Raw genomic sequence first — 57671 nt, 5'->3', positions numbered from 1 at the left:
GATCATTTCACCCACCGACCGCACCCGTCTGTTACCTAAATGGTCGATATCGTCGACAACACCGTTACCATTTCTAATCTTGATCAGTTCCTTCAAGACATCGATTATGTCTTCCTTGCTCAAGGTTCCGGTACCTTCTATTTCTTCTCGGCCCAATCGGCGATTGAACTTCATCCGGCCTACGGCAGACAAGTCGTAACGTTCGTCGGTAAAGAATAAATTTTCAAACAGGTTTTCCGCCGACTCCACTGTTGGCGGCTCGCCGGGACGCATCATGCGGTAGATTTCCACCAATGCTTCCAAACGGTTTGTGGTGGTATCCAGACGCATAGCATTGGAAATGTAAGGACCTCGGTCCAAATCATTTACGTATAAGGTATTGAGCTCACTAACGTTAGCCTCGATTAACTTTTGTAACAACGGCTCGCTGATTTCATCATTGACATTGGCAATCAATTCGCCAGTCGACTTATCGATGATGTTGTGCCCCAGGATTTTTCCATAGAGATAATCTCTGGGCACTTCGATTTCTTTGACGCCGGCTTTTTCCAATTGCCGAATGTGTTTAGCCGTAATACGGCGGCCTTCTTCGATAAGAACCGCACCGTCATGCTTAATGTCGAATACCGCCATTTCGCCACGCAACCTGTCGGGTATTACGTGGAACATGAACTTATCGGCATCCAACGAAAATTTGTTGGTTTCGAAGAAAATGTTAATCATTTCTTCATTGTCATATCCCAAAGCGCGCAACAGAATAGTCGCAGGGATTTTCCGACGTCTGTCGATACGTACATACACGGCGTCTTTATGATCGAACTCAAAATCCAGCCATGAACCGCGATAAGGGATCACGCGTGCATTGAATAACAGCTTACCAGAGGAATGAGTCTTGCCCTTGTCGTGATCAAAGAACACGCCTGGCGAACGGTGTAACTGGGAAACGATAACCCGCTCGGTGCCGTTGATTACAAATGTGCCGTTGTCTGTCATCAGGGGCAGTTCACCCATGTAGACTTCTTGTTCGCGAATATCTTTTACGACTTTGGTATTTGTAGGCGCATCCTTGTCGTAGATCACCAACCGCACCAGCACTCTGAGAGGAGCTGAATAGGTAGCGCCACGCTGCTGACACTCTCTTACATCGAAAGCGGGTTCCCCCAAGCGATATTTCACATATTCAAGTACAGCGTAACCCGAGTGGCTGACCACTGGAAATACGCTTGAAAATGCGGCATGCAAGCCTTGACTGCGCCTTTTCTCGGGTTGCATCCCCGATTGCAGGAAACTTGCATACGAATCAATTTGTGTTGCTAAAAGATAAGGAACTTCCAGTACTTCAGAACCTTTTCCAAAATTATTACGGATACGCTTTTTTTCGGTAAAAGAATAGGCCATATTGCTTCTATACCTTCGTCGTCAGAGATTATTTAGTACTGCCGGTCTTACAAGCAGTAAAAGGCCGACGGTAAAATACCGTCAGCCCGGTTTGGTAGGCTTATGCCTGGTATGCGGTCAAGATACTTATTTGATCTCAGCGCTTGCGCCTGCGTCTTCAAGTTCTTTTTTGGCAGCTTCCGCTTCCGCTTTGCTTACGCCTTCTTTCACTGTAGTTGGTGCACCTTCAACCGCGTCTTTAGCTTCTTTCAAGCCCAGACCAGTTAAGCCACGAACAGCTTTAATAACTGCTACTTTATTTTCGCCGAAACCAGTCAGGATGACGTCGAATTCGGTTTGCTCTTCAACAGCAGCAGCAGCAGCTGGAGCAGCAACAGCGACTGCAGCGGCCGCAGAAACGCCGAATTTTTCTTCCATCGCTGAAATCAGATCAACGATTTCCATAACAGTCATGTTTGCAACTGCATCTAAGATGTCTTGTTGTGAAATTGCCATTGTGTATTCCTCTAAAATTTAATGCGTATTAACTAGTTGACGCGAAACTATGCCGCTTCTTTCTCATCTCTAACTGCAGCCAATGTGCGAGCCAGTTTTTCAACTGGTGCTTTCATGACCGACATCAGCATGCTGATACCTTGATCACGAGTCGGCAATCTCGCCAAGCGCTCAAGCTCTGAACCATCAAATACCTGACCACCAATTGCAACTACTTTTGCAATCAGATTTTTATGCGTTTTTGAAAATTCACTGACCAAACGCGCGGCGCAGCCAGGATCTTCCATTGAAAACGCAAGAATGAGAGGACCAACCAGTCCTTCCTGCATGCATTCGAACTCAGTTCCAACGACCGCACGTTTTGCCAGTGTATTTTTGACCACTCGCAAATATACGCCCGTTTCTCTCGCGGTTTTCCGCAGCTCTGTCAGCTCGGTAACGGTTAAACCACGATATTCCGCAGCAATTGCGGAGTGAGCTTTAGCGGCGAATTCAGCAACTTCCTCTACGACAACTTTTTTGCTATCTAAATTGAGTGCCACATCTACCTCCGGTAGTTTCCCGAACTTTATCGGGATCTATGAAACGCATCTTGCGATGCCCCTACGGATTCTTTCACCTGTTGGTTCCAGCTCCCGCCTGCGTAGGATAATTAAGCCTAAAGCACCTACGGTCTTTGACGGTTGCCGAAGTAACGGCAACCCAAAGTTTTTTGTAATTAGATTTCGAGACTGGTTTGATCAATCCATAGACCAGGGCCCATGGTTGAAGACAGTGCAATTTTTTTCAGATAAATGCCTTTGGCCGCTGTTGGTTTGGCCTTTTTCAAATCAGCAATCAAGAATTCCAGATTTTGTTTGATTGCATTTTCATCAAAAGATACTTTGCCAATTGAACAGTGAATAATACCTGCTTTATCAGTACGGTATCTGACCTGCCCTGATTTGGCATTTTTCACAGCAGTCGCCACATCGGGAGTAACCGTGCCTACTTTCGGGTTCGGCATTAAGCCTCTTGGACCCAGGATTTGACCCAACTGTCCGACCACACGCATGGCGTCCGGCGACGCAATTACCACATCAAAATTCATCTCGCCGCGCTTTACTTGTTCCGCCAAGTCATCCATACCAACCACATCAGCGCCCGCTTCTCTGGCTGCATCCGCGTTTGGACCTTGTGTAAAAACGGCCACCCGTACAGTTTTGCCTGTACCGTTCGGCAATACAGAAGCACCGCGTACGTTTTGATCGGATTTTCTTGGATCCACACCTAAGTTAACACTCACATCAAGTGATTCATCAAATTTGGTATTGGCAAATTCTTTCAGCAGACCAACCGCTTCGGCGATTGAGTATTGTTTGCTTCCGGAAACTTTTGCTTTGATCGCTTTTGCTTTTTTGCTAATTTTTGCCATTACACGCCCTCCACGTTCAAACCCATGCTGCGAGCGCTTCCCGCAATAATTCTGATCGCGGCATCCATATCGGCAGCATTCAAGTCTTCCATTTTAGTTTTAGCAATTTCTTCCAATTGCGCACGAGTAACCGTGCCTACTTTGCTTGAGTTAGGCTTGCTGCTGCCACTCTTGATACCGGCTGCTTTTTTCAGCAAGATAGATGCTGGCGGGGTTTTAGTAATGAATGTAAAGCTTTTATCACTGTAAACGGTGATAACGACAGGCAAAGGAAGACCTTTTTCTACTTCCTGGGTGCGTGCGTTAAATGCTTTACAGAACTCCATGATATTTACGCCGCGCTGACCCAGCGCCGGACCGACTGGCGGACTTGGGTTAGCCTCACCTGCTTTTACCTGCAGCTTGATATACGAATCGATTTTTTTTGCCATTTTCTACTCCGACACGGGTACAAACGCTTTTAAGCTCCCCAACAAACAAAAATCCCTGCCACCCAAAATGACAGGGATTCATAAATTAAATTTTTACGATGTTATGCTTTTTCAACCTGCACAAATTCAAGCTCGACAGGGGTTGACCGACCAAATATCAAAACTGAAACTCTGAGGCGGCTTTTCTCGTAATTGACTTCCTCGATACTGCCATTGAAGTCTTTAAATGGCCCGTCAATAATGCGCACAACTTCACCAACCTCAAATAACACTTTGGGTCTAGGCTTGTTAAAACCCTCTTCTACTCGATTTAGAATAGCCATCGCTTCCTTATCCGTAATTGGAGAAGGTTTATCTGACGCACCACCGATAAAGCCAAGCACTCTCGGTACATTTCTCACCAAATGCCATGTCTCATCATTCAATTCCATTTGAACAAGCACATAACCAGGGAAAAACTTCCGCTCGCTTTTGCGTTGTTGACCCATTTTCATTTCAACAACTTCTTCGGTTGGCACCAAAATCTTGCCGAAATATTCTTCCAAGCCGTCGCGCTTAATACGCTCCTCTATTGCTTGCTTGACTTTGTTTTCGTAATTTGAATACGCGTGTACCACATACCAACGTAGCGCCATTATTGTATCCCCTGACTCATCAGAAGCTGTATAGCCCAGAATAAAAACATGTCTAACAACCAGAGAATCAAACCCACAATGAACACCATTGCAAACACTAATAATGTTGTCCGCACAGTTTCATCGCGCGTCGGCCAAACAACCCTCCTTACTTCCAGCTTGGCTTCGTGCGTAAACTGCCAAACAGCCCTACCCTTCGCAGTGGTAAAGCAAATACCAACAGCCATAGACACAATAACGACTAAGCCTAAAACCCGGTACAACAATAGCAAATCTGAAAAGTGGTAGAACGCAACTACACCTGCAATTATAAAAAGCGGGCATAAGACTAGTTTCACAATGTCGGCTACCGAAGTAACCTGTTCTGCTTGTGCGTTCATTTTTTTACTTGGGAAATATTTGGATAATCTTCTGAATGGCAGGCCAGGAGGGACTCGAACCCCCAACTTGCGGTTTTGGAGACCGCTGCTCTACCAATTGAACTACTGACCTATTCAGAAAAAACTACTAAAATGTTCCTTTCTATTATTCAATAATAGAAGCAACAACACCCGCACCAACGGTACGACCACCTTCACGGATAGCGAAACGTAAGCCGTCTTCCATCGCGATAGGTGCAATTAATTTTACGGTGACTGCAATGTTATCACCGGGCATTACCATTTCCACACCTTCCGGCAATTCAACCGCACCGGTGACGTCGGTGGTTCTGAAATAGAACTGTGGACGGTAACCGTTGAAGAATGGCGTATGACGACCACCCTCATCTTTTGACAGGACGTAGATTTCTGCCTTGAAGTGTGCGTGTGGCTTGATGCTGTTCACGTGCGCCAATACTTGACCACGTTCTACGTCATCACGTTTGGTACCCCGTAGCAATACACCGACGTTGTCGCCTGCTTGACCTTGATCCAACAGCTTGCGGAACATTTCGACGCCTGTGCAAGTGGTTTTGACGGTATCTTTAATACCGACGATTTCGACCTCTTCACCGACTTTGATGATGCCGCGTTCGACACGACCGGTTACTACAGTGCCTCGACCCGAGATCGAGAACACGTCTTCGATAGGCATCAGGAATTTGCCGTCTATCGCACGTTCCGGCTCCGGAATGTAGCTATCCAGGGCTTCGACCAATTTAACAACAGATGGGACGCCGATTTCGCTGGTATCGCCTTCCAGCGCTTTCAGCGCGGAACCTACGATGATGGGGGTATCGTCACCTGGGAATTCATATTGATTCAACAGCTCGCGAATCTCCATTTCAACCAATTCAATCAGTTCAGCATCGTCAACCATGTCGGCTTTGTTCAGGAACACGACGATGTAAGGCACACCCACTTGACGAGACAACAGAATGTGTTCGCGGGTTTGCGGCATCGGACCATCGGCAGCTGAACACACCAGGATAGCGCCATCCATTTGCGCCGCACCCGTGATCATGTTTTTTACATAGTCGGCATGGCCTGGGCAGTCAACGTGTGCGTAATGACGGTTGGGGGATTCGTATTCTACGTGTGAGGTAGAGATCGTAATACCACGCGCTCTTTCTTCTGGGGCATTGTCAATTTGATCGAAAGCTTTTACTTCGCCGCCTTGCAGTTCAGCCATCACTTTTGTCAGGGCCGCCGTCAAAGTGGTTTTACCGTGGTCAACGTGACCTATCGTACCGACGTTTACGTGCGGTTTTTTTCTTTCAAATTTTTCTTTAGCCATTACGAAAATACCCTAGAAGAACAATTAATTAAAACTGGAGCTCATAATCGGATTTGAACCGATGACCTCTTCCTTACCAAGGAAGTGCTCTACCTACTGAGCTATATGAGCGACATTACATAGCCAAAAATGGAGCGGGTGATGGGAATCGAACCCACGCAATCAGCTTGGAAGGCTGGAGTTCTACCATTGAACTACACCCGCAGATCCAATTCAAATTTGATGGTGGAGGGGGGAGGATTCGAACCTCCGAAGGTAGAACCGGCAGATTTACAGTCTGATCCCTTTGGCCGCTCGGGAACCCCTCCGTCATTTAATCTGGCTATTATCCATAAATTAGCCAGCCTAGTCAATCTTTTTAAATCATATAGCGCAACTAATTCTTCCCATCAATAACCAATGCATTAAATTCCGCCAAATTTCCCGCCAAAACCAAATCCAGCCGACTCTCGATTTTGCCAAAAGCAACCTCGAAAAGATTAAGTACTGCTAATGACGGCCTAGACAAAACATAGTTCGCTATATTTGCGCCCGGGGTTTCCGGTCGACCAATACCCACCCTCAACCGATAAAAATCCCGAGAGTCGATATGCGAAATAATGTCACGCAAGCCATTATGTCCCGCATGACCACCATCACGCTTCAATTTAACCACTCCCTCAGGCAACTCTAATTCATCATGCACAACCAATAACTCTTCCGGCTTCAGCTTGTGATAACGCAACATCTTGCCAACCGAAGATCCACTTTTATTCATGAATGTCATCGGCTTAAGCAGCAGCAATTTACCCGCAACACTCGAATAGCTTGCCACATCTCCCTGAAACTGCCCATTGCCCGACCAACCGACACCGTGAGAACCCGCTAAGTGATCCAAAAAAAGAAACCCGGCATTATGCCGGGTTTTATCATACTGCGACCCGGGATTACCGAGCCCCACTATTAACTTGATCATTGAACAATAAAACTATTCCGCCTCAGGCTCTTCGGTTGCCAGCTCTGTGGTTTTAGGCTTAACGATCTGCACAACAGGATGATCATGATCAGCACCTTGCTGCAATTCCGGAATCTCAACACCAGCAGGCAACTTCAAATCCGAAAGGTGTAAAGCAGAACCAATCTCAACCAGTGCCATGTCCACTTCAATATATTCCGGCAAATCTTTCGGCAAGCAAACAATTTCGACATCAGCCATAGTGTGATTAACTATACCGCCTTTTTTAACTCCGACCGACACATCTTCGTTAATGAAGTGCAGAGGCACATGTACTTTTAATTTATGGCCCGTCTCGACACGCATAAAATCAACATGCAAAATTTGCGGCTTGGCAGGATGACGCTGAATATGCTTTAAAATTGCTTTTTCAGTCCTTCCGTCGACCTTAATATCAAGCACATGCGAATAAACGGCTTCATGAGCAAGGTGCTTCAATAAGTCATTATGATCCAAAACCAGCATTTCCGGGGCATCACTACCACCGTAGATTACCGCCGGCACTTTACCCTTACGACGCACAACTTTCGCCGCACTACTACCTGTCTCACTGCGAGCTTCCGCAATAAATTCAAACACGTTAGCCATTATTTTCTCCAAAGCCTGCTCTACAAGCACTTCTTAATAGTTATTGAACTAATCCACATAAAGCGAGCTAACAGACTCGCCCACAGCTATACGCCGAATAGTTTCAGCCAGCATCTCGGCAACACTTAGCTGCCTGATTTTACCTATAGCCTTTAACTCATCAGTGAGAGGAATGGTATCGGTAACAACCAACTCATCCAAAACTGAATTTCTGACATTTTCCGCTGCCGCACCCGATAGAACTGGATGAGTACAATAGGCAACAACCTTAACAGCGCCATTCTTCTTTAATGCCGACGCCGCATGACACAGGGTGCCGGCCGTATCAACCAGATCATCCACCATCACACAAGTCCTACCATCCACATCACCAATGATATGCATAATTTCGGACACGTTGGCCCTTGGCCTGCGTTTATCAATAATTGCCAGATCAGCATCGCCCAATCGCTTTGCCAGAGCTCTAGCCCGAACAACCCCCCCCACATCGGGCGAGACAACAATTAGATTTTTATACTCCTGGCGCCACACGTCTCCCAACAAAATTGGAGACGCATAAACATTATCCACCGGTATTCCAAAGAACCCTTGTATCTGATCGGCGTGCAAGTCCACGGTTAAAGCCCTGTCCGCACCCGCGTGACCAATCATATCAGCCACCAGTCGAGCCGTTATCGGCACCCGGGCCGACCTGGATCGCCTATCTTGGCGAGCATACCCGTAATAAGGAATGACCGCTGTAATTCTTGCTGCCGACGCCCGCCTTAAAGCGTCGATCATTACCAACAATTCCATGAGGTGTTCATTTGTGGGAGAGCATGTTGGCTGAACCACGAATACATCGCGCCCCCTTACATTCTCCTCAATCTCCACAAATATCTCACCATCACTGAAGCGATCAACCGACGCCATTCCTAGGCGCATGTTGAGCTTCCTCACAATACCCTCGGACAACGCCCTATTGGCATTACCCGAAAATACCATTATCGAAGCATCACGCATTCAAGGACTCCCGAGGAATTGTTTTATATGGAGATATGGCTGGGCTGCTAGGATTCGAACCTAGGTATGCGGAGATCAAAACCCCGTGCCTTACCGCTTGGCGACAGCCCAATTAACTGATTTGACTTATCCTTGTTCTAACTTCTTGTAGAGCGGTGACTTATTCAAGCCTTTTGCCAAAAACACCAGCCAATCGTCTTTTAACGACTGAAATGCCGCTTCCGCACTTTCCTTACTGGAAAATTGCGCAAAAACACACGCCCCCGTACCTGTCAATCTCGCGCTCGCATACACAGACAAAGCACTAATCGCATCTTTTACCGGCTGGTAATTCCTACAAACTTCTTGAGTACAATCATTTCGATCTTCCCCTGCAAGAAAGTCGCTCATTTTGATGCTTTTACTGTCCCTTGTCAACCCTTCAGAACAAAAAATTTCTTTGGTATTCACATGACAGTCTGGTTTGATGATCACAACCCACTGCTCAGGGGGCATTATCGATTGCAATTTCTCACCAACACCTTCTCCCCATGCGGAATGCCCAAACACGAAAACCGGCACATCGGCTCCCAACCGTAAACCCAGAACCATTAATTCCTGCTTGGAAAGGTTTAGCCCCCAGAGATAATTCAACACCACCAAAGTAGTAGCCGCATCCGAACTTCCGCCACCTAGACCACCGCCCATGGGCAAATTCTTTTCAGTTTCAATGCAAACCCCGGCGCCGCACCCTGTATGCGACTTAAGTAAATTCGCCGCGCGCACCGTCAAATCATCTTGTTCCAGCACACCTGGAATTGGACTTAGCAAGGAGACGAGCCCATCAGCACGTGGATGAAACGTTAACCAGTCACACAAATCAAGCATTTGAAATACGGTCTGCAGCAAATGATATCCATCCGCCCTTCGTCCGGTTATTCTCAACATTAAATTCAATTTTGCCGGCGCCGGCCATTTCTCGCCCCATCCAGAGACGGACTCCACATTTTTCGTCACATTAAAACCCACTGATCCACAATTAACTTAATTCTTGACTTGTCCTTTTCCGCCGTCATTTTTTTAGGCAATGTATCAGCATTGACTGTTTGCATTTCCCTATACCTGACCAGCCAACTCCCTTGATAAAACCCACCGGGTTGCTCAATATAGCTCTGCCTTGGATCATTTACTCCCAGCACCCAAAATTTCAGCGAATCGACGGGCAAATCCACACCTAATTGCTCAGCCAGAACCTTATCAACCGGCCCATAAAAAACCTTGAGATTCTCGCCGTCATCCACAGCCACCTGATCAGGCGTAACGGAAATCCTTACCCTTCCCTGAGCCAATGGCCCAACCAACTCGATATCATCCCGCAATTCGTCATGCCGCCAATTAATGGACACGGACACGGAATCCTTTTCATCGACCAACGCCAACCGACCTTCCAGCACCCAGTTCTTCTGGTGCTGCAAGTACTGCATATCTGTCAATTGATATTCTTCCGCCGGCTTTTGAGGAGCGACAGCGCAACCGCCAAGCCACACGGTTAGCGCAAGGTAAGCTATGAAACGCCTATTCATTGTTCGTCGGGCATAAAGCGTTTTTTGAATTTCAACAGATACTCATCGTCAGGAAATTGTTTAAATATCGGTTCAAAAAAATCCCTGGCTTCTTTTTCCTTGCCCGTTTCCCACAAAACTTCGGCAATATGCGCGGCAATCTCGTTTTCTTGCTGCTTGTTATAAGCCTTTTTCAAATATTCCAAAGCCAAGTCATATTTGCCCCTTTTAAATTGCAGCCAACCATAACTATCCACAATGACCGCCTCATCGGGCTGCAATTGTATGGCTTTTTGTAAGTATTTTTCGGCGTCATCGAAACGCTGGGTTCTGTCGGTAAGTGTGTAACCTAATGCATTCAACGCCCCCACATCATCGGGATTTTTTTCTAAAATTTTTAACAAATCCGCTTCCAAGACATCCAACTTGTCTAATCGCTCGGCGATCAGCGCCCTTGCATACAGCACGTCCCTATTATCAGGCGCAGCCTTCAAAGCCAAGCCTAATACATCGTATGCTGCCTGATATTTGCCCCACTGATTATACAATTCGGCTTTCATCATCAGAATACGCAGATGTTGATCAGGATATTTGCTATCCATCTTGTCGATCCGAACTTCCGCCTCGGCCAGTTGTTTTTGACTAATTAACAATGACACAGCAGCCATATCGGCCTCCAAACCGTAGCCGTTGGCTTCTGCACGATCGAACCACACCAAGGCCTTGCTCGGATTTTGCCTATCCAGTTCGATTTTTCCCAAATAAAAACTAGCCTGACCTTCCCATTCCGCTTTACTTAAGGCCTTTTCAAAATACCCCTCGGCTTTGTCCTGCTGATTCTGCTGCATGTAAATCAACGCGATAGTAAACAACGCTTCGCCATCATCAGGGTTTTCATCCAGTACCGACTGGTAAAGCTTAATGGCATCATCGTAAGCGCCGGTTTTAACCAACACTTCCAACAACATTTTTCGCAACTGTTTATCGTCGGGCGCCTGCTTAACCGCTTTATCCAGATACTCGCGCGCTTTTTCCATATCGCCGGAACGACCTGCCAGCTGCGCCTGAAAAATAATGGCTTTATTCCAATCGGGCTGCAATTCCAACACCTGGCTAATTTTTTTCTGCGCTAAAGCGTTATCATGCAAGACAGAAGCCACTACGGCCTGCAGGAACAGCAGATTCGATTGATCCGGATGCAGCTCATTCAAATCTTCCAGCACATCATAGATAAATTTAGTGCGCCCTTCTTTTTCCAGTGCCTTTATCATCTCCAGCATCCCGCCTTCAAACCCCGCGGGATCTTCCAGGAAAATGGCATCCAAATTTTCTACCGCGGCCTCACGATCGGAGTTTTTGATTGCCATTAATACAGCAAACTTTTTGGCGGGCAGATTATCCGGATCCTTGGACAGCCATATCTCTAACGCCTCTCGAGTGCGCTTTTCATCTTTTAAAAACATACCGATTTTGACTGCCCGCTCGGCAATCCGCGCATCATCAACTCTTTTTGCCGCTTGTAGATAGGCGTCCAGAGCCAGATCGTACTGATTGCGCTGTCCAGCCAACTCCGCCGCCATCAACAGATACAGCACTTCCTCGTCAATCACGGTATTGTGATTAACTCTGGGCGCCAAGGCCTGTTCTGGAGTGATTCTGGTTTCAGTTTCCGACGTCGCGTCCGGAGAAACCGCGCAGCCCGACAAAGAAATAATTATTGCAATACCTATCCATTTATTCATGCAATTCAACTGACCTAATTTCAATAAATTGTAGACATAGATTATCAGAAAAACCCATTAGTTCAGCTTAGCCTATCATTCTATTTGGACAAAAACAGCGCATTCCTTAAAATGACCCAATTTTAAAAGGTATACATTACAACTAATGACACTTCTTGCCGTAGGGATAAATCACAACACCGCGCCGGTTGCAATACGCGAGCGCTTGGCTTTCCCGGCTGATATATTGGATAACACCTTAAAAAATTTGCGCAATGTCCGGGACATTTCCGAGGCGGCCATTTTATCCACCTGTAACCGAACCGAGTTCTACTGCCATACCGATAGTGAAGATCAAACCGCCCTGATAGACTGGATTGCCGACACCAAAATCATTAAACCCGCCGACTTCACGCCGTATTTATATAGTTACCAGGACAGCCAATCCATCCGCCACATGTTTCGGGTTGCTTGCGGATTGGACTCCATGATACTTGGCGAACCGCAGATACTCGGTCAAATGAAAACCGCCTATCACGCCGCCTCGCAAGCCGGCACCTTGGGCAAAAATCTAAGCAAACTGTTTCAACATACCTTTTCCGCCGCCAAAAAAGTCCGTACCGATACCGCGATAGGCTCCAGTCCGGTTTCAGTGGCCTTTGCCGCCGTGCAACTGGCGCAGCAAATTTTCGACAAACTCTCCGAACAGACCGCGCTGTTGATAGGTGCGGGCGAAACCATAGAATTGACGGCGCGCCATCTTTTCCAGCATGGTATTGGCCGCATCATTATCGCCAACCGGACTTACGACAAAGCTCACGCCTTGGCCGCGCAATTTAACGGTTATGCCATAGCCTTATCCGAGCTGCCCACCCACTTGGCGGAAGCCGACATCGTGGTGTCATCCACGGCCAGCCAGCTGCCCATTTTAGGCAAAGGACGAGTGGAAAGCGCGATTAAGAAACGTAAACACAAACCAATGTTTATGGTGGATTTGGCGGTACCTCGAGATATTGAGGCCGAAGTGGAACAACTGCGCGACGTGTACTTATACACCGTTGACGACCTGCAAAACACTGTCAATCAAAACATGGATTCGCGCCGCCGCGCCGCGGAACAGGCCGAGGAAATCATCGATACGCAGGTTGAGCACTTTTTGGCCTGGTTGCGTTCCCAAGGCGCACTGGAAACCATTCGCGACTTTCGCACGCAAGCCGAGCTGACCCGTGACGAAGCACTGCAAAAGGCGCTGGCGCAGCTCAACAATGGCGCCCCTTCCGAGGAAGTATTGCAACGCTTGGCGCATACTCTGACCAACAAATTAATCCATACCCCATGCGCACAATTGCGCAACGCCGGTGCCAATGAACGCCACGACTTGATTGCTGCCTCACGCGAAATTTTTAAATTGAGATAACCCTCGCTAATGAAACCCTCGATACAAACCAAACTCGAAAACCTAGGTGAACGCTTCGAAGAAATCACCGCTCTGCTATCGCAACCGGAAGTGCAAAGCAATCAAAACCAATTCCGCGGCCTCAGTCAGGAATATGCGCAAATAGAGCCACTGGTCGCCTGTTACAAAACTTATCTGGATAACGAAGCTGATTTGAAATCGGCCCAGGATATGGCCAAGGACAGTGACCCGGAGTTACGGGAAATGGCTAGGGATGAAATCGCCGAAGCCGAAGGCAAACGCGAAGCCCTGGAGCAGGAATTGCAAATCCTGCTGCTGCCGAAAGATCCCAACGACAACCGCAACGTATTCTTGGAGGTTCGCGCCGGCACCGGCGGCGACGAAGCCGCCATATTCGCCGGCGATCTGGCCCGCATGTATCAACGCTACGCGGAAAGACAAGGCTGGAGCACGGACATCATTACCGAAAACCGCGGCGAACACGGTGGTTACAAGGAAATTATCCTGCGCGTCAGCGGCCAAAATGTCTATTCGCAACTCAAATTCGAATCCGGCACTCACCGGGTGCAGCGGGTACCGGAAACCGAGTCGCAAGGCCGCGTGCACACCTCCGCCTGCACCGTAGCCATCATGCCCGAAGTAGACAGCGTCGACGAAATCGACATCAATCCCGCCGACCTGCGTATCGACACCTACCGGGCTTCCGGGGCCGGCGGCCAGCACGTCAACCGCACCGATTCGGCGATCCGCATCACCCATATTCCGTCCGGCGTGGTGGTGGAATGCCAGGACGAACGTTCGCAGCACAAAAACCGCGCCCGGGCGATGTCGGTGCTGCAAGCCCGCCTGTTGTCGGCCGCCCAAGAAAAACAACATGCAGAGCAATCGGAAAACCGCCGTTTGCAAGTGGGTAGCGGCGACCGCTCCGAGCGTATCCGCACCTATAATTACCCACAAGGCCGTTTGACCGACCACCGCGTCAATCTGACCTTGTACAAACTGGAAGAAATCATGGAAGGCGGACTGGAGCATGTCATTCAGCCCTTAATCCGCGAACATCAAGCTGATTTATTGACTCAGCTCGGCAATGTCTGATTTGACCGAGCAAGGCGGCGCAACCATACAGTCGCTTTTGGATCGCGCCAGCGCGCTATTAAGTAGTGTTTCCGAATCCGCCCGACTGGATGCCGAAGTATTGCTTTGCCATTGTTTGGGCAAACAACGTTCATTCCTGCGCGCATGGCCGGAGCAGCAACTCAACCCCGCGCAAACAAAGCAATTTTGGCACTTGCTGGAACAACGTCGGCAAGGCCGGCCTATCGCATATTTAACGGGTGTGCGGGAGTTTTGGTCACGGACTTTCAACGTCACCCCCGAGGTATTGATTCCCCGACCGGATAGCGAATTACTGATCGAATTAAGTCTGTCGTTGCTACCCGACAAGCAGGCTTGCAAAATTATAGACATGGGCACGGGATCGGGAATTTTAGCCATCACACTAGCCGCTGAACGTCCTCTGGCCGAGGTGGTGGCAACCGACATCAGTACGGCCGCGCTCATAGTCGCCAGGCAAAATGCCGAGCAACTCGCTGTCGGCAATGTTCGCTTGCTCGACTCGGATTGGTTCAATGCCGTCACCGATACAGACTACGACCTGGTCGTCAGCAACCCGCCCTACATTGCCTGCGACGACCCGCATTTACAACAAGGCGACCTGCGTTTCGAGCCGGAATCCGCCTTGATCAGCGGCGAGGCCGGCCTGAGAGATATCCGTTTGCTGGCGGAACAAGCCCGAGGCTATCTTAAACCGCAGGGCCACCTATTGATCGAACACGGTTACAATCAACCCCTGCAAGTTCAGTCTATTTTAAAACAGCTAAACTACCGACAGGTCAACACCCACCTGGACTTGTCCGATAACCCCCGCGTGACGTCAGGAATATGGAACCCAGCATGAACAACCACGAAATTTGTTTACCGCGCAAACTCACCAACCAATTGCTGCATTTAGCGCAATTATCGCCGGACGCGGAAGTGTGCGGACTGGTCGGTGCCGACCGGCACGGCCTGCCTTGCAGCTGTTATCCGGTCAGCAATAACGCCGCCAACCCGCAAAACCGCTTTTCGCTGGAACCCGGCCAACAAATTGCGGCCATGAAACTAATGCGCGAAAAAGGTCAAAACTTGTTCGCCATCTATCATTCACATCCGGCTGCGCCGGCCGTGCCATCGGCAGCCGACATCGAGCAAGCCGGTTATCCTGACGCCTTGCATTTGATCATTTCCTTGAACACCAAAGGTGTGCTGGAGATGCGCGGTTTCAAGATTGCCGATAGTCAGGCGGAGGAATTTCCTTTGAGGTTAATCGAACATGCCTGATCGACCGGATCGGTCGCTAAATGCTGCCAGGAAGCAATATCCTCAATCGGTTCGAGATGGGTATCGACGTCGATGCTGTCAAACTTGGCCATGATCTGTTGTTCGATCGTTTCCAGCAAATCGTGCCCTTGCTGCACCGACCAGTCTCCCGGCACCAGTACATGCACAGACATGAAGCGGCGGGCGCCGGCATAACGGGTACGCAGGGCGTGATAGGTAATATGGTCCGAAGCGGCAAATTTATCCAACACGTCGGTAATGACAGTCAGCTCGTCCTCCGGCAACGCGGCGTCCATTAATCCGGATATGGTGCGACGAATCAGATGCAGGCCGGCCAAGACGATATTGACCGCCACCAAAATAGCGATAATGGGGTCGAGAATTTCCCAGCCGCTCATCCCTAATTGCCGGGCCAGATTCAAGCTAACTTCAAAACGATTGGCCACGGCGATGATGCCTATTCCAAACAAAATCCCAATCGTGGTCCACACGTCGGTCATCAGATGTTTGCCGTCGGCCTCCAGAGTGATGGAGTGCCGACTGCGGCCCACGCCAATTAAAATCCTCGCCACGATTAAATTAATCAGCGAAGCAAACACGGATACGGCAATACCCAAATCCAGTTTTTGCAAGGGCATGGGGTGCCAAAGCCGCTCCCAAGCCGTATAGGCAATACTAAAAGCCGCCAACAAAATCATGATGCCTTCGGCACCGCTGGAAAAATATTCGATCTTGTCGTGCCCGTAAGCATGGCTGTCATCCGGCGGCCGCGCCGCGATGCCGAGCACGAACAGCACAATAATCGCCGCCACCAAATTGATCAAGGATTCCAGTGCATCCGACAGCAAACCGACCGAATCGGTCAGCCAATAAGCATAACTTTTCAAAGCGATGGTGGATACGGCGGCAAAGATGGACAACCAACCATAACGGGTCAGCGACGGTTGCTCGACTCCCATTAGCAAATTCCATGTGATAAATACCGGCTTAGTCTAGCAGGCCGCCGCCACTTATTACACCTTAACCAACACGAAATTCTCTGACTTCGCTCCTTACCGCCCGGCCCATGCTTAAGCGCAGGAACATCCGGGCCAGGGCAATACCGTTCACTACAAAAGCAATGGTAATACCCAGGGCAAACCAGGGGTGCTGACCACTGGCATGCGATAGCAATAAATCCTCGCCCAAAAATGCCGGGGTGATCGGAAAGCCCACCATGCCTAAAAAGCTGATAAACAATAACAACGACAGGCTCGGCCGGGTCTGGGCAAAGGCCCGGTATCTAAACGAAGTCTCGGCAAAGCGTTCGTTTTTCAGCAAGCGGGATAAAACCCACACCCCCAATAACCAGGACGGTACGATGCCGCTTAAAAACAACAGCTCGTCGTATATCGCGTCAGGTACCATCAGCCATACGGCCAATGCCGCCAGAAAACTGCTCATGGCCACGCTATTCCAGACTTTGAATGGGCTATGTTTTTGACTAAAGGCACTGGTTGCTACCAGCACCATTAGCACCGAAACCGGTATCGACAAATAAACCCCGGCCACCGAACTGACATTATTCACCGCGATGAACAGCCATATCACCAACGCGACCGCCGCCAACCATTTAATCCAGGTGCTGACCCGGCTCATCGCCGCTCCCAGGCGTTTTAGCGGGTCCCACAATAGCGAACGCACTAGAATTTCCAGCTGACCTTCCTGCAAGGCAAATACATACAAGGTATTTTGCAACACGTCAGGCAATACATCGCGCAACGAGGTCGGCAGAAATTGCAGTTTTTGCCGGTCCTTGATGTAAAAGTCGCTATTGACCGCACCTTCCACACGCAACAGGTGCGCCACGATGGAGGGCGATACCAACAACTGATAGCAACGCAAAAACGCGTTACTCATAAAATGCAGCAATGCCAAGGTTTCCAAACCTAGCGCCAGCTCGATGAACATAAACCCGACCTGAGCAATGGATGCATACGCCACCTGCCCCTTAATGTTCGACTGGGTTCTTTCCGAGAGACTGGCAATCATCACCGTCAACAGTCCAATGGCAAGCACTATCAGCCTGGTCAGATAATGAAAACTCCAGATCGGCATGGTTCTCAGCAACAAGAACACGCCTAAATGTATCGACAAGGCACCATAAAAAATCGCGCTTGACGGTGTAGGCCCTTCCATGGCCCGCGGCAGCCAAAAGCAAAACGGAAACTGCGCGGACTTGCCGGATGCCGCCAAAATAATCAACACCGACAACAAGGACAGCGCTGCATAGTTGACCGGGTTACTGACATAATTATCAAACAGTCCGCTCATTTGACTGAAATGCTGGCTTTCATGAAACAGCAAGTGGCTCATCCAGGCCCCCATCAATAGACCGACATCGCAAAAACGATAAATCGTATACGCCCTTAAGGCATTACGCACCGGCTGCCAGCGATGCCGGTAAAACGCAATCAATAAAAAAGATGAAATACCCACCACTTCCCAACCGGCAAACAAGATATCGATACTGCCGGACAGCACAATAATATTCAACCCAAACACAAACGCGAAAATGGTCTGAAAAAATCGCTGGTACCCGGCGTCGCGGTGCATATACACCCGGCAATATTTGACGATAATGGAAAAAATCGCCCATACACAAAATAAATAAGCGGCGCCAACCCTATCCAGATAAAACAGTATGGGAAATTGATAATCACCATGTTGATACAGCTGGAACCATTGGTATTCAAAACTGTTAAAACCACTAGCCGCCCACATCGACAATAAACCGATCACGGCAACACCATTAACGCGGGTCATCCAAAGACTGATCATGGCAACCTTACGCTCGCCGCCATCACTAAAAAAAATCAGCGTAAACCCTAACAAAGGGATGAATACACACGCCAGCAGTAACACACTCATAAATGTCTCCCTACAAATTGATGCACCGGAATGGTCTTGGTCTGACCGACAATGATTTTTTCCGATCGGCTACTCACCGGCGCCACCCTGTCCTTCACTAATTCAATAGCTTGCCAGCCCTGTCTACGATACAAATTCAGCGCCCGCGTCCGCGGGTCGCACGCGGCAAAACGCACCCAGTCGTTTTCCAACCACTCCAACAAGGGCCCCAATTTGGCCAGGGCCTGGTCGACCACCTCAAGGCGCTGTTCCACCACCAGTAATAACCGGGCCGGCTCGTGCACTTCGATCATTTGCGAAGGCAAGCCGGTGCGCAAATCGCCTTCCACGCCATTGGCCACGCCCAGCAAACCAATCACGTTATGCGGTAATTTTGTGCCCGCCCCATACACCGAGTTATCGATGCGCGAAAACAAATATTCCAGATTAATGCCGCCGCAGACCGGAATTGCCGCGGACAACACCCGGGCCAAAATACTGCCGTCGTGATCGATGTTCGGATCGTAAGACTGTAAAAATGCCCGCCGGTCCATAAACAAATGCCGGGTCAAACTGCGCCGCCCGACTATGCAATACAGATTATTGGAATGGTTGTATTCCGGCCGCGGTTCGAAGATGGAAGCAGCCCTTTCCAGCACATGCCGATGGGCCGACTCGTTATCCGGTGTTTGCGGGCCCAGTTCAAACCAGCGACAACGTTCGCGGGCGTTGCGTTGTAGGGCTTTCTGCGCGGCATGCTGAAATCCGTGTAAGCGTTCATGAGTCGGCTTATCCAAAGACTGTTGGTCGAAAAACACCATTTCGTCGCGACTGGTATTGTGCATGGCGGCGGCAAAACACGTGCTGTCCGGGATATCGATACCTTGCTCGCGCAAAATCGCCCTAACGCCCTCTTGATTGGCCATCCAGGCAAAAGCACGCGCATTGGGAGCACCTGGTTTACCGGCACAAGCCCCGCAATCGTATGCGGCGAAATGCGGATTATTGACACTGCTGGAGCCGTGGGCCACGGCCACTACCAACCGTGCAAAGTTTTTTACCAAGCCGATACTCCGCAATTGACCACCGACTTTTTCCGCCATCTCCGCCAGGGAAAATCCCAACAAATAACCTTCTTCATTAGGCTCGTCGTTTTCCCGCAATAAGTGCAAATGCCCATGCACATCCACTTCACTCAAGGTGCGAATCCCCGGCAATTTGGTGGCCGGTTTAAACACGCTCCAGGCCAGCCGGGCGGCATAAGCCACGCCCAGCGTCTGGGTGTAAATCCAACCTCTGGCCAAAGAGTGCGCGGAAAAATGCATCTTGCTGAGGTCCTGGCGGGGGTCCCTTTTTTCCGGTCGCGGCTGGGTTGCCGACTCGGTAATCAAATGGCGGGGCTTTACTACCACGGGACATTGCGCCACCGGATAAACATCGTCCAGGCCTTGATACAAAAAGTCGATACCGAAAAAACCCGGAGCGCCGAATGTTTCTATATTAGGATTCACTTCTTCCAGATACCGGCGCAAGGAACATTCCCGGTCGTCGATGCAAAAGATGGCTTGTACGTCAGGCGCTTTCACAACCGTTTCAGCCACCGGCTGATCGCGCAAGGCCAGCAGTAATTCACTATGCAGAGACCATTCCATGGCCTCATGCCAAACTCTCAATTTTAAAGGCACTTCCGGGGTCAAATGCGTTTCGTCGAATAATGGAATGGATGCCAATTCGGGTAATTGATCGATGCGCAAAAAATGTCTACCTTTCTTTTTGTCTACAAAAGCCAGCTCGCAAGCCAATTCGACCGCCAACAACTGTTTCAGCGAGATATCCCGCGGCGCCAGCAAAGACTGCGGATTGGTTTCGATGATACGCACCATGCCGGACCAACCGGGATGCGCCAACAACACTTCCAGTAAATATTGGGCATACAACTGCTCATCGCCGACGATCTGCTGCAAGCAATGCAATATGACCTGGTCGGGTCCTTCATTCAGTATCTCGCGCACCTGTGTTTGATGAAACGGATACAACGGTATCAAACTGTTCAGCGTCAGGCGTACTACGCAATCCCAAAAACGCTCGCCATCCTTGGGCAATGCCCAACGGCTGATGCCTTGATCGAGAAAATTGGATAATAGCCTGAATATAACCGGATGCACCAACGCATTCAGATCCATTTCCAACCGGTTCAACCAGGCATTACGAATGCCGTCATTGGCTAAGGAAATGGGCGGCAGATGGCTGTGCGGATCAGCCGTAAACAGATCGGCTTGTAGTTGTTCGGCTGCAGCGGCATGACAGCCGCATTGCTCTATGGCCCAATCGATAGCCGTTTGGGTGATCCGTCCTTCTTCAAAGCGCTTTTGATAATCTTCAATGGGCAGATAACTGCGGGCGCCAAACACTTTGGCGGCCACGGCCACGCCGTCATGAAAGGGAAAATGCTGAACGGCATGCAAAGTATTGTGATGGATAAAATCCTTGATGGGCCCCTGTGTCGGCAGCCAATGGGCAAGATGATCAATGGCGGCATCCAATTCGAATTCATCACCGTTGTGTTTATGTATGGTCATTAAGCTCGCAACCTCTATGCTGTTAACAGTGCGAAGGCCGACGAATAGTCGACCTTCGCTCACCAGAGCTTCAGCATAGCCTGTGCCAACTTATTCTCACACCCCTATAAAATGCGGCTAGGCTAGCGATCTTATAGGTTTTTAAGCCGCCGAATTTTTGGATTATGCTTCTTTAAGCCGTAACAATTTGCGGCAATCCGGTTCAAATAAACCATTCGAATTGTTCAATTGCGCCACCGGGTTAACATAAGCGGGGCAACTTTGATGCGCCATTCAGGCATACGCTAATGCCGATGCAAGCAAACACTCGCCTTTCAGACCTATCGCGGGCAAAACTGCAAAACTGGCATAGTTCTGGCTCTTTCATGGTTTTCCCCTTTACGAGACTTGCCATGCATCAACCCTCTACTGTCATAGTCCCAAAAACCGGCCTTGCCGGACTCGTGGAAAACTGGCGCAGCGACTTACTGTCCGGTTTTTTAGTATTCCTGATTGCCTTGCCGCTTTGCCTGGGAATTGCGATGGCCTCGGGATTTCCGCCCATGGCGGGCATCATCTCGGCCGTTATCGGCGGTTTGGTGGTGTCCAGGATCAGCGGTTCTAATGTGACCATTAACGGCCCTGCCGCCGGCTTGATCGTGGTGATATTGGATGCGGTTCAGTCGCTGGGCCACGGCGATGCAATGGCCGGTTACCGATACACCTTGGCCGCCATAGTGGTCGCCAGCGTATTACAGGTTTTACTGGGTGTGTTTAAAGCCGGCAAATTGAGCGCATTTTTCCCGTCTTCGGTAGTGCATGGCATGCTGGCGGCTATCGGCATCATCATCATGGCCAAGCAGATTCATACCTTATTAGGCGTGAAGCCAGAAGCTAAATCCTTGTTGGGTACGATTGCCGAAATTCCGCACTCCATCATCGAAATGAACCCGGAAGTCTCCATCATCGGCTTATGCGGCTTATGTTTACTGATTGCCTGGGCGCTGATCAAGAACCAGACGTTGAAAATGGTCCCCGCGCCCATCCTGGTGGTATTGGTCGGTTTGGCACTGGGCCAATATTTCGATTTGGACCATATCCACAAATACTTGTTTTTACCGGATGCGGAAATTCTGCCGCACCACGAATTTTCGGTAGGACCAGCCTTTTTGGTGGCGGTGCCGGAAAACTTTCTGTCCGGCTTTTATTTTCCGGATTTTTCCCTGATCGCCAGTTACGAATTCTGGATAGCCGTTGTCACCATCTGGCTGGTAGGCAGCTTGGAAAGTTTATTGAGCGCCGCCGCGGTCGACAAGCTCGACCCTTACAAACGCGACTCCAACCTGAACCGCGACCTGGCGGCGGTCGGCGCGGGCAATATTATAGCCGGCATGATTGGCGGCTTGCCGATGATCGCGGAAATCGTACGTAGTTCCGCCAACGTCACCAACGGCGCCAAAACCGGTTGGGCCAATTTTTTCCACGGCGCGTTCCTGTTGATTTTCGTCGCTCTGTTTCCGCGCTTGATTCACGAAATTCCGTTATCGTCCTTGGCGGCCTTACTGGTATTTACCGGTTTCCGCCTGGCCTCTCCCAAGGAGTTTGCTAAAACCTTGCAAGTAGGCCTGGATAACTTTGCGGTATTTGTGATCACCATCATTGGAGTGCTGGCAACCGACTTATTAATCGGCGTGGCCATCGGTATCCTGGCGGAATTGATGATCCATTTGATTCGCGGCCTGAAACCGAATCATATCTTTTCCATCGCCTACCATGTCAATCAAACCAACACCGACACCTACCATATCGCAGTTAGCGGTTCGGCGGTATTTTCAAACTTCATCAGCTTGAAAAGCCTGTTGGCTGACTTCCCTAAACAAAAAAAGGTATATTTTGATTTAAGCGAATCTGAATTAATCGACCATACCGTGATGGAATTTATTCACCACTTTACCGAAGAATACAACCATGCCGGCGGCCAGTGTGAAATTGTCGGATTGGAAGAGCATGAGACATTCTCCAGCCATCATCTGGCCGCACGCAGAAGAATGGCCGGTTGATCGAAACCCGGCCGAATGACCGGTTGGGGCGGAAAGGATAGGATATTCCGCCCCAGCCACCCCGCGTCACTCAGCTGAAAACGGGAAGTTTACCCATTCAGCGCGTGGCTGAAATATCACTTAATTTTTGCCGACAACGTAGAATTGGAATTCTCTAACCCATGACACCCACTCGCTGACTATGCGCCAACTTCTGCTCAGACCCATCATCTTCGTCACCCTCATCATGGGGTTATTGGTACTGGGCGAATTAGTAGCCATCAGCCGCCTGACCTGGCAAAACCATCAGCGCATCCAAACCATACAAACCGACATCGGCAAAGGCCACCGGCTGCAGGAAACCATTTTTGAATTGCTGCAACTGCAATCGAAAATCGCCATACACCAAAACGACCCAGCGGTCACAGCAGAACAAATTCAAGAACTGGAAGCGCACCTGATGGATTTACTGGAACACCAGCATAGCAACGAATTCAGCGTGCCGGTGGATTTACAGGGTCTACAGGCCAAATTTAGTCAGGCCATCAATGGCGATGCCCGCGCCATGATCGATACCGTCGATCTGATTCAGGACTTATTGGACCAACAAACCGACGAAGAAGAAAAACTGTTAATCGGCGTGGAAATCGACAGCCAACTGGAGTTGCAACTAGCCGTCATACTACCGTTATTGCTAATGTGGATAGGCCAGTATTTTTTTCGCAACAACGTGCTGGAACCTTTGGAAGCGTTACGAGCGCTGTTGTCCGGCTTGGCGGAAGGGGTCAAGCAACCCATAGAAAACACCAGTCCGGACCCCATCATTAACGACTTGTTCGAACGCTATAATCACTTGGTCACCCATTTAATCGAACTGGAACAAACTCACCTGAACTATACCAGCCGCCTGGAAAGCCAGGTTCGTAAGACCAGCCATAAATTACTCGAACAAAGCCAACGCCTTGCCAAGGCCGAGAGATTGGCGGCCTTGACCGAAATGGCGGCCAGTACCGCGCATGAATTACGTAACCCGCTGGCTATAATTCAAGTGGCGCTGGAAAATATGCAATCGGAATCCGACGATCCCGAACTACGCGAACGTATCGGCCTGTTGCATCGGGAAGTACACCGGCTGACCAAGCACCTGAATGACTTGCTCAATAGCGCCCGCAACAGCAGCGAAGTGGCTCAAGCCATCTCGATCGGCAAAGTCGTTCAGGAATTGATTACCTTACTCAGCTATCAAGTACCCGACACCATTCAATTCGAGCTGCATAGTAGCGGCGATATCACCGCTGTGTTGCCTGAAACCGAGTTCAGGCAAGTCTTATTAAACTTATTGCAAAACGCCGTTCAGGCCATCGGCGATAAACCCGGCAAGGTTCAAGTCGATATTAGCCAAACAGATCAGAAATTACAGGTTACCGTCACGGACAGCGGCGAGGGCTTCAACCCCGAACTGTTGCAACAAGGCATACGTCCCTTCGTCAGTTTGAAGGAAAAAGGCAGCGGTTTGGGCTTGGTGATGGTGCAACGCTTTACCAGAGATTTACACGGCCAGCTTAAGCTGATCAATAATCCGGCCGGACACGCTTGTGTCACGCTGTCTCTCCCGCTAACGCCTGCCGCCTGACAGCGTCAAACCACTTAGAGAAACCATTATGATGACGAATACGTTGCTGATCATTGAAGACGAAGCCCTGTTGGGCGCCGAACTGGCCCGTTACTTCAAAAAAGCCGACTGGGAAGTCAATGTCGTTGACTCGGTACAAAAAGCCGAAAGCTATTTACGCGAACAAAACCTCGATCCCTTGGTAGTGTTATCGGACATGAATCTGCCGGACGGCAACGCACTGGATTTGCTGGAAAAATTGAAACCCGACATCGACAGCAGCGAATGGATCTTTTTGACCGGCTACGGCAGCGTGGCCGATTCGGTGCGGGCCGTAAGACTGGGCGCTTACGACTTCCTGGAAAAACCCTGCTCGCTGGATAGACTCAATTTATTGGTGGAAGGCGCGGCTCGCAGCGCCCGCGCACAGCGGCGGGTACAACTACAAACCGCCGCGCAAAACAGTCAATATAGTATCGATAGCCTGCTCGGCTCCAGCCCGGCCATGGCGTCTTTGCGAAGCATGCTCAAACAAGTGGTGAACGTGCCGTTTTCCAGCCTGATCGTCAGCGGGGAAACCGGCACCGGTAAAGGCATGATCGCCCGTATTCTGCATTATTCCGGTGTCCGGGGCAACGCCCCGCTGGTGGAAATCAACTGCGCCGCGCTGCCCCGCGAATTACTGGAAGCAGAATTATTCGGCTACGAAGCCGGTGCATTCACGGGCGCCAAAAAACGCCATCGCGGCATGTTCGAACAAGCCCACACAGGCACCTTGTTTCTGGATGAAATCGGCGAGATGGACCTGGATTTACAAAGTAAATTATTAAAAGCCGTGGAAGACTTGCGTATTCGCCGCCTGGGCAGCGAAACCGAGATTAGCGTGGATGTGCAAATCATCGCCGCCACCAATCTGGATTTGGTGGAAAAAGTGGCCGAAGGCCAGTTCCGCCGCGACCTATACCACCGCTTGAATGTCATCAACATTCGGGTGCCTTCCTTGAGGGAGCATAAGCAAGATCTCGAACAACTGGTGCCGCAATTCATTAGCGCCTGCAACCGTAAATCGGCAAAAAACGTCTGCAACATTCCGGACACCACTTGGCAAGCCATAAAAGCCTACGACTGGCCAGGCAACATCCGCGAATTACGCAACGTGTTGGAACGCTGCGTATTGTTGTCCACCGATCAGACCTTGTCCACCGAATGGCTGCAACTGCAAGCCCCGCAATCGGCTGCCTCGCATAGTATGCCTCGCTCCGACCAGGAAGGTCTGTTCATTCCGCTGGACGGCAGCCTGAGCTTGCACGAAATGGAAAAATTCATCATTCAGGAAGCCCTGAATCGCACCGACGCCAATGTTACCGCCGCGGCCCGCATGCTGGGCACCACCCGGGAAACCTTACGTTACCGCGTGCAAAAGTACCACTTAAAGTGCAAATTTTAAGTGCCGGTCTCAATGCCAACCGCCGTATTGGGTGGTAGGGTCGCCGCGAAACCCGGCGGTGGTTTTATTGGCGGCCGGCACGGTACCGTTGTTTTCCGCCGCCCGCACCAGATTTTTATGCGTATAGCCGCCCATCGCCTTGGCCTGCACGGCAATCCGGGTACTTAGGGGATTGATATCGAATTTGCTTGCCCCGGTATGCACCACCGCGGCAAGCATGCGTTGCTCGTCGCCGGCATCGGCCGACGGATAGTAAGCCAACAGTATCGGCAGCACCGTACCGGCCGGCACCTTCAGACTGTAATGCGGCCCGTCGGTCACTTCGATTTGCGCCACTACTTGGCCTGCTTCGGTCAGGACTTTGACGATACCGGTTTTCACCGGCCCGTCATCATTAATGATCAGCCCTTGCAAGGTTTTGATCTTTTCATATTTCGCCACGCTGGTTTTACTGCTAACAACTGGCTGCGGTTTGGAATCGCAAGCCGTCAGTGTCCAGCCACCGACACCAAACAAACATACCATCGCCAAGGTCCGGTTAAATGTTGATTTCTTCATTACTCCCCCCATTGATACTGTCTAAAATATTTCCGAACCAGTGTAACCCAATCGGTCCGAGATTGCCGACCTCCAGATTGAGGTTGAATTCATTTCGTATCGCCTTTATAGTGATCCGCCTTTTTCCACTTGCAAATCAACACTATGCCATCATTCGATATCGTATCCGAACTGGACAGTCACGAAGTGACCAACGCCGTTGATCAGGCTAACAAAGAAGTCGCCACTCGCTTCGACTTCAAGGGCAGCAATGCCAGCTTTGAGCAACAGGACGACAACATCCTCATGAAAGCCGAATCAACTTTCCAACTACAGCAAATGCTGCCTATCCTGTACGCCAAGATGGGTAAACGCGGCATCGATATTGCGAGCCTGGAAAGCGGTAAAATACAAGATACCGGTAAATCCGCCCAGCAATCCATTGCCTTGAAGCAAGGCATAGAGAGCGACATGGCGAAAAAAATCGTCAAATTGATTAAAGATAAAAAGCTGAAAGTACAAACCGCCATCAACGGCGATAAACTGCGCGTCACCGGTAAAAAACGCGACGACTTACAGGACGTGATACAAATGCTGCGCAGCGAAGATGTCGGACAACCGCTGCAATTCAACAACTTCCGCGATTAAGCGCCGCCCCATTCCGTTATTGCCGGCTGTGCAACATATTCCGCACCGCCGGCTTTATTTTTCAAACCGCATTCCATTCTCTCCGCATGACTGTTTTCGATAACCACCTGGGACTGCAGCGCGCCAAACAACTCAACCGCGACTGTCATTGCCTGTCGCTGAACCGGCAGCAATTACGGCGGGAATTATCGGCGCAAACGCACGGCGACAGTCTCTGCCAAATGATTTGCGAAGACCGGCCGCATATGATCTCCGACGTAGCAGTCTTTGTTGCGGAAACCAGCCTGCAAAAGCAACGTGACATCATAGACGCGATCGAACGGGTAATCGCGCTGCCTGCTTATCAGCAACGCGTGCTGGCATATGCGCCGCGATCGGCCCGCTTCCAGCCCAAGGCCAGCGGCGTATTCCTGGGTTACGACTTTCATCTTGACGATGCAGGTCCGAAATTAATCGAGATCAACACCAATGCCGGCGGCGCTTTGATCAATCTGTTACTGGCCAAGGCCCACAACGCCTGTGAAAGCTGCCCTTGCCAACTGGATTTTCCCAACAGCGCATTGACTAGTGAGCAAACCATTATCGACATGTTTGAAACCGAATGGCGACAGGAAGGCAATGCGCAAGCTTTGCTAAACATCGCCATCGTCGACGAAGAACCCGACCAGCAATATATGTTGCCGGAGTTTTTGCTGTTTCAAAATCTGTTCGCAAAGCATGGTATTAACGCCCCGATTTGCGACCCGCGCGAGTTGACCTTCCGCGACGGCAAGTTGTGGCATGGAGAAACCGCCATCGATCTGGTCTATAACCGCCTGACCGATTTTGCCCTGGAACTGCCGGCGCAACAGGCGCTGCTGCAAGCCTATCTGGCTGGCGCAGTCGTTGTGACGCCGCACCCCAGAAACCATGCCTTATATGCCGACAAACGCAATCTGGCCCTGTTAACCGATCCCGTTGTCCTGCAGGCTCTGGGGGTCGACAAGGCCACCCAAACCGTCCTGTTGCAAGGTATCGCACATACCATACGGGTCGAAGAACAGCACGCCGATGACGTCTGGTTGCAACGCAAACAGTTGTTTTTCAAACCGGCCAAAGGTTACGGCAGCAAAGCGGCCTATCGCGGCGACAAACTGACCCGGCGGGTATTCGGCGAAATATTACAAACCGATTACGTGGCGCAAGCACTGGTACAACCCAGCGAACGGCAATTACAAATTAGCGACCAATCGGTGGAGTTGAAACTGGATTTGCGCCACTATGTCTACCAAGGCCAATCCCAAACCGTTTGCGCCCGCCTCTATCAAGGCCAAACCACCAACTTTCGCACGCCCGGCGGCGGCTTTGCCCAAGTCGTTGTGGTGCCGAAAGCCCTGGCGCCTGGACAAGCGATTTCCGCCTAAACTAATCTAAAATAACTGAATTCAGCACAAGTAGCCGTTTGCCTGAATGGTGCTCAAGCGTGCTAAGGTTATGCATTGCGCATTTCGACGTTTAGAGTCGGATTGATAACTTGCGATTAATTCCGCGCCGGACAAAGACTGCAAATATTGGAAAAGCCCATGACCGATACGCGTACCGTTCTTATCATTGAAGACGAAGCAGCCATTGCCGAAACCATCTGCTATGCACTGAGTACGGACGGTTTTCAGCCCCATTGGCGAGCCACCGGCCGGGATGGCATAGCCTGCGCGGAAACCCTGAGACCGCAATTGGTTTTGCTGGACATAGGCTTACCGGATGGCAATGGTTTCGAAGTATTCCGTAGTCTGCAAACCCGACTGGAAACACCGCCGGCGGTAATATTTCTGACCGCCCGTAGCGAGGAAGTGGATCGCGTGGTGGGCTTGGAACTGGGCGCCGATGACTATATCGGCAAGCCCTTCAGCCCGAGAGAATTATGTGCCCGAGTACGCGCGGTGTTGCGCCGCAGTCAACCACCCACGGCATCCCTAGCCGCCACGGCAGGCGATCCGCGTTTCCAAGTCAATCCGGAAAGCTTCGAGATTCGCTACCACGGCAACCGTTTGACTTTGACGCCACATGAATTTCGCCTGTTGCGCACGTTAGTCCAACAGCCGCAACGCATCTTCAACCGGGAGGAATTATTGCTCCGCTGCTGGGACGCCCCCGAACATCGTTTGGACCGGGCCATAGACACCCACATCAAAGCTTTACGCGCCAAGCTGAATGCGGTACGTCCCGGCGAGGACGCCATTAAAACCCATCGCGGCATTGGTTATTCGCTGCAATAAACCATGACGGTTCGCTCCCGTATCCTACTGGTATTTTTTCTGGCCTTGGCCAGCGGCTTTTTTGCGTTGGAACGCTGGCTAAGCCTGGAATTACGGCCGCGCTATTACCAATCCTTTGAAGAGCCCTTGGTGGACATGGCCAACATCCTGGCGGAAATCGCCGGCCAGGAATTCAACAAGCCCGATCCCGATTTCAACCGCCTGCAGTTCGCTTTGCAGCGCGTCTACCAGCGTGATCCACAGGCGGACATTTATGGTTTGCATAAAAACAATATCGATATCCGGGTCTACATCACCGACAGTAAAGGCATTGTAATCTTCGACAGTTACTACAAGGCGGTCGGCCAGAATTTTTCCAAATGGCGGGATGTGTACCTGACTTTGCAAGGCCGATACGGCGTGCGCTCGTCACCACTGACTGAAATTCCCTTACGGCGTGATGAACTGGAAGCCCGCTCCATCGCTTACGTGGCCGCGCCGATTTATCGGGACGACGATTTGGTGGGAGTCCTTAGCGTCGGCAAACCCAAGGTCAATGTTAGCCGATTCATCCTCACCGCCCGCCGCGATTTGCTATGGGCGGTAGCCGGTGTCGCGGTGCTGGTGCTGCTGACGGTGACCATGCTGTATCTATGGATCAGCCGACCGCTATTTCAAGTGGCGCAATTTGCCCAACGCATCGCTCAGGGCGAAACCCTGTCCACGCCAAATCTGGGCGACAACGAAATCGGCAGTGTCGCGGACGCCATTGCCGCCATGCGGCAAGCGTTGGATGGTAAGCAATACATCGAACGCTACACGCAAACCCTGGCGCATGAACTGAAAAGTCCGTTAACTTCGATCAAGGCGTCGGCGGAGTTATCGTTAGAGGACATGCCTGTTCTGCAACGCCAACGCTTTATCCGCAATATCCAAACGGAAAATGAACGCGCCTTGAATTTGATTCAGCGTTTGCTGGAACTGGCCGCGGTGGAAAATCGGCAAGGCGTGGTCGATAAAAAGCCGCTGGCGCTGGAGGAGATCGTAGAGGAAATCGCCGTAGCGCTGCACGCCGCCCTGCGGCAAAAACAGCTGACGCTGGTCATAACCGCAATCAATGACGTGACCTTAGTCGGCGAACGCTTTTTGATCCGGCAAGCCTTGTTCAACATCCTCGACAATGCCATCGGCTTCTCCGCCGTCGGCGGCCAAATCACGCTCAGCGTCATCGCCGAGCCGAATCGAACCGTTATCATCGTCCACGACCAAGGCCCCGGCATACCCGATTACGCCCAAGACAGACTGTTCGAACGCTTCTACTCCCTACCCCGCCCCGACAGCCAAACCCGCAATTCGGGTTTGGGCCTAAGCTTTGTGAGGGAAGTGATGGAGTTGCATCAGGGGACGGCGACGCTGATCTCCGGCCAAGGCGGCACAGAAGCAACCCTGGTGTTTCCGGCCAATTGAATAGCCGATGGCAAAATACAAACCGATACCGGATAATCGCCCGCGATCTTGAAATCTCGAAAACAATGTAGGGTGGGCAAGGCTTTTCTGCCCACCATTATCGAGCAATTACCTTAAATCCGCGTGGGCACAAAAAGCGAGCCCCCCCCCTATCTGGCCCAGTTTATCCATGATCACTCGTTTAGTACGCTTGCTAATCATAATTACCTGCTACGGTCTCTCAGGCTGGGGAGCGATTGCCGCTATATTTGGACTGACAATGATTTTCTCCAGAGCAGGTTTATTGAGCGCAATTGTGTTTCTTGTCTGGTTGTCAGCTATCAGCGCGCTTTTCCAGATGTCTGTTGCTTGGGTAATCAATATTCGACTTGGCGCTAAATATTCTCGCCGTGCACGCCTATACGGAATCAGCGCACTTTTTGTCATACCAATCGCCAGTCTACCGCAAGCATTTGAGAGCCATTATTCAGAAGCAACGGTCAATTTAGCTCTGCTTTTACTGATGGAAGTAATTCTGGTATTGCCAGCCATACTGCTTGCAGCCTACCTGAACCGCTTCCATGCTTCTGGAGAGACAAAAGACTCCGCGTAGATCCGATTAACGTAATCTAACCTTCTAATCTAAAAGTAACAATCCGCTTCACACCAAAGCAGACCACTGGTCTTGTTTGCCAGATAGCCAATATCTTCCCACACACATTCCACATCCAAATCACACATTCGCCGCATAAAACCCACATCATGCCTGTTTATCCTGGTTTCACCTTAAACCGAAATACCAGGAGGCATCATGTACCGCATAATTTTATTGTTCATCGGCTGCGGCTTGGCAGTCTTGTTATCCACGGCCCACGCCGAACTGGGCTGCGACGATTGCGCACAAACGCTGACGCCGCGGCTTTGGATACCGGACGGCGACCCGGCGCTGGATCAATTGCCGTTAAAATCCAGCCACGCCGAAGTCCGCATCAATGGCCCGATTGCCCAGGTCACGGTGACGCAGCATTACCGGAATGCCGGCACGCGGCCGATTAACGCCCGTTACGTGTTTCCAGGCTCAACCCGCGCCGCGGTGCATGGTTTGACGATAAAAATCGGCGAGCGCGTGATCAAGGCCAAAATCAAGGAAAAGCAGCAGGCCAAACAGGACTTTGAAACAGCCAAAGCCCAAGGCAAACGCGCGTCCTTGCTGGAACAGCAGCGGCCGAATGTATTCATGATGGAAACGGCTAATCTGATGCCCGGCGACGATATCGAGCTGGAACTGATCTACAGCGAGCTGCTGGTGCCGGAACAAGGCATTTACCAGTTCGTGTATCCGACCGTGGTGGGCCCGCGTTACGGTAGCGATCCGTTCCAAGTGGCTACCGACGCCGCCTGGCTCGCCAATCCCTATGCGGCCAATAGTCAAGACGGCAGCAATCCGGCGGCTACACAAACCTCGATCAAAGTGACATTGGACAGCCCTATCGCCGTTAAGGATCTGATATCAACCCAACATAAAATCCAAACCGACTGGCGCGATGCCAAATCGGCACAGATCACGTTGGCCTCATCCGAAACCGAAGCCGGCAACCGCGACTTTATCTTGAAGTTTCGCTTGCAGGGCAATCAAATCATGTCCGGGCTGATGACGTACAGCCAAGGCGATGAAAACTTCTTTTTGGCGATGGTGCAGCCGCCGCAGCGGGTAAACGCCGAGCAAATCATGCGCCGCGAGTATATTTTTGTATTGGATGTATCCGGTTCCATGCACGGCTTTCCGCTGGATACTGCCAAAACCTTGATGCGGCGCTTGCTAAGCGACCTGAAACCGCACGAAACCTTCAATATCCTGTTCTTCTCCGGCGGCTCGGAAGTATTCTCCCCAACGCCGGTGCCGGCCTCACCCGCTAATATTCAAAATGCCCTGGCCAGTCTGAACAATTATGCAGGCGGTGGCGGTACCGAGCTGGTGAATGCGCTGCAAACGGCTTATGCCATGCCCCGAAATCAGGAAACGGCGCGCAGTGTCGTAGTGGCGACAGACGGCTACGTCAATGCCGAGCGCGATGCCTACGACTTGATCGGCAAAAACTTGAACGCCAGCAATTTGTTTGCTTTCGGCATCGGTAGTTCGGTGAACCGTTATCTGATCGAATCCATGGCCCAGGCCGGGGCTGGCGAATCTTTTGTAGTCACTCAACAAAACCAGGTGGCTGATGTCAGTGCGCGTTTCCGCCGTTATGTGGAATCTCCACTGTTGAGCAATATCCGTTTACAAGGCGATGGCGTCGAACTGTATGACATGGAACCCGTCGAGATTCCGCTGCTTCTGGCCGAGCGACCGATTGTGGTATTCGGCAAATATCGCACCGAAAGCGACTCGGCAGGCTTGGTATTAAGCGGTACTGCCGCGTCGGACATCTATACAGTCGCACTGCCATTACGGGAAGCGCAACATGACAACCGTGCCGAATTGTTGCCGGTATTATGGGCCCGCCATCGGCTAATGCGTTTGTCGGATTGGGCCGGTAATGAGGTGGAATTGCATCGTACGGCGATTGTAGATTTGGCCCTGAAATATTCCTTGCTCAGCCGCTACACCTCGTTTATCGCTGTCGATGAAGTCATCGCCAATCCGGACAGTCAGGCTAAAAATGTGCAGCAGGCTTTACCATTGCCGCAAGGCGTGGAAGTAAGCGCACTGGCTTCGACACCGATGCCTGAACCCGAGCTGGCCATTCTGATACTGCTGCTATTGGCCTGCTATGGCTACGAGCGCTGGCTGAAGGATCAAGCCGATGCCTGAGCGTTGCTACACCAGCCGTCGCCTGCGCACAGTCTACTGGCTGTGCGCAGCAATCCTGGCACTGACTTTAAAACAGTTTTACAGCGCGGCCAGCGCCGCGCAATTGCAATGGCTACTTTATCCGCTGGTGTTGCTGCTGGAAGCGTTTAGCGACTTAGATTTCGAACTCGATGCGAATTACCTGTGGCAGGACAAGCTGCATCGCATCAGCATTGTCAAATCCTGTGCCGGCATGAATTTTCTGATCATGTCGTTGCTGGCTTATTTTTGGCAGTGGCGAAACAAACCGTTTGCCATGCGCCTGGTGCTCCGCGTCTTGCTATCGGCATGGCTAACGGCCTTGCTGGCCAATAGCGCGCGCATTTTGCTGTGTATATATTGTCAAGAACCCTTGGCTTTTCATACCGCAATCTCTGCCGCTGACAGCCATAGACTTATCGGCATTGCCGGGTATTTTTTATGTCTGTGGGCACAACTGTCGGCTTTTCGTTGCAGAAATTTCAGACTGGTGGCGACGACGGCATTGCCGCTATATTTGACTATCGCTGTACTTGTGCCGTTAGTGCGGGCCTGGGTTTTAGGCTTGGCCACACCGGATATCCATCACTTACTCTGGGTAACGGGCATTCCGATTGTATTGACACTAATTAGTCGTATTTCGATAACCTGGACTCTAGAAAAAGTCGTGAGATTGGTTTCGGCTGAAAAGGGGCAAAGGTTGGCTTGAGCTTTCCGATAATGAAAACGTAACCGCGCTGAATCCGCCTATTAGATGGTAACCAACCGAATTACACGGCATTTGCTAGGCATCGCCGCATCCGACGTGATACCCTGCAAGCCACCGCAGCAATATAAATTCCGGCGCAGCCGCCTTGACAGCGTCTTTTCTTCTACAGACCGGTGTTACCGCCTCATTAATACAATTCACCGTATAAGAGCCGTTATCTCCCATTTTGCCGGCCAAATGAACAGGAACTATCATGACCAGCCGCGACAACATACTTTGGCTACAATGCTGGCGCGACCAGCAAATCGATTTTCACCAGCAAACCTTCAATCATTTCCTGACCCGATTCTGGCCCGGTCTGGATATGGCGTTAGGCAGCCGTGTATTTGTGCCTCTGTGCGGTAAAAGCCTGGACATGATCTGGCTTGCCGATCAGGGTCATCAAGTTATCGGCGTGGAGTTAAGCCCCGTCGCGGTAGGGGACTTTTTTCGAGAGAATGGTTTAAAACCCAATCGCCGGCGGGTCGGTCAATTTACACTGTGGCAACACGGCAGAATCAGCATACTCTGCGGGGATTATTTCGCACTTAAGCCAGCCGATTTGGGCGATATTGAGACGGTATATGACAGGGCGGCACTCACGGCTTTACCGGAAGACATACGTAAACACTATGTATCCCACTTGCGGAAAATTATACCGGATAGCAGCCAAATTTTTCTGCTGACCACCGAAGATGCCGCGAAAAATGAAACCCTCAGCCATTCGCTGGAGGTTGGTGAAGAGATTACAGCGCTTTACGCCAAGAATTTCCGCATCGACCTGGCTCATATTGAAAGCGTATTCGAGCTTAATCCCGACGCACCGGATCGCCCGGCGGAACGCGCCGAATACAAGCTATACCGGCTATCCACCAATCAATCAGCCGCCTAACGCGATATTGATGATCCGCACTTAATTAACAGGATGATCGCCCCGCCAGATAGAGCGTGCCGAACCCGCCTCACCCGAGTAAATGTCCCGAAAGTCGAAAAACGCGAGCCATCACTGTTATAGGCTTGCGGCTTATTTTGTCGGCGCGGTTGGCCTGGTTTCGTTTGCATCATTTTAGGCGCATGGCGGCCGTGGCCATGTTGGTTGGTTTAGTGTCATCTTGCCCCTGTCTTGGCTTCGAGCCGCTTATCGGCACTTGAGCCGCAAAGCGACGCTTAGATTGCCTGGCTGATAGAGTTTCCGGATTTATTGCTCTACCTAATGCCTCAGCGGCGCAAGCATGATATGTTAGCACCGCTTAATTTTTAGCTTTTCTGGGAAAATTATTATGACTGAGCCGCTCGTTATCGCTAAATCGCCTACCGATGACTGTTGCATTTTGCCGGCCATGGCCAATCGCCACGGTTTGATCGCCGGTGCCACCGGTACCGGCAAAACCGTCACGCTGCAAACTTTGGCGGAAAGTTTTTCCGACATCGGCGTACCGGTGTTCATGGCCGATGTAAAAGGCGATTTATCCGGTATCTGCCGGGCAGGCGGCGGCAATAAAAAGGTCGAGGCTCGCGTGCGGGAATTGGGCTTCTCCGATTTTAACTATCGCGCCGCGCCGACGATGTTTTGGGATGTGTTCGGCGAAAAAGGCCATCCCTTGCGTTCCACCATTTCAGAGATGGGGCCCTTGCTGATGGCCCGGATGCTGAATCTAAACGATACTCAGGCCGGCGTATTGACTGCCGCGTTTAAAATTGCCGATGACAACGGCTGGCTGTTATTGGATTTGAAAGACTTGCGGGCTATGCTGCAATTTGCGGCGGATAATTCATCCGAACTACGTAGCGAGTACGGCAGCATCTCCGCCGCCAGCGTCGGTGCCATTCAACGCGGTTTGTTGCAACTGGAACACGAAGGTGGCGAAAACCTGTTTGGCGAGCCGGCCCTGGATTTTAACGACTTGCTGCAAACCGAGGGCGGTCGCGGCGTGATCAATATCTTGGCCGCCGATACGCTGTACAACTCACCGCGCGTCTACGCTACCTTGTTATTGTGGCTGCTATCGGAACTGTTCGAAAATCTACCGGAAGCCGGTGACCTGGACAAACCCAAACTGGTGTTTTTCTTCGACGAAGCCCATTTATTGTTTAACGATGCGCCACCAGCCTTGCTGCAAAAAATCGAACAAGTGGTGCGGCTGATTCGTTCCAAAGCCGTTGGGGTATATTTTGTCAGCCAAAATCCGCTGGATATTCCGGATGTGATTCTGGGCCAACTCGGCAACCGGGTGCAACACGCCTTGCGCGCCTTCGCTCCCCGCGATCAAAAAGCCGTCAAAGCCGCCGCGGAAACCTTTAGAAGCAACCCCGGCCTAAATGTGGAAACCGCCATTACCGAACTGGGCGTCGGCGAAGCGCTGGTATCGTTTTTGGATGAAAAAGGTACACCGCAACCCGTCGAGCGGGCATTGATCAAACCACCCCGTTCCGGCATCGGCCCGGCCAGCATCAACGAGCGCCGACAAGCCATCGAAAATTCGGTGATTTACGGCCATTACGAAAAACAAGTCGACCGCGAATCCGCTTACGAGACTTTGAAAGGCCGTGCCGCACAAGCAACCCCGCAAGCTCAATCCGTAACGACCAAGCAACCAGCTACGGACGGCGGCTTCGGCTTGGCGGAAATATTGTTGGGCAGCACCGGCCCACGCGGCGGTAAACGCCAAGGCGTACTCGAATCCGCGGCTAAAAGCGCCGCCCGCAGCATAGGCAGCGAAGTGGGCAGGCAGCTGATTCGCGGCATTTTGGGATCATTACTCGGCGGCGGCCGTAAACGTTAACAATCCTTTTATTGACTCATCAACAACCGGAATCATGGCATCAATCAACATCCAACAAATGATGGCCGACAGCGGCGTGGCATTCGGCACCAGCGGCGCGCGCGGGCTGGTCAGTCAGATGACCGACCAAGTATGCGCGGCCTACACTTTAGCGTTTTTACAGGGTTTGAAACTGGCCAAACCGGGCCAAAAAATCGCCTTGGGCATGGACTTGCGGCCTTCCAGCCCGACCATAGTCCAGGCCTGCGCCGCGGCCATTAAACAAGCAGGCTGTGAAACGATTTTTTGCGGCGCCTTGCCAACCCCTGCATTGGCCTTTTACGCTATGTCGCAACATGTTCCGGCAATCATGGTTACCGGCAGCCATATTCCCTTCGACCGTAACGGCATCAAGTTTTACCGGGCCGAAGGTGAAATCAGCAAAGCCGACGAAGCCGCCATTACCCAAGCCGTAGTCAATGTTGCTGACTTTGGCGACGATAAGTTACCGGCGGTTGATTTTGCCGCATTGGAACAATACAAACGCCGTTATACCGATTTGTTCGCGGCCGATTTACTGAGCGGCTGGAGGATCGGTATTTACGAGCATTCCAGTGTGGCCCGGGACTGTTTACGGGGCATATTGACTGCATTGGCAGCCGAGGTCATTAGCTTGGCCCGGACCGATACCTTCGTGCCTATTGATACCGAAGCGGTTAGCGAAATAGATAGACAACGCGGCCTGGATTGGGCGCAACAACTCGGCCTGGACGCCATCATTTCCACCGACGGCGACGGCGACCGGCCGTTAATTGCGGATGAAACCGGTAACTGGTTGCGCGGCGACATCGTCGGTTTGCTGTGCGCACAATTTTTAGGTGCCGACACGGTAGTCACCCCGGTCAGTTGTAACACAGCCATAGAAGCCTCCGGGGTGTTCAAGCGGGTAATACGCACCCGCATCGGTTCGCCTTACGTAATCGCCGGCATGGAGCAGGCCGAAACCAACGGCGGCGGCCAAGGCGTGGCCGGCTTTGAAGCTAACGGCGGCTTTTTGGCCGGCCACGGTTTAACCGTAGCCGGCCGCATGTTAGCCGCACTACCCACGCGTGATGCGGTATTGCCGGCTTTGGTATTATTGGCCATGGCTAAACTGCAGCGCTGTAAATTATCGGCCTTAACCGCCAACCTGCCGAAACGATACACCTCCAGTGACCGCCTACAAGACTTTCCGGCAGCCGACAGCCGGGCCTTACTAGCGCAATTGCAACAGGACGATACCGCTTATCAAAGTCTATGGGGCACAGCATTGGGCACTGTTGCACGGCGCGATTTAACCGACGGCTTGCGCTTGACCTTTACCAACGGCGAAATCGTCCACTTACGCCCATCCGGTAATGCACCAGAGTTACGTTGTTATACTGAAGCCGATAATATGCCGCGAGCGCAGGCTCTGGTAACCCTAACTCTACGCGAAATTTCCAGTAAATACGCCAGTTAATGTTCGGTTAAGAATGTCTGTAGTATCCTTAAGGCGTACCACATTCATAACACGAGGAATCATTCATGAACAATAAAATAATTATCATCGGCACATTGTTATTGGCATCCAGCACTGCATTTGCAGAATCGTCCTTATTCGAGGCGGCGGGCAAACAATTAATCAAAGATAAAGCAACGGCAGTGGCTCCGGGCGCGGTAGAAAAAGTGGAAGCTGTCAGTCAGGCTCTCGACAGCACCAAAGCGGCTAAAACCGTAGTTGAAACAGCTCCCGAAGCAGCGACCGACCAAGCCACAACAGCCGTAAAAAGTGCCGCCGAAGAAAAAGTGAAAGCCGCCGTTCCCGCTGAAGCGACTCAAACAGTAGAAACGGTCGAATCAGGAAAAGCAGCACTTGACACCGCACCCAAGTCCACCGACGAAGCTGTAGAGGCTGTCAAAAGTAAAGCCACTCAAAAGGCTACCGAAAAAGCGAAAGCTGCTGTTCCCAATGAAGCGACTCAGGCAGTAGACACCGTCAAATCTGGTAAAGCAGCGCTTGACACCGCGCCCAAATCCACCGGCGATGCTGTAGAGGCCATCAAAAGTAAAGCCACTCAAAAGGCTACCGAAAAAGCCTTTGATTTGCTGAAGTAAGCCAAAACCCAAAAAGGCCGGAATTTCCGGCCTTTTTATAGCTTATCGAGTCCACGGAAAGCTTAGGCTTTGATCATGGCAAAGCTGTCATGATCCTCTACCGCCGCCGCGGCTCTTCTGATCAGCTCAAGATTGGTTTCATATTGCATCATACCGCCAATCGCCAACGTCACCACCATGGCTTCGAACGGATAGACCAAATGCATCCGATAACGCCGAAACAAATTGTCTTCATCCAATCCCGTCACGCCGGCATTCGTTAATTGCTCGACATACTGATCCAACAGACTTTTTTCATGTTTACGCCTTAACTCCGGCTCCATCGCTGTGGCCATAAAATACGCCACATCGCCGATACCTTCACCGATACGCACCAACTGCCAATCCAAAAACCCCGGCTCCGCACCCGCCCAAAAAATATTACCGGGATGACAGTCGTAGTGCACCAGCGTTTTACTATCGGTGTTCAATAATTGTTTGATAGTCCGCCGATTGGCCGCGTAATTCAGGGCCGGCTGGTGAAGTTTTTTCGCAATCAAACCACCCGCTTGAAGCAAGCCGCGCTTCATAAAAGGGTAAGCCATTAAGCTACCCATGTGAGTTTCCACTTGATGGGAAAATCCATTCAGCCACCTATGAGCGTGCAACAAGCTCGACTTGTTCCGATACTGACCATGCAACTGCGCCAGATGCGTAACGACCCGGCTGGCTTGATCGAAACTCAATGCATCGGCTGCCCGACCCGGCCTGAAATCGTGCTCGGCCAAATCACTCATTACCAGCGTGGAGCCTCTCCCAAAACGACTTTCAGCCGCCAGAATTCGAGGTAATTTTAACGGGATACCGGCTGATAGCGAGCGATAAAAACTCACTTCTTTATGTAAAAAACGCGGCAAGGCAGTTATCATGCGCGGCTTTATCGCTAGTGACGGGGTTTTGATAAACCACCGCGCTGGCACAAGCTCGGTTGCATTATGCTGTACTTCTATCCTCAGCCGAGTGGAGGTGCCTACATCAACGGAATAAACGTTAACGCCAAACACTTTTGCATCTGGTACAAAACGGTTAACGACCCGCTGCGCCCACTTGACCGACAGATCCCTGGGGCGATGTACCAGAATGTGTTGATTTGGATTTCCCATGACAATATTAAACACTGCTAATACATAAAAAACAATAGCTCTCGGCAACGGTTAGTTTTTGAGACCCACTCTTTGGCTAAGTAAACCTATCGACAGAACCATTGCCAGCCACAAGCTCACCAGCGGCCCCACTACTCCGTCATAATTACTGACCAGATATAGATAATCTGCTTGCGGGTTGACGTTGAAAAAGTCCTTACTGACTTTGATTTGCCAAACCCAGCCAGCGTGACAGCCGATACACAAACCCAAGCTGCTCGGCATCCGGCTTCTCAGTACCGCTAAAAATACCCCGACCACAAATAAAGCTAAAAATGCGCTAAAAATCTCCGGATTTAACCAGTTGGCAAATGCTTCTCCCATCAACTGAAAACCGCTGCCAAACGTTTGTTCGGAATAGGGAATCCGAGTATTGCTTTTTAAAAAATGTAATGCAGCGTAATAAAGAGAGCTAACACAAATAGCCAATACCGCCGACAACTTACGCCGAAAAGTACTAAACAACAAACCGCGAAACAGCATTTCCTCACCAATGGCTATCAGTAAGGCCAAAAACAACGCGACTACGGTTTTTTCCATCACTTTAGACCATGTCCAAATACGGCCTTGGTCCCAGACATGTACATCCAGCCAATAAAGCGTGGCTAATACCGGTAATAATGTGAGGAGCGCAAGTAATAGACCGTGGCCGATTTGCCGGAAAAACACTGTTGTTTGAGCGAATCCCAAATCCCGCCAACTGAAACGCAAAAGCTTTCTCAATGGAAAAATACTGATTAACAACAAAATCAATGTCAGTTTGCTGACCACTTTGGAGAGAGGCAATACGTCACCGGTCAGTTGCAATAAGCCAACGCCCAGCAAACTGGCAGCTGCCGCCAACGATAATAACAAGCCCAAAGGGGCCAGCAATACGCTCAAAGTCCGCATCAACGAAAATCTCCCCATAGCACTTGTACGCTGCTTAATGCCGACAATACGGCGGTTTCAGTGCGCAAAATGCGGGCTCCCATCCTGACCGGAATAAAGCCGGCGGCCTTGGCAAGCTGCCGTTCCTGATCGCTGAAACCGCCTTCCGGTCCGGATAGCAGCGTTATGCGCTGATTTTCCGGTTGACAATCGGCCAGGGTTTGATCAGCGTAGGGATCCAAAAATAACCGCAGACCCTGCTGCCGGCTCGCCCACTCCGGCAGATTGGCAATTTCATCCATTACCGGCACGCGGGTGCGGCCCGACTGTTCGACGGCATGCTGAACAATATGCTGCCAATGCTGCAAGCGCTGCTGCTTTTTGTCGTCATTGAGCTTGGCCACACAGCGCTCGGTGAACAACGGCGTTAATTGAGTTACCCCCAGTTCCACGGCTTTTTGTACCGCCCAATCCATGCGATCACCACGGGAAATGCCCATACCCAGGCTCACCGCCAGCGGCGACTCCACGTCGCGATCGGAGAACTGCTCAATCTCCACCCGCACGCATTTGCGGCTGACTTCGCTTAAGCGGCTTTTGTACTCTCCGCCCTGTCCATTGAACAATACCATGGCCTGATCCTGCTTGAGTCGTAACACGCCGCGCACATAATGGGCGGCGTCTTGGTCAAGCTCGATACGACTACCGACATTGAGCGGCGCGTTGACATATAAACGAGAAACGCGCATTAATCTTGGGTCGCCAGCAAAATGCCATGCCAAGCCACTTCGGCCATCAACTCTATCTCCTGTTCGGCAATCACATAGGGTGGCATAAAATAAATGACATTACCCAATGGACGCAAGAGCACGCCTTTGGAAAGTGCATACTGGTAGACTTTTAATCCGCGACGCTGCTGCCAGGGATATGCTTCGCGAGTCTGTCGGTTTTTAACCAACTCGATGGCGAGAATCATACCGGTTTGGCGAACTTCGGCAACATGCGGATGCTGCTTAAAGCGTTCGGACACGCTGGACATTGCGGCTGCCAATCGGCGGTTATTACCCAATACATCCTGCGTTTGAAAAATCCCTATGGTCGCCAATGCAGCCCGGCAACCCAAGGCGTTGCCGGTATAGCTGTGCGAATGCAAAAACGCCGTCAAATGTTGATATTCGTCGTAAAAGGCTTGATAAACCGTATCCGTGGTCAATACTGCCGATAATGGCAGATAGCCGCCGGTCAGGCCTTTGGATAAGCACATAAAATCCGGACTGATATCAGCCTGTTCGCATGCAAACAGCGTCCCGGTACGACCAAAACCGACCGCTATTTCATCGGCAATCAGGTGGACGCCATATTTGTCGCAAGCTTCCCGCAATAATTTTAAATAAACCGGATCGTACATGCGCATACTGCCGGCGCATTGAACCAGTGGCTCGACGATCACGGCGCAGACCGTGTCGGCATGGCGTGCCAACGCTTGCTCCATATCGGCAAACCGGCGGATGGAATAATCCTCCCAGCTTTCGCCGGCTTCCCGGTTATAGCAGTCCGGACTAGCAACACTGATCACATCCATCAATAGCGGCCCGTAAGTCTCTTTGTATAAGGCTACGTTACCGACCGCCAGCGCACCCAGCGTCTCGCCGTGGTAACTGTTCTCCAGAGTGATGAATTTGGTTTTTTGAGTTTGACCGAGATTCCGCCAATAATGAAAACTCATTTTCAGGCTGATTTCTATCGCAGAGGAACCGTTATCGGCATAGAAACATTTGTTTAAACCAGGTGGCGTAATTTCCACCAGTTGTTCGGCCAACTCCACAGCAGCCTGATGGGTAAAGCCACCCAGGATGACATGCTCCAACTGATCCAGCTGGGCTTTAACAGCCTGATTGATCACCGGGTTAGCGTGTCCGAACAGATTTACCCACCAGGAGCTAATGGCGTCCAAATAGCGGTTACCGTCAAAGTCTTCCAGCCACACGCCTCGGCCGGATCTGATCGGAATCAACGGCAACTGCTCATGATCTTTCATCTGACTACAGGGATGCCAGAGCACGGCCAAATCGCGATTAACAAGGGTTTGATTATTCATCGGTCAAAACTGAAAAAGGGGCTTTTCAGCCCCTTTTATTGAGTCGCTTAAATGTTTAGTAACGGTAATGATCGGGTTTATACGGCCCTTCGACAGGCACGTTGATATAAGCCGCTTGCTCCGCACTTAACTGGGTGAGCTTGACTCCGATTTGCGCCAAATGCGCACGGGCGACTTTTTCGTCCAGTTTTTTCGGCAATACGTAAACTTTGTTTTCGTAGCTGCCGGCATTGGTCCACAATTCCAGTTGCGCCAATACCTGATTACAGAAGGAATTGGACATCACGAAACTAGGGTGACCAGTGGCACAACCCAGGTTCACTAATCGGCCTTCGGCCAGTACGATGATGCGCTTGCCGTCCGGGAAGATGACATGGTCGACTTGCGGCTTGATGTTTTCCCAAGTGTACTGGCGAATAGCGGCGATTTCGATTTCTGAGTCGAAATGGCCGATATTGCAGACGATCGCCTGGTCGCGCATGGCTTTCATGTGCTCATGGGTGATGACGCTCAAGTTACCGGTCGCGGTGACAAAGATATTGGCGATCGGCGCTGCTTCGTCCATGGTGACCACACGAAAACCTTCCATAGCCGCTTGTAAGGCGCAGATCGGGTCGATTTCGGTAATCAAAACGGTGGCACCCAAGCCGCGCAGCGATTGCGCACAGCCTTTACCCACATCGCCGTAACCGCATACCACTGCAATTTTACCGGCTACCATCACGTCAGTCGCGCGTTTGATACCGTCAACCAAGGACTCGCGGCAACCGTACAGGTTATCGAATTTGGATTTGGTGACCGAGTCGTTGACGTTGAAAGCAGGTACTTTCAGGGTGCCTTTGGCAACCATCTCAGTCAAACGTAATACCCCGGTAGTGGTTTCTTCCGATAAGCCTTTCACATCAGCCATCAACTCGGGGAAGTTATTGTGCATCATCACGGTCAAGTCGCCACCGTCGTCCAGAATCATGTTCGGACGCCAGCCGTTAGGGCCAAGGATGGTTTGCTCGATACACCATTCGGCTTCGGTTTCGGTTTCGCCTTTCCAGGCAAATACCGGCACACCGGCCGCGGCGATCGCCGCCGCTGCGTGATCCTGGGTCGAGAAAATGTTGCAGGACGACCAACGCACTTCCGCACCCAACGCAGTCAGGGTTTCGATCAGTACCGCGGTTTGGATGGTCATGTGCAAACAACCGGCGATACGCGCGCCTTTTAAGGGCAGTTGCGCGCCGAATTCAGCACGCAAAGCCATCAGACCCGGCATTTCGGTTTCGGCGATGTTGATTTCCTTCCGGCCCCAATCCGCCAAGCTAATATCGGCGACTTTGTAATCGGTTTGACTCATTAGTATAGCTCCCTAAAGTTTAAATGCCGGCGGCGTCTTTTAACGCTTCGGCTTTGTCGGTTCTTTCCCAGCTAAAGCTGACTTCGTTACGTCCGAAATGTCCGTAGGCCGCTGTTGGACGGTAAATTGGTTTCAATAAGCCCAATTGCGTGATTAAACCTTTGGGTCTTAAATCGAAATGCTCACGGATGATTTGCACCAAACGCGCCTCTTCGACTTTTCCAGTGCCAAAAGTTTCAACGCTAATTGAAGTAGGTTCGGCCACACCGATGGCGTAAGACACTTGTATTTCGCAACGCTCCGCCAAACCGGCGGCAACAATGTTTTTCGCTACGTAACGAGCCATGTAGGCAGCCGATCTGTCCACTTTCGAAGGATCTTTACCGGAGAATGCTCCGCCGCCATGTCTGGCCATGCCGCCGTAGGTATCAACGATGATTTTACGACCGGTCAAGCCGCAGTCGCCCACCGGACCGCCGATAATGAACTGGCCGGTCGGGTTGATGTAATATTTAGTGTCTTTATGTAACCACTCTGGCGGCAAGGTCGGCAGGATGATTTCGTCCATAACCGCTTCTTCCAGCATTTTGCCGCCGACTTCCGGCGCATGCTGGGTGGATAGTACCACTGCGTCAATTGCAACCGGTTTATTATTCTCGTAACGGAAAGTTACCTGACTTTTGGCATCCGGACGCAACCAAGACAAGGTTTTGTTTTTTCTCAGTTGAGCCTGTCTCTCCACTAATCTGTGAGCATAGGTAATCGGAGCGGGCATGAAGACGTCGGTTTCGTTGCTGGCATAGCCGAACATCAAACCTTGGTCACCGGCGCCTTGTTCGTGATTGTCCGACTCGTCCACACCCATGGCGATATCCGCCGATTGTTTACCAATCGCGTTTAAGACTGCGCAACTGTTCCCATCGAAGCCGATGTCGCCATGGTCATAGCCGATTTCACATACAACTTTACGCACCAATTCTTCTGTGTCCACCCAGGCATTGGTGGTAATTTCACCAGCCAGAATAACCATCCCGGTTTTAACCAAGGTCTCGCATGCCACTCTGGAACGCGGATCTTGCTCCAACAGGGCGTCGACGATCGCATCGGAAATTTGGTCGGCTACTTTATCGGGATGGCCTTCGGATACGGATTCAGAGGTAAAAAGATAATTGTTATTCACGGTGACACACCTCACGATTAAATAGTGTGAATATAGAAAAGGCCGTTTTAAACGGCCTTAGGTATTATGGTGGGCCCTGTAGGACTTGAACCTACGACCTGCCGATTATGAGTCGGAAGCTCTAACCAACTGAGCTAAGGGCCCGGCTTCTTATTCTCCGTCCAGGAAGCAGCGCAATTGCTCCGACCTTGATGGATGACGTAATTTTCTAAGCGCCTTGGCCTCAATCTGACGAATCCTTTCCCGGGTAACGTCAAATTGCTTACCCACCTCTTCAAGAGTGTGGTCGGTATTCATGTTGATACCAAAACGCATACGTAACACTTTCGCTTCTCGGGCAGTCAAACCTGCCAAAACATTTTGTGTCGACTCGCGAAGGCCGGCGATTGTAGCAGATTCTACCGGCGATAGCATCTTGGAATCTTCAATAAAATCACCCAAATGCGAATCTTCATCGTCGCCAATCGGCGTTTCCATGGAAATCGGCTCTTTGGCGATTTTCAAGACCTTGCGGATTTTGTCCTCCGGCATTTCCATGCGCTCGGCCAATTCTTCCGGGGTCGCTTCCCGGCCCATCTCTTGCAGAATCTGTCTGGAGACGCGATTAAGTTTGTTGATGGTTTCGATCATATGCACTGGAATCCGGATGGTTCTGGCCTGATCCGCAATTGAACGAGTAATGGCCTGACGAATCCACCACGTTGCATAGGTTGAAAACTTATAACCACGGCGATATTCAAACTTATCCACGGCCTTCATCAAGCCAATATTGCCTTCCTGAATCAAATCCAGGAACTGCAAACCTCTATTGGTGTATTTTTTAGCGATAGATATCACCAAACGCAGGTTAGCCTCTATCATTTCTTTCTTAGCGCGCCTAGCCTTAGCCTCGCCTAGCGAAATATTGCGGCAAATGCCTTTTAAATTGGCGATACTCAAACCATGCTGCGCTTCGATGTCGGCCAACTTCTGCTGGGCAAGCTGAATTTTTTCCCGGTTGGCGTTTAGCGCATCGGCATATTTAGGATTATCCTGAATAAACTGATCCAGCCAGTTCAATTGCGCTTCATTTTCGGTGAAGGCATTAATGAAATCCCGGCGTGGCATTTTGGTTTTTTTAACGCAAGCATCCATTACTTGCCGTTCTTGCTCGCGGATTGACGCAATCAGTTCGTCAGCAATAGAAGTCATTCTTTTTAGGTACTGCGGCGTCCATTTGAACTGGGAAAAAATCTCACTCAGCGCATCGAAAGCTTTCTCGGATTTATCATGACCGTAACCATGTTTTTTTACCGCCGCCATCGCGGATTTTAGAGACTTTTTCAGCAAGTCGACTTTTTCTTTGACTTCGCTATAGTCGATAACCTTAACTTCTTCGTCATCGGCATCATCCGATGGCGCTTCTATTTCGATTTCATCAACTTCCACAGCATCGATATCGCTATAATCGACAAAACCTTGCACCAAATCGCCCAAACGCGTGCTTGACTCTTCGTCAGCCACACTAGAAAAAGTTTCGATAAACGAATCCACAATGAATCCGGAACGGGCAACGGCTACCACCACTTGCCGTTGGCCTTCTTCGATACGTTTGGCAATTTTTAGCTCTTGTTCGCGCGTCAACAACTCAACGGAACCCATTTCGCGCATATATAACCGTACCGGATCGGTGGTGCGGCCAAATTCGCTATCGACGGAAGCCAATGCCGCTACTTCAGCCACTTCTTCGTCGTCGTCGGCGGAAACAACCGTATCGGCAGTAATCAGGGAATCGTCGTCGTCAGGCGCAACCTCGTACACCTGAATACCCATGTCATTGATCATGCCGATAATATCGTCAATCTGCTCGGGATCGATGATGTCGCTAGGCAAATGGTCGTTAACCTCGGCATAGGTTAAATAGCCTTGCGCCTTGCCCTTAGCTATCAGCTGTTTCAGTTGGGATTGCTGTTGTTCTTGATTCATTCTTTACTCACAATACGTTTCAGCACCAGGCGCCGCAGAACAGGCCATTATAGCAGCAAATGACAATACAATCATCTACAAACTTTCTTTTAGCAATGTCCGCAATACCTGCTTTTCTTCTATAGTCAGTCCGTCACGGCCCTCCTTCGCCAATAATCCGCCCAATTTTTCCTGCCTCGCCTGCCTTCGCAACTGGGTTAAAGCACCTGCAAACTCAGCCTCCTCCCCACCTTCAGGCACATTAAGCTCCATACCAGCCAACGCTGTGACCATCTTTTCATAAGACGACCCGCGATAAGCTTCCAACAAGATTGCGCCATTTTCTGGTTTTTCAAGGGCAATTCTGCCTAAAACATCATCCAATAATTCCTGGCCGGCATATTGCAGGCCATCCAGGCTTAACTCCCGCCGAACAGCCACCTGCTGTAAATGGGGATGCTGAATCAGCAACGCTAAAATCCGCCGCGCCAAGCTTGGCCTTTTTTGATTTGACTTCCCCGACTTTCCTTCATTCCGTGGCCTAAGTGTAGCCGTATTTTCAGGAACATCCACCAATCTTGACGCGGTCAATTCACCTAATCGCCGCCACATCATGTCTCTAAAAAAACCGGATGGAATTTTTTCCAGCTGCGGCTTAGCCGCCGCCATTAATTGCGACCGCCCTTCAATAGTCGACAAATCCAACTGCCCAATCACAGTCTCGAAAAAATAATCAGATAAGACCATCGCGTCATTTATTCTTGCCTGAAAACCGGACACCCCCTCCAACCTAACCAGAGAATCGGGGTCCTGCCCTTGCGGCAATAGCATAATCTTGATTTGCCGCCCGTCTTTCAGCGCGGGCAAAGCAGCTTCTGCCGCTTTCCATGCCGCCTGCCTCCCAGCCTTATCACCATCAAAGCAAAGCACTAATTCCGCGGCAAATCGAAACAGCAAATCTATCTGAATTTTGGATGTCGCAGTACCCAAGGCGGCCACCGCATTGGTAATGCCATATTGCGCTAACGCAATCACATCCATATACCCTTCAACAACTAAAATACGTCCGGGACGGCTGCTTTTTCGCAACAACTCACTCAAGCCGTAAAGCTCTTTGCCTTTGGAAAAAACCGCTGTTTCCGGCGAATTGAGGTATTTCGGCAAACTATCATCCAGCACTCGCCCACCAAAACCCACCACGCGCTTACGCTTATCGCGAATAGGAAACATCAACCGCCCGCGAAACCGGTCGTAAACCTTGCCGTCGTCACGCACGACCAACATACCTGCATCAATCAGCGTTTGTCTATCAAATCGCCCCACCAAGCCATCCCAAGCTTGAGGCGCAAAGCCCAGACCGAAATCCCGAGCAACATCACCACTAACATGCCGCGCCTTAAGGTAATCGACCGCCGCCCCCCCTTCATCACTACGCAATTGCTCGGAATAAAAAGCTGCGACCTGTTCAAGCACGGCATAAACCCTGGAGAGGCTTTCTTTATCGGTAACGGAAGAATCCTTCCCTTCCTCCCTCGGCACATCCACACCGACAAAAGCAGCTAAATCCTCTACCGCCTCAACAAACCCTAAATGACTATAATCCATTAGAAAGCTAATGGCATTACCACTGACCCCACACCCGAAACAGTGATACATCTGTCGATTACGATTGACGGAAAAGCTAGGGGTTTTTTCGTTATGAAACGGACAACGGGCAACATAGTTGCTGCCGGTTTTTTTGAGCGGTACGTGCGAATCGATCAGATCAACAATATCGACCCGCACCAGTAAATCATCGATGAACTGCTTAGGAATTCTGCCGGGCATATAACCGACAAAGGATGAAGGCTTACGCTGAAAAGCCAGCCTTAATTCTTCCGCTGACAACAGCCATATCAGCACGACCTTGCATTTGCGGCTTCAAGATAGCCATAACAGCCCCCATATCCTTGATCGATGCCGCCCCAACGTCGGCAATAGCTTTAGCCACCATGACATCGATCTCCGCTTCCGTTAAGGCTTGCGGCAGGAAATCCTGAATTACCTGAATTTCAGCTTCCTCTATTTCCGCCAAATCGATACGATTGGCATCACGAAACTGCTTGATAGACTCGCGTCGCTGCTTTAGCATTTTATCGAGCACAACCAGCACTCGATCGTCACCCAACTCAACACGCTCATCAACCTCAATTTGCTTAATGGCCGCCAGCATCATGCGAATCACGCCCAATCTAGCTTTGTCGCCACTCTTCATTGAGACTTTCATATCCTCCTTGATACGCTCTTTTAACAACTCCATATCGGACAACCTTAAGTTTGCGGACGACCGCGACGCAGGTTTTTCAATGCATAACGCTCGCGCGCCAATTTTTTCAAATGGCGTTTAACGGCTGCGGCACCTTTACGCTTACGCTCGGTGGTTGGTTTCTCATAAAATTCACGACGCCGTACTTCCGCCAACACACCCGCTTTTTCACAGGCACGTTTGAAACGGCGAATAGCGATATCGAAATGTTCGTTTTCTTTAACTTTAACTGATGGCATTATCAAAAATCCGAATTATGTTAGTATCTTAAAAAATCGTCAGGCAAAAACAAGCCCTGTAAAACCGACGGATTATACCCACAAATTACTTTTATTCAAAAAATTAATGTACGTTTTAGGCATAGAAACCTCTTGCGACGAAACCGCCGTTGCCATTTACCACGCCAAAAAAGGACTAATCGCCCACACCTTGCACAGCCAAATACAGACACATAACGAATACGGCGGGGTAGTGCCGGAGTTGGCATCCCGAGACCATGTCCGAAAATTAATCCCACTCATCAACCAGATTTTACGGGACAGCCAGTTAGGTTCGTCCGATATTAACGGCATTGCTTACACAGCAGGCCCGGGATTAATGGGGGCTTTACTGGTCGGCGCCGCGACTGCTCGCAGTTTGGCATGGGCTTGGCAAATACCGGCCATTGCCGTACATCACATGGAAGGACACCTACTCGCCCCGATGCTGGAAAAACTACCACCACAATTTCCTTTTGTTGCGTTGCTGATCTCCGGCGGGCACACCTTGCTGATTGAAGTATCCGGCGTGGGCCGTTATTCTCTGCTGGGAGAATCCCTCGACGACGCCGCCGGGGAAGCCTTTGATAAAACCGCCAAACTGCTTGGACTTGATTATCCGGGCGGCCCAGCGCTGTCGAATCTGGCCGACCAAGGCAAACCGCGCTTCAAATTCCCCCGCCCCATGACAGACAGACCTGGACTGGATTTTAGTTTTAGCGGCCTAAAAACCTTTGCTTTAAACACCTACAATACCAGCAACCAATCGCAGCGGGACAAAGCCGATATAGCTTTCGCGTTTCAACAGGCGATGGCCGAAACGCTTGCCATCAAGTGCAAACGCGCCCTACAACAAACCGGTTTAAGTCGTTTAGTCGTCGCGGGCGGCGTCAGCGCCAATCAAGAAATCCGCCGCCAGCTAGAACAGATGAGCAAAAAAGCAGGCGCGGAAACCTTCTTCCCCCGCCCGGAATTTTGCACCGATAACGGGGCAATGATTGCTTACGCCGGCTGCCTGCGATTACAGAAGGGCCAAACACAGACCCTCGAAATTTTTGCCCGCCCTCGCTGGCCTATGAATGAATTGCTGAAGGCATAGCTTACGATTCCTCGCCCGCCAACAAGCGTTGAATATTGCTTTTATGCCGCCACAACAACATCAGCGATATCAATGCAAACACCACGATCAAATTGCTATCGCCAACGATCAACCACACATATAACGGCGCCACTGTTGCCGCCACCAACGCCGACAACGATGAAATTTTGCTTACTTTATAAACCACAAACCAGGTTGCCGCGACAGCCAAACCCAGCGACCAGGCCACGCCAAGCGTCACCCCCAAGGATGTCGCAACACCTTTTCCACCTTTAAAGTCAAAAAACAGCGGATATAGATGCCCCAAAAACGCCGCGAATACCACAAAAGACAAAACCAAACTGTCCACACCTACCATTTTCGCCAACACAACCGGGATCAAACCCTTTAATGCATCACCCGCCAAGGTAATTGCCGCGGCTTTTTTTCCGCCAATGCGCATCACATTCGTCGCACCGGGATTGCCCGAGCCATTTTCCCTTGGATCCGCCAGCCCCATCATTCGACACACAATAATCGCACTGGAAACCGAACCGGTTAAATAAGCCAAAGGCACGAGTAACCATTCCAACATTCAATCAACCTCTCTCATCAGGACTTGTACAGTCGAGCCATTTACTCGATACTGATATTACAAAAATATAATAACCGGAAAGCACTAATGGACATCATTTTTTTAGGCGGCCTTGAAGTTGATACCGTGATAGGCATTTACGATTGGGAACGCAGCATCAAGCAAAAGATTATCCTGGACATTGAAATGGCTTTTGATATTAAGAAAGCCGCCGCCACGGACGATATCGCCCACACCCTGGATTACAAAACCGTTTCCGACCGCATTGTCGCCTTTATGGAAGCCAGCGAGTTTTATCTGGTGGAAACACTGATCGAAGAAATCGCCAAAATTCTGCTGAACGAATTTCCCATACCGTGGGTAAAAATCGTTCTGAATAAAAAAGGCGCTATTAGCCGGGCACGCGATGTCGGCATTATCATAGAACGCGGACAGATATAACATGCCAACAGCTTATATCAGCATCGGCAGCAACATCGATAAAGATACCCACATTCCCTCCAGCTTAAAAGCGCTGGAGCTGGTTTTTGGCGCGCTGGGGCTCTCCAGCGTCTATGAAACCGAGCCGGTTGGTTTCGTTGGCGACAGCTTTTATAACCTGATTGTGGGCTTCGATTCCGACCTTAGCGCTAAAGAAATTGCAAAAACATTGCGGCAAATCGAACTGGATCACGGTCGCACCCGGGAATCGCAGAAATTCTCGGCCCGCACGTTGGATTTAGATTTGATCTTGTACGGTAATCAAGTCATTAACGATGGCCGCCTGCAAATCCCCCGAGATGAAATTGAACGCTATGCCTTTGTGCTGGAACCACTTGCCGAATTAGCCGGAAACGAAAGACACCCCATTACAAACGAAACGTATGCAGACCTTTGGCGGCGTTTCGACAAATCCCAAGCGAAACAAACTAAAATCAGGCCAAACTGGAACTAGGTATATAGCGTTCTACCACCATCAACCGTCAAAACCTGTCCGGTCATATAGGGCGCATCATCACTTAAATACCTGACCGCTCGAGCAATATCCTCAACCTCCCCGCAACGCTGCAACGCCACCTTTTGTAAAATCTCGATTTTTTGCGCGTCGCTATTAGACTGATCCGGCCATAAAATTGCTCCCGGAGCCACAGCGTTCACTCTTACATCAGGCGCCAATTCCTTGGCCAAACATTTAGTCATCACAACCAGTCCGGCCTTGGCGATGCTGTATACGGGAAAACCCAATAAACCTTTTTCCGCATGAATATCCGCAATATTAATAATACATCCTTGCCGCTTCAGCAAGGACGGCGCTAACGCTTGGGATAAAAAAAAAGGCGCTTTAAGATTGCTACCCAATAAATTATCCCAGTCGCGCTCAACAACATCACGCAATTGTCCGCCGTAGAACAGCGATGCGTTATTAACCAGCACATCCAAGTCACCCCAGGCACGCAGAGCTTGCTCGGCTAACGCCCGAACTTGATCCAACTTTAATAGGTCTGCCGAAACCAAATAAGCCGACTCCGCTCGCAAGTCATTTAATTCCTCAGCCAGCCGATGCGCTGGCTGAGTTGATGTGTGGTAATGCAAAACTATATTGTAGCCATGCGCATGCAACAAACGCGCACAGGCTGCACCGATGCGCTTTGCCGATCCAGTAATCAGCGCGATTTTGGGATTATTCCGCACTGGGTAAACTAGCGATCAATCTTTTTCTGATCAAATAACAGGCTGCAACGGCGCAGACAACCGGCATTTGCGTTAACAAAAATTCCACGACTGAATGTTTAGGCACCAACCCCGCTAACGGCACTACTAGTAACATTTTCGCCAACCACCATGTCAACCAGTAACCTATCAAACCGATTACAGACCAATTGATCAAAGGTGCGTTATAATTTTTGGCCGTTAGATAAAACCAGACCAAAGTAAGAACCCCAAATAATTTAGCCAAAAACAACATAATCCCGTCCCGTTTTTATTATTGTGAATACGGCGTATTTCAACGCCGAACCAATGTAATCAAATTACCCTAAAACATCAACTATTTCTGACACTTGCAAAACCAGAACCTACAGCAAGGTCACGATACCAGGCTTAGCAACCCACTTTCCCATTTACATGATTCAAAGTTGTTCAAGCAAGCCCTATAATGCCCCTACAATTACAAGAATAACAATAAGGAGACCTTCGTGCAGATTATCAAAATTTTAGTGACGCTTTGCGCCGTTAGCTTTAGCGGCATCGGCATGGCGCAATCAACGGGCGGCCATGGCGGCCATGGCGGAGGAAGCAGTAGTGGAAGCGCGGATTGCATCAAAGCCAAAATAAGCAGATACACACCCGAACATTTAGCCGTTGTGGCACCGGGTACGGAGTTCTCATTTGCGGCCTCGGGCAGTAACGGCCCGAGCCACATTCACGTCAGTATCAAACAACAGCCCATTGAGATAACGATTGAGGACAAAGACACTTTTTATCTGGTGAAAGGCAAGCTACCGGTGGAGATTAAAAATTCAGTAGTTCGCATTTCCGTATCCCTTAAATCCAAAGCCAGCAGATGCGACGCAGAAGGCGGCTGGTTACTAAAAGTATCTGAATGAGCCGGTTTTCAAATATCGACGCCGGCAAGCCGCCCTGCTTGTCGTATCAGGGCAGCGGCGCTAATTAGTCCCACTCAAACAGCAACCACTGATTAATATTGGTGCCTCTATCCAGGTCGTTCTTTTTTACATCCATCACACCGTCCCCATCTTTGTCTAATAGGTAGTAAGGCGGCCCCACTTGAGGCTGTACCTTAATCATGTACAGCTTTCCATTTCTACGGTATTCCTGAATAGTATCCTTACCTTTGCGGATAATGGTAATGTCTGGCTCCATTTCCTCCCCGGATTGAATGCGCGGGGGCAATTCCGGAGGCTCCGGCACTGCGGGCGGCTCTTCCAATGCTTGCTCGGCCCAGACTAAGCCCGGCACGATAAATATCAGACTAAATATGTACTGGCGAAACATTCGAATCCCTGGATAAGTCTTACAAAATTACATCATAAACCAGTTTGAGAATGGCAGCAGACTCTAAAACCATTTTTCAGCCCGGTGACCGCCAAAAAAAAACCAATACTCCTTTCAGAGCATTGGTTTCTTCGATATAGCTGCGGCAAAGATCAGCTTTGTTTACGCAGATACTTCTCCACGCCAGTTGTCCTAACAAAACCCGCATCATCGGCTTGAGCATGTTTAACCATATAGCGCTCTACCCCGGAAACGGGTGAAACGTCCTTAGCCAACACACTTTGTTTGGACATATATTTGGCCACACCGGTTAGTTCCGCGACTTCTTTATCTTGCAACTCTTGGCGCATCAGATACTTGCTGACGGAGCTAACGGAGACTATCGGCTTGGCAACTAAAATCTGCTTTGCCAAGTATTTACTCACTCCGGTTTGGGGTGCCTGCCGTCTAGCCAAAGTCGCTTGTTTGGCCAGGTATTTGGCAACGCCGCTCATGGGTTCTAACTGGCTTTGCAATTGGATCTGTTTAGCCAAATATCTAGCCACTCCGGTAGGTTTAGCAATGTCGGACGCTGCTTGTTTGGCAATATATTGAGCGACACGCGAGCCTTCAAAGATTTCCTCAACCGCCTCATTACCTTCCCGAGACGATTCAGCTTGCTCGGCCTGTTGCCGGGCTTTTTCTGCTTGCATGTTAGCCTCCTGTTCCCGATAACGTGCCACAAGCTCTGCGGCCGCGGCTTTTTTGGCTGCCAGAGCCTGCTGCGCAACAAATTTGGCCACGCCGGTAGCGGGCACCTGCTCGTGCTCCGTTTTTTCAAGTGTTTTTATATAAGTGGCAACACCGGTAACTTTTGGCGCATCTTTAGCGAGCAGGGTTTGTTTGCTGACATATTTGGCGACACCCGTCGCCAAAGGCGCGTCCTTTGCTTGCAATTCATTTTTTAGCACATATTTAGCCACCCCGGTAACACCTGGAGCCGCGCTTTCACGCATGCTTTGCTTGGTCACGTACTTGGCGACTCCAGTCACCACATGACCCTCGTATTCCTGCTTGGTGACGTATTTAGCAACGCCGGTAACCGGAATTTCACGCGATAAAATAGATTGCTTAAGCAAATATTTAGCGACCCGCGTGATAGGGTTCTCACTTTGTTGCGATAAATATTTCTCAACTCCGCTCGGCTCAGGCTCAGGCTCAGGCTCAGGCTCAATTATCGCTTCGGGCTCGACAATCGCTTCAAACATCTCGTCGACGACATCTTCTTCGACATCCTCTAACACGGCCTCCTCAACCTGAATTTCTTCCTCAGGCTCGGGCACGGGCTCTTCAATAACTGGCTTATTGGCATCTTCAAACGCTTGCAGCTGCGCCAAATACCGTTCAACGCCTGTTTGCTCAAGTTTTTTTAGATAGCGGGCAACGCCAGTCAATTGAGCGCCTTCTTCGTTGGCAGCGCCTCTAGCTTCGACTGCACCACCCAAGGACGGCTTATCGAAAAACAAAGGCGGCAAAATGCCAAATAAGCTATTCATCAAACTGTTTTTTTTCATTTGAGAATACTCCTGAATGAATTAATGTTGTGCGCAACAACACTAGGGTTGTTTACACCTTCTTTATTACCTAACGCGCCCATTACAATAACTGGCCACAATCATTTATTTTTATTCTTAGTTACTTTCGCTAAAAATCACTTTTGGCTGAAAACTGCTAGCCGGATATTTAGGATCTACTTCCGCTACCACATCTTGCTTCGCGGTATCAGCCTGATTAACACAAGGAACTGCTAAGCTGTTCGCAGTCGCCGCTGACTCAACGACAACCGACTCGTCCCTGAACAACACTTTTGGCTGGAAATCAGCGGCGGGATAATCCTGCGCATTAACAGCAGAGGTTGCTAATAATAACCCAACGAGCATTCCTTGGTTCAATTGTGTTTTTTTCATTGTGATTACCTACTCTATTATTAAAACGCCGGCTTCCACGGACAAAGTCCGCAAAAGCCGGTATATACGGTCTTAATTAAAGCACTGCTTCGACGTTGGCGACGACATTATCCACGGTAAAGCCGAACTCATTGAAGAGTTGGCCTGCCGGTGCGGATTCGCCGAAACGGTCCAGGCCGACGATTTTGCCATGGCTGCCGGCATATTTCCACCAGCTATCGGTGACACCGGCTTCCACCACCACGCGTTGGCTGACGC

Annotated in this window: 56 protein-coding genes and 6 tRNA genes (1 of these 62 running past the window's edge); 22 read left to right on the top strand and 40 right to left on the bottom strand. The window is 50.5% G+C overall.

Features of this window, described 5'->3' with window-relative positions; all coding sequences use genetic code 11:
• From rpoB to M0R33_RS18470, 19 genes are all read right to left on the bottom strand, one after another.
• Positions 1 to 1398 carry the 5' end (the start) of a DNA-directed RNA polymerase subunit beta gene (gene rpoB, locus M0R33_RS18560; protein WP_292572774.1) on the bottom strand. Its footprint begins 2679 nt before the window's first position, so the window shows 1398 of its 4077 coding nt (coding positions 1-1398); its start codon is at positions 1396 to 1398; the stop codon falls past the left edge of the window.
• Positions 1399 to 1524: 126 nt separating this feature from the next.
• The gene (gene rplL, locus M0R33_RS18555; RefSeq protein WP_292572771.1) at positions 1525 to 1893 is read right to left on the bottom strand and encodes a 50S ribosomal protein L7/L12; all 369 of its coding nucleotides are present in this window, start codon (positions 1891 to 1893) and stop codon (positions 1525 to 1527) included.
• Between the two features lie 47 nt (positions 1894 to 1940).
• The gene (gene rplJ / locus M0R33_RS18550) at positions 1941 to 2435 is read right to left on the bottom strand and encodes a 50S ribosomal protein L10 (protein ID WP_292572768.1); all 495 of its coding nucleotides are present in this window, start codon (positions 2433 to 2435) and stop codon (positions 1941 to 1943) included.
• A 176-nt stretch (positions 2436 to 2611) separates the two neighbouring features.
• Complete coding sequence (rplA, locus tag M0R33_RS18545; RefSeq protein WP_292572767.1) at positions 2612 to 3307, bottom strand: 50S ribosomal protein L1; 696 nt, start codon at positions 3305 to 3307, stop codon at positions 2612 to 2614.
• Positions 3307 to 3738: a 50S ribosomal protein L11 gene (gene rplK, locus M0R33_RS18540; protein WP_196435497.1), complete on the bottom strand. Its 432-nt coding sequence runs from the start codon at positions 3736 to 3738 to the stop codon at positions 3307 to 3309. Before rplK ends, rplA begins: the two co-directional genes overlap by 1 nt.
• 101 nt (positions 3739 to 3839) lie before the next feature.
• Positions 3840 to 4373, bottom strand: a complete 534-nt coding sequence (gene nusG / locus M0R33_RS18535) for a transcription termination/antitermination protein NusG (protein WP_256616192.1) — start codon at positions 4371 to 4373, stop codon at positions 3840 to 3842.
• Entirely contained in the window at positions 4373 to 4753 is a 381-nt protein-coding gene (gene secE, locus M0R33_RS18530) for a preprotein translocase subunit SecE (protein ID WP_292572762.1), read from the bottom strand. Before secE ends, nusG begins: the two co-directional genes overlap by 1 nt.
• Positions 4754 to 4789: 36 nt before the next feature.
• Positions 4790 to 4865 (bottom strand) — tRNA-Trp (locus M0R33_RS18525).
• A gap of 33 nt (positions 4866 to 4898) precedes the next feature.
• Positions 4899 to 6089, bottom strand: a complete 1191-nt coding sequence (gene tuf / locus M0R33_RS18520; RefSeq protein WP_292572759.1) for an elongation factor Tu — start codon at positions 6087 to 6089, stop codon at positions 4899 to 4901.
• Between the two features lie 35 nt (positions 6090 to 6124).
• A tRNA-Thr gene (locus M0R33_RS18515) sits at positions 6125 to 6200 on the bottom strand.
• A gap of 19 nt (positions 6201 to 6219) precedes the next feature.
• Positions 6220 to 6293 (bottom strand) — tRNA-Gly (locus tag M0R33_RS18510).
• 19 nt (positions 6294 to 6312) lie between these two features.
• Positions 6313 to 6397 (bottom strand) — tRNA-Tyr (locus M0R33_RS18505).
• A gap of 68 nt (positions 6398 to 6465) precedes the next feature.
• Positions 6466 to 7044 (bottom strand): aminoacyl-tRNA hydrolase, encoded by a 579-nt coding sequence (pth, locus tag M0R33_RS18500; protein ID WP_292572756.1) that lies wholly within the window; start codon positions 7042 to 7044, stop codon positions 6466 to 6468.
• 12 nt (positions 7045 to 7056) lie between these two features.
• A complete protein-coding gene (locus M0R33_RS18495) occupies positions 7057 to 7671 on the bottom strand; it encodes a 50S ribosomal protein L25/general stress protein Ctc (RefSeq protein WP_292572753.1) in 615 nt (204 codons plus the stop codon).
• A 48-nt stretch (positions 7672 to 7719) separates the two neighbouring features.
• Positions 7720 to 8673 (bottom strand): ribose-phosphate diphosphokinase, encoded by a 954-nt coding sequence (locus M0R33_RS18490; protein ID WP_292572750.1) that lies wholly within the window; start codon positions 8671 to 8673, stop codon positions 7720 to 7722.
• A gap of 36 nt (positions 8674 to 8709) precedes the next feature.
• A tRNA-Gln gene (locus M0R33_RS18485) sits at positions 8710 to 8784 on the bottom strand.
• A 15-nt stretch (positions 8785 to 8799) separates the two neighbouring features.
• Positions 8800 to 9669 (bottom strand): 4-(cytidine 5'-diphospho)-2-C-methyl-D-erythritol kinase, encoded by an 870-nt coding sequence (gene ispE, locus M0R33_RS18480; protein WP_292572747.1) that lies wholly within the window; start codon positions 9667 to 9669, stop codon positions 8800 to 8802.
• Positions 9666 to 10235, bottom strand: a complete 570-nt coding sequence (gene lolB, locus M0R33_RS18475; protein WP_292572745.1) for a lipoprotein insertase outer membrane protein LolB — start codon at positions 10233 to 10235, stop codon at positions 9666 to 9668. Before lolB ends, ispE begins: the two co-directional genes overlap by 4 nt.
• Entirely contained in the window at positions 10232 to 11956 is a 1725-nt protein-coding gene (locus tag M0R33_RS18470) for a tetratricopeptide repeat protein (RefSeq protein ID WP_292572742.1), read from the bottom strand. Before M0R33_RS18470 ends, lolB begins: the two co-directional genes overlap by 4 nt.
• Before the next feature lie 145 nt (positions 11957 to 12101).
• On the opposite strand from M0R33_RS18470, the gene hemA reads away from it, so the two are divergent.
• Genes hemA through M0R33_RS18450 form a run of 4 tightly spaced genes read left to right on the top strand, consistent with a single transcriptional unit; the run spans position 12102 to position 15731 of the window.
• On the top strand, positions 12102 to 13352 hold the full coding sequence (hemA, locus tag M0R33_RS18465) for a glutamyl-tRNA reductase (RefSeq protein ID WP_292572739.1): 1251 nt from the start codon (positions 12102 to 12104) through the stop codon (positions 13350 to 13352).
• A 9-nt stretch (positions 13353 to 13361) separates the two neighbouring features.
• A complete protein-coding gene (gene prfA, locus M0R33_RS18460) occupies positions 13362 to 14447 on the top strand; it encodes a peptide chain release factor 1 (protein ID WP_292572737.1) in 1086 nt (361 codons plus the stop codon).
• Positions 14440 to 15309, top strand: coding sequence for a peptide chain release factor N(5)-glutamine methyltransferase (gene prmC, locus M0R33_RS18455; RefSeq protein WP_292572734.1), 870 nt, complete (start codon positions 14440 to 14442; stop codon positions 15307 to 15309). The genes prfA and prmC overlap by 8 nt, the downstream gene beginning before the upstream one ends.
• The gene (locus M0R33_RS18450; protein ID WP_292572732.1) at positions 15306 to 15731 is read left to right on the top strand and encodes a M67 family metallopeptidase; all 426 of its coding nucleotides are present in this window, start codon (positions 15306 to 15308) and stop codon (positions 15729 to 15731) included. Before prmC ends, M0R33_RS18450 begins: the two co-directional genes overlap by 4 nt.
• On the opposite strand, the gene M0R33_RS18445 is transcribed toward M0R33_RS18450, so the two are convergent.
• The 3 genes from M0R33_RS18445 to M0R33_RS18435 form a co-directional block, all read right to left on the bottom strand.
• Positions 15689 to 16690: a cation diffusion facilitator family transporter gene (locus tag M0R33_RS18445; protein WP_292572729.1), complete on the bottom strand. Its 1002-nt coding sequence runs from the start codon at positions 16688 to 16690 to the stop codon at positions 15689 to 15691. The two genes, M0R33_RS18450 and M0R33_RS18445, sit on opposite strands and share 43 nt — an antisense overlap.
• A gap of 61 nt (positions 16691 to 16751) precedes the next feature.
• Entirely contained in the window at positions 16752 to 18641 is a 1890-nt protein-coding gene (locus M0R33_RS18440; protein ID WP_292572722.1) for a proton-conducting transporter membrane subunit, read from the bottom strand.
• Positions 18638 to 21199, bottom strand: coding sequence for a DUF2309 domain-containing protein (locus tag M0R33_RS18435; RefSeq protein WP_292572719.1), 2562 nt, complete (start codon positions 21197 to 21199; stop codon positions 18638 to 18640). The genes M0R33_RS18440 and M0R33_RS18435 overlap by 4 nt, the downstream gene beginning before the upstream one ends.
• A 392-nt stretch (positions 21200 to 21591) precedes the next feature.
• Between M0R33_RS18435 and M0R33_RS18430 the strand changes: the two genes are divergently transcribed.
• From M0R33_RS18430 to M0R33_RS18420, 3 genes are all read left to right on the top strand, one after another.
• On the top strand, positions 21592 to 23238 hold the full coding sequence (locus M0R33_RS18430; protein WP_292572716.1) for a SulP family inorganic anion transporter: 1647 nt from the start codon (positions 21592 to 21594) through the stop codon (positions 23236 to 23238).
• A 181-nt stretch (positions 23239 to 23419) separates the two neighbouring features.
• A complete protein-coding gene (locus tag M0R33_RS18425; RefSeq protein WP_292572713.1) occupies positions 23420 to 24850 on the top strand; it encodes an ATP-binding protein in 1431 nt (476 codons plus the stop codon).
• A 31-nt stretch (positions 24851 to 24881) separates the two neighbouring features.
• Positions 24882 to 26276: a sigma-54 dependent transcriptional regulator gene (locus M0R33_RS18420; protein WP_292572801.1), complete on the top strand. Its 1395-nt coding sequence runs from the start codon at positions 24882 to 24884 to the stop codon at positions 26274 to 26276.
• Positions 26277 to 26285: 9 nt separating this feature from the next.
• On the opposite strand, the gene M0R33_RS18415 is transcribed toward M0R33_RS18420, so the two are convergent.
• Complete coding sequence (locus M0R33_RS18415) at positions 26286 to 26834, bottom strand: hypothetical protein (protein WP_292572710.1); 549 nt, start codon at positions 26832 to 26834, stop codon at positions 26286 to 26288.
• A gap of 144 nt (positions 26835 to 26978) precedes the next feature.
• Here M0R33_RS18415 and M0R33_RS18410 point away from each other — a divergent pair, with 144 nt between their 5' ends.
• The 11 genes from M0R33_RS18410 to M0R33_RS18360 all read left to right on the top strand — a co-directional run bounded on the left by M0R33_RS18410 (position 26979) and on the right by M0R33_RS18360 (position 39617).
• Complete coding sequence (locus tag M0R33_RS18410) at positions 26979 to 27461, top strand: YajQ family cyclic di-GMP-binding protein (RefSeq protein ID WP_292572707.1); 483 nt, start codon at positions 26979 to 26981, stop codon at positions 27459 to 27461.
• Positions 27462 to 27547: 86 nt separating this feature from the next.
• On the top strand, positions 27548 to 28864 hold the full coding sequence (locus tag M0R33_RS18405; RefSeq protein ID WP_292572704.1) for a hypothetical protein: 1317 nt from the start codon (positions 27548 to 27550) through the stop codon (positions 28862 to 28864).
• Positions 28865 to 29023: 159 nt separating this feature from the next.
• Entirely contained in the window at positions 29024 to 29716 is a 693-nt protein-coding gene (gene creB, locus M0R33_RS18400) for a two-component system response regulator CreB (RefSeq protein ID WP_292572702.1), read from the top strand.
• Between the two features lie 3 nt (positions 29717 to 29719).
• Positions 29720 to 31162: a two-component system sensor histidine kinase CreC gene (creC, locus tag M0R33_RS18395; protein WP_292572699.1), complete on the top strand. Its 1443-nt coding sequence runs from the start codon at positions 29720 to 29722 to the stop codon at positions 31160 to 31162.
• A gap of 169 nt (positions 31163 to 31331) precedes the next feature.
• Positions 31332 to 31754: a hypothetical protein gene (locus M0R33_RS18390; protein ID WP_292572696.1), complete on the top strand. Its 423-nt coding sequence runs from the start codon at positions 31332 to 31334 to the stop codon at positions 31752 to 31754.
• Between the two features lie 198 nt (positions 31755 to 31952).
• Entirely contained in the window at positions 31953 to 33953 is a 2001-nt protein-coding gene (locus M0R33_RS18385) for a VIT domain-containing protein (RefSeq protein ID WP_292572693.1), read from the top strand.
• Positions 33946 to 34680, top strand: coding sequence for an exosortase K (gene xrtK / locus M0R33_RS18380; RefSeq protein WP_292572689.1), 735 nt, complete (start codon positions 33946 to 33948; stop codon positions 34678 to 34680). The genes M0R33_RS18385 and xrtK overlap by 8 nt, the downstream gene beginning before the upstream one ends.
• Positions 34681 to 34933: 253 nt before the next feature.
• Entirely contained in the window at positions 34934 to 35611 is a 678-nt protein-coding gene (locus M0R33_RS18375; RefSeq protein ID WP_292572686.1) for a thiopurine S-methyltransferase, read from the top strand.
• A 388-nt stretch (positions 35612 to 35999) separates the two neighbouring features.
• Positions 36000 to 37502: a helicase HerA-like domain-containing protein gene (locus M0R33_RS18370; RefSeq protein WP_292572683.1), complete on the top strand. Its 1503-nt coding sequence runs from the start codon at positions 36000 to 36002 to the stop codon at positions 37500 to 37502.
• Between the two features lie 34 nt (positions 37503 to 37536).
• A complete protein-coding gene (locus tag M0R33_RS18365; RefSeq protein ID WP_292572681.1) occupies positions 37537 to 38982 on the top strand; it encodes a phosphomannomutase in 1446 nt (481 codons plus the stop codon).
• A 65-nt stretch (positions 38983 to 39047) separates the two neighbouring features.
• The gene (locus M0R33_RS18360; protein WP_292572678.1) at positions 39048 to 39617 is read left to right on the top strand and encodes a hypothetical protein; all 570 of its coding nucleotides are present in this window, start codon (positions 39048 to 39050) and stop codon (positions 39615 to 39617) included.
• A gap of 62 nt (positions 39618 to 39679) precedes the next feature.
• Here M0R33_RS18360 and M0R33_RS18355 read toward each other — a convergent pair whose 3' ends face one another.
• The 11 genes from M0R33_RS18355 to rpsU form a co-directional block, all read right to left on the bottom strand.
• Positions 39680 to 40759: a phosphotransferase gene (locus M0R33_RS18355; RefSeq protein WP_292572675.1), complete on the bottom strand. Its 1080-nt coding sequence runs from the start codon at positions 40757 to 40759 to the stop codon at positions 39680 to 39682.
• A gap of 51 nt (positions 40760 to 40810) precedes the next feature.
• Positions 40811 to 41689 (bottom strand): CPBP family intramembrane glutamic endopeptidase, encoded by an 879-nt coding sequence (locus tag M0R33_RS18350; protein ID WP_292572672.1) that lies wholly within the window; start codon positions 41687 to 41689, stop codon positions 40811 to 40813.
• Entirely contained in the window at positions 41689 to 42417 is a 729-nt protein-coding gene (locus M0R33_RS18345) for a 16S rRNA (uracil(1498)-N(3))-methyltransferase (protein WP_292572670.1), read from the bottom strand. Before M0R33_RS18345 ends, M0R33_RS18350 begins: the two co-directional genes overlap by 1 nt.
• Positions 42417 to 43766 carry an adenosylmethionine--8-amino-7-oxononanoate transaminase gene (locus tag M0R33_RS18340; RefSeq protein ID WP_292572667.1) on the bottom strand — a complete coding sequence of 450 codons (1350 nt, stop codon included), beginning with the start codon at positions 43764 to 43766 and terminating at the stop codon, positions 42417 to 42419. The genes M0R33_RS18345 and M0R33_RS18340 overlap by 1 nt, the downstream gene beginning before the upstream one ends.
• 55 nt (positions 43767 to 43821) lie before the next feature.
• Positions 43822 to 45114, bottom strand: a complete 1293-nt coding sequence (ahcY, locus tag M0R33_RS18335) for an adenosylhomocysteinase (RefSeq protein ID WP_292572664.1) — start codon at positions 45112 to 45114, stop codon at positions 43822 to 43824.
• 19 nt (positions 45115 to 45133) lie between these two features.
• Positions 45134 to 46294 (bottom strand): methionine adenosyltransferase, encoded by a 1161-nt coding sequence (gene metK, locus M0R33_RS18330; RefSeq protein ID WP_292572661.1) that lies wholly within the window; start codon positions 46292 to 46294, stop codon positions 45134 to 45136.
• A gap of 67 nt (positions 46295 to 46361) precedes the next feature.
• Positions 46362 to 46438 (bottom strand) — tRNA-Ile (locus M0R33_RS18325).
• 6 nt (positions 46439 to 46444) lie between these two features.
• Positions 46445 to 48259 carry an RNA polymerase sigma factor RpoD gene (gene rpoD / locus M0R33_RS18320; protein ID WP_292572658.1) on the bottom strand — a complete coding sequence of 605 codons (1815 nt, stop codon included), beginning with the start codon at positions 48257 to 48259 and terminating at the stop codon, positions 46445 to 46447.
• 75 nt (positions 48260 to 48334) lie between these two features.
• Positions 48335 to 50065: a DNA primase gene (gene dnaG, locus M0R33_RS18315; protein WP_292572798.1), complete on the bottom strand. Its 1731-nt coding sequence runs from the start codon at positions 50063 to 50065 to the stop codon at positions 48335 to 48337.
• A gap of 22 nt (positions 50066 to 50087) precedes the next feature.
• Positions 50088 to 50537, bottom strand: coding sequence for a GatB/YqeY domain-containing protein (locus M0R33_RS18310; protein WP_292572655.1), 450 nt, complete (start codon positions 50535 to 50537; stop codon positions 50088 to 50090).
• An 11-nt stretch (positions 50538 to 50548) separates the two neighbouring features.
• Entirely contained in the window at positions 50549 to 50782 is a 234-nt protein-coding gene (gene rpsU / locus M0R33_RS18305) for a 30S ribosomal protein S21 (protein WP_013817466.1), read from the bottom strand.
• A gap of 106 nt (positions 50783 to 50888) precedes the next feature.
• Here rpsU and tsaD point away from each other — a divergent pair, with 106 nt between their 5' ends.
• Positions 50889 to 51899 (top strand): tRNA (adenosine(37)-N6)-threonylcarbamoyltransferase complex transferase subunit TsaD, encoded by a 1011-nt coding sequence (tsaD, locus tag M0R33_RS18300; RefSeq protein ID WP_292572651.1) that lies wholly within the window; start codon positions 50889 to 50891, stop codon positions 51897 to 51899.
• Between the two features lies 1 nt (position 51900).
• Here the strand turns inward: tsaD and plsY are convergent, their stop codons facing one another.
• Positions 51901 to 52473, bottom strand: coding sequence for a glycerol-3-phosphate 1-O-acyltransferase PlsY (gene plsY, locus M0R33_RS18295; RefSeq protein WP_292572648.1), 573 nt, complete (start codon positions 52471 to 52473; stop codon positions 51901 to 51903).
• 87 nt (positions 52474 to 52560) lie between these two features.
• On the opposite strand from plsY, the gene folB reads away from it, so the two are divergent.
• Positions 52561 to 52914 (top strand): dihydroneopterin aldolase, encoded by a 354-nt coding sequence (gene folB / locus M0R33_RS18290; RefSeq protein ID WP_292572645.1) that lies wholly within the window; start codon positions 52561 to 52563, stop codon positions 52912 to 52914.
• A 1-nt stretch (position 52915) separates the two neighbouring features.
• The gene (folK, locus tag M0R33_RS18285; protein ID WP_292572642.1) at positions 52916 to 53407 is read left to right on the top strand and encodes a 2-amino-4-hydroxy-6-hydroxymethyldihydropteridine diphosphokinase; all 492 of its coding nucleotides are present in this window, start codon (positions 52916 to 52918) and stop codon (positions 53405 to 53407) included.
• Here the strand turns inward: folK and M0R33_RS18280 are convergent.
• The gene (locus tag M0R33_RS18280; RefSeq protein ID WP_292572640.1) at positions 53404 to 54144 is read right to left on the bottom strand and encodes a pteridine reductase; all 741 of its coding nucleotides are present in this window, start codon (positions 54142 to 54144) and stop codon (positions 53404 to 53406) included. The two genes, folK and M0R33_RS18280, sit on opposite strands and share 4 nt — an antisense overlap.
• A gap of 503 nt (positions 54145 to 54647) precedes the next feature.
• On the opposite strand from M0R33_RS18280, the gene M0R33_RS18275 reads away from it, so the two are divergent.
• Complete coding sequence (locus M0R33_RS18275; protein WP_292572637.1) at positions 54648 to 55058, top strand: hypothetical protein; 411 nt, start codon at positions 54648 to 54650, stop codon at positions 55056 to 55058.
• Between the two features lie 64 nt (positions 55059 to 55122).
• On the opposite strand, the gene M0R33_RS18270 is transcribed toward M0R33_RS18275, so the two are convergent.
• The 4 genes from M0R33_RS18270 to M0R33_RS18255 all read right to left on the bottom strand — a co-directional run.
• The gene (locus M0R33_RS18270; protein WP_292572634.1) at positions 55123 to 55467 is read right to left on the bottom strand and encodes a DUF2782 domain-containing protein; all 345 of its coding nucleotides are present in this window, start codon (positions 55465 to 55467) and stop codon (positions 55123 to 55125) included.
• 152 nt (positions 55468 to 55619) lie between these two features.
• Positions 55620 to 57020 (bottom strand): hypothetical protein, encoded by a 1401-nt coding sequence (locus M0R33_RS18265; protein ID WP_292572631.1) that lies wholly within the window; start codon positions 57018 to 57020, stop codon positions 55620 to 55622.
• A 117-nt stretch (positions 57021 to 57137) separates the two neighbouring features.
• A complete protein-coding gene (locus M0R33_RS18260) occupies positions 57138 to 57413 on the bottom strand; it encodes a hypothetical protein (RefSeq protein ID WP_292572628.1) in 276 nt (91 codons plus the stop codon).
• A gap of 76 nt (positions 57414 to 57489) precedes the next feature.
• Positions 57490 to 57671, bottom strand: a 182-nt coding sequence (locus M0R33_RS18255) for a hypothetical protein (protein ID WP_292572625.1), incomplete at its 5' end; no start/stop codon positions are given.

The sequence above is a fragment of the Methylomonas sp. genome (assembly GCF_023228165.1).
Lineage (GTDB): Bacteria > Pseudomonadota > Gammaproteobacteria > Methylococcales > Methylomonadaceae > Methylomonas.
Note: the sequence above shows the minus strand (reverse complement) of the source record. Positions and strands in the feature narration are given on the sequence as shown.

Coding starts and splice junctions, on each gene's coding strand:
- M0R33_RS18430 (WP_292572716.1), top strand. CDS start 21,592: ATGCATCAACCCTCTACTGTCATAGTCCCAAAAACCGGCCTTGCCGGA.
- nusG (WP_256616192.1), bottom strand. CDS start 4,373: ATGGCGCTACGTTGGTATGTGGTACACGCGTATTCAAATTACGAAAAC.
- folK (WP_292572642.1), top strand. CDS start 52,916: ATGCCAACAGCTTATATCAGCATCGGCAGCAACATCGATAAAGATACC.
- creC (WP_292572699.1), top strand. CDS start 29,720: ATGACGGTTCGCTCCCGTATCCTACTGGTATTTTTTCTGGCCTTGGCC.
- rpoD (WP_292572658.1), bottom strand. CDS start 48,259: ATGAATCAAGAACAACAGCAATCCCAACTGAAACAGCTGATAGCTAAG.
- M0R33_RS18345 (WP_292572670.1), bottom strand. CDS start 42,417: ATGCGCGTTTCTCGTTTATATGTCAACGCGCCGCTCAATGTCGGTAGT.
- rplK (WP_196435497.1), bottom strand. CDS start 3,738: ATGGCAAAAAAAATCGATTCGTATATCAAGCTGCAGGTAAAAGCAGGT.
- M0R33_RS18390 (WP_292572696.1), top strand. CDS start 31,332: ATGATCACTCGTTTAGTACGCTTGCTAATCATAATTACCTGCTACGGT.
- M0R33_RS18370 (WP_292572683.1), top strand. CDS start 36,000: ATGACTGAGCCGCTCGTTATCGCTAAATCGCCTACCGATGACTGTTGC.
- plsY (WP_292572648.1), bottom strand. CDS start 52,473: ATGTTGGAATGGTTACTCGTGCCTTTGGCTTATTTAACCGGTTCGGTT.
- pth (WP_292572756.1), bottom strand. CDS start 7,044: ATGATCAAGTTAATAGTGGGGCTCGGTAATCCCGGGTCGCAGTATGAT.
- M0R33_RS18375 (WP_292572686.1), top strand. CDS start 34,934: ATGACCAGCCGCGACAACATACTTTGGCTACAATGCTGGCGCGACCAG.
- secE (WP_292572762.1), bottom strand. CDS start 4,753: ATGAACGCACAAGCAGAACAGGTTACTTCGGTAGCCGACATTGTGAAA.
- M0R33_RS18365 (WP_292572681.1), top strand. CDS start 37,537: ATGGCATCAATCAACATCCAACAAATGATGGCCGACAGCGGCGTGGCA.
- M0R33_RS18490 (WP_292572750.1), bottom strand. CDS start 8,673: ATGCGTGATGCTTCGATAATGGTATTTTCGGGTAATGCCAATAGGGCG.
- M0R33_RS18355 (WP_292572675.1), bottom strand. CDS start 40,759: ATGGGAAATCCAAATCAACACATTCTGGTACATCGCCCCAGGGATCTG.
- M0R33_RS18425 (WP_292572713.1), top strand. CDS start 23,420: ATGCGCCAACTTCTGCTCAGACCCATCATCTTCGTCACCCTCATCATG.
- M0R33_RS18440 (WP_292572722.1), bottom strand. CDS start 18,641: ATGAGTGTGTTACTGCTGGCGTGTGTATTCATCCCTTTGTTAGGGTTT.
- M0R33_RS18495 (WP_292572753.1), bottom strand. CDS start 7,671: ATGGCTAACGTGTTTGAATTTATTGCGGAAGCTCGCAGTGAGACAGGT.
- M0R33_RS18435 (WP_292572719.1), bottom strand. CDS start 21,199: ATGACCATACATAAACACAACGGTGATGAATTCGAATTGGATGCCGCC.
- dnaG (WP_292572798.1), bottom strand. CDS start 50,065: ATGCCCGGCAGAATTCCTAAGCAGTTCATCGATGATTTACTGGTGCGG.
- prmC (WP_292572734.1), top strand. CDS start 14,440: ATGTCTGATTTGACCGAGCAAGGCGGCGCAACCATACAGTCGCTTTTG.
- M0R33_RS18405 (WP_292572704.1), top strand. CDS start 27,548: ATGACTGTTTTCGATAACCACCTGGGACTGCAGCGCGCCAAACAACTC.
- creB (WP_292572702.1), top strand. CDS start 29,024: ATGACCGATACGCGTACCGTTCTTATCATTGAAGACGAAGCAGCCATT.
- M0R33_RS18470 (WP_292572742.1), bottom strand. CDS start 11,956: ATGAATAAATGGATAGGTATTGCAATAATTATTTCTTTGTCGGGCTGC.
- ahcY (WP_292572664.1), bottom strand. CDS start 45,114: ATGAGTCAAACCGATTACAAAGTCGCCGATATTAGCTTGGCGGATTGG.
- rplL (WP_292572771.1), bottom strand. CDS start 1,893: ATGGCAATTTCACAACAAGACATCTTAGATGCAGTTGCAAACATGACT.
- M0R33_RS18270 (WP_292572634.1), bottom strand. CDS start 55,467: ATGTTTCGCCAGTACATATTTAGTCTGATATTTATCGTGCCGGGCTTA.
- M0R33_RS18445 (WP_292572729.1), bottom strand. CDS start 16,690: ATGGGAGTCGAGCAACCGTCGCTGACCCGTTATGGTTGGTTGTCCATC.
- rplA (WP_292572767.1), bottom strand. CDS start 3,307: ATGGCAAAAATTAGCAAAAAAGCAAAAGCGATCAAAGCAAAAGTTTCC.
- lolB (WP_292572745.1), bottom strand. CDS start 10,235: ATGAATAGGCGTTTCATAGCTTACCTTGCGCTAACCGTGTGGCTTGGC.
- M0R33_RS18420 (WP_292572801.1), top strand. CDS start 24,882: ATGACGAATACGTTGCTGATCATTGAAGACGAAGCCCTGTTGGGCGCC.
- M0R33_RS18415 (WP_292572710.1), bottom strand. CDS start 26,834: ATGAAGAAATCAACATTTAACCGGACCTTGGCGATGGTATGTTTGTTT.
- M0R33_RS18360 (WP_292572678.1), top strand. CDS start 39,048: ATGAACAATAAAATAATTATCATCGGCACATTGTTATTGGCATCCAGC.
- tsaD (WP_292572651.1), top strand. CDS start 50,889: ATGTACGTTTTAGGCATAGAAACCTCTTGCGACGAAACCGCCGTTGCC.
- M0R33_RS18310 (WP_292572655.1), bottom strand. CDS start 50,537: ATGGAGTTGTTAAAAGAGCGTATCAAGGAGGATATGAAAGTCTCAATG.
- M0R33_RS18385 (WP_292572693.1), top strand. CDS start 31,953: ATGTACCGCATAATTTTATTGTTCATCGGCTGCGGCTTGGCAGTCTTG.
- hemA (WP_292572739.1), top strand. CDS start 12,102: ATGACACTTCTTGCCGTAGGGATAAATCACAACACCGCGCCGGTTGCA.
- tuf (WP_292572759.1), bottom strand. CDS start 6,089: ATGGCTAAAGAAAAATTTGAAAGAAAAAAACCGCACGTAAACGTCGGT.
- M0R33_RS18265 (WP_292572631.1), bottom strand. CDS start 57,020: ATGAAAAAAAACAGTTTGATGAATAGCTTATTTGGCATTTTGCCGCCT.
- prfA (WP_292572737.1), top strand. CDS start 13,362: ATGAAACCCTCGATACAAACCAAACTCGAAAACCTAGGTGAACGCTTC.
- xrtK (WP_292572689.1), top strand. CDS start 33,946: ATGCCTGAGCGTTGCTACACCAGCCGTCGCCTGCGCACAGTCTACTGG.
- rpsU (WP_013817466.1), bottom strand. CDS start 50,782: ATGCCATCAGTTAAAGTTAAAGAAAACGAACATTTCGATATCGCTATT.
- M0R33_RS18410 (WP_292572707.1), top strand. CDS start 26,979: ATGCCATCATTCGATATCGTATCCGAACTGGACAGTCACGAAGTGACC.
- M0R33_RS18260 (WP_292572628.1), bottom strand. CDS start 57,413: ATGAAAAAAACACAATTGAACCAAGGAATGCTCGTTGGGTTATTATTA.
- M0R33_RS18340 (WP_292572667.1), bottom strand. CDS start 43,766: ATGAATAATCAAACCCTTGTTAATCGCGATTTGGCCGTGCTCTGGCAT.
- folB (WP_292572645.1), top strand. CDS start 52,561: ATGGACATCATTTTTTTAGGCGGCCTTGAAGTTGATACCGTGATAGGC.
- M0R33_RS18350 (WP_292572672.1), bottom strand. CDS start 41,689: ATGCGGACTTTGAGCGTATTGCTGGCCCCTTTGGGCTTGTTATTATCG.
- M0R33_RS18450 (WP_292572732.1), top strand. CDS start 15,306: ATGAACAACCACGAAATTTGTTTACCGCGCAAACTCACCAACCAATTG.